Raw genomic sequence first — 41,088 nt, forward strand, 5'->3', positions numbered from 1 at the left:
TTTACTGTTCATTCGTCATGAATCAACTGTTGTTCACTCTTCAAGACTTAGTGTATTTTTTTGTGATACGGTCTTGTGAGTGCCCACACAGATTGTCTGATTAATTATTAAAGAGCAGGCTGAACTAAAAAATAACATTCTGGTTCAGCCGGGCTGCGTATACTACGCTTTTCGCCCGCAGAGTCAAGCGCTTATTCACGTTGCTCTGCCTGGCCTCACACGTTTTGTCAGCGTTGTGTCGGTCAGTGGTGGCGCATTATAGGGGGTTCTTCGGCGCTGGCAAGCGTTTAATTACAAAAACAATCCGACCGCTCACAAATCAAGCGAAAACAGTGCTGAATTGCGACTCCTTGCACAAAATGGCAAAAAAAGAGGCAGTTTCCTACCTCTTTATTATCTTCAGTTAAGTATAAAGTTATTGTTTTGCCACTATATGGCTATTTTCCACATCCAGAGTAACTGGTTTTCCTGGTAATAGCTGACCGGAAAGTATCTTTTGAGCTAATGGGTTTTCGATTTCCTGCTGGATAGCTCGTTTCAATGGTCGTGCGCCATACACAGGATCGAACCCAGCTTCTCCTAGCATTTCCAACGCTTGCTGAGTAATAGTAACCTGATAGCCACGCTCTTCCAGACGCTTGTACAAACGTTGCAATTGAATATTTGCAATTGCTGACAAATGCCGACGTCCTAATGGATGGAACACAACAACTTCATCAATACGGTTAATAAACTCCGGTCTGAAATGATGGTTAACAGTTTCCATCACCATATCTTTCATTTCGCCATAATTTAGGCTACCAAAACGCTCTTGAATCATGTCCGAACCCAGGTTAGAAGTCATGATCACAACCGTGTTACGGAAATCGACAGTACGACCTTGCCCATCAGTCAACCGACCATCATCCAATACCTGCAACAAAATGTTAAAAACATCCGGGTGCGCTTTTTCCACCTCATCAAGCAAAATGACAGAGTAAGGTCGACGACGAACAGCCTCTGTCAGATAGCCGCCTTCTTCGTAACCGACATATCCTGGAGGTGCCCCCACCAACCGTGATATTGCATGCTTTTCCATAAACTCAGACATGTCGATACGCACCATTGCATCATCGCTGTCAAACAGGAAATTAGCCAAAGCTTTGCATAACTCAGTTTTACCGACTCCGGTTGGGCCAAGGAACAAGAATGAACCAATCGGCCGGTTTGGGTCAGATAATCCAGCCCGATTACGGCGAATCGCATTGGATACCGCATCTACCGCTTCATCCTGACCAATAACACGTTTGTGCAATTCTTGGTCCATGCGCAGCAGCTTATCTTTTTCACTCTCAAGCATTCTGGAAACCGGAATACCCGTCCAACGAGCAAGAATTTCAGCAATTTCCGCATCAGTAACTTTGTTACGTAGCAGTTTCATTGGCTTACCTTCAGCTTGTGTGGCTGCGGCAAGCTGCTTCTCCAATCCAGGTATTTTCCCATACTGAATTTCAGACATCTTCGCTAAATCACCACTACGGCGTGCTTGTTCCAGACTGATACGGGCATTTTCCAGTTCTGCTTTTATATTCTGAGTACCAGTAAGTTCAGCTTTCTCAGCTTTCCATTCTTCTTCCAGTTCAGAATATTCCCGTTCTTTTTCAATCAGCTCTTCATTAAGCATTTCAAGCCGTTTTTTACTCGCATCATCAGATTCTTTTCTCAGTGCCTGCTGTTCCAGCTTTAATTGAATAACCCGACGTTCCAGACGGTCCAGCGTTTCAGGTTTTGAGTCCATTTGCATACGCAGACTGGCACCGGCTTCATCAATCAGGTCGATAGCTTTGTCCGGCAACATACGATCTGAGATATAACGGTGAGATAATGTTGCTGCCGCGACAATCGCAGGATCTGTAATCTGTACATGATGATGTAGTTCATAACGTTCTTTCAAACCACGCAAAATAGCGATGGTATCTTCCACTGAAGGTTCTGCAACGTAGACTTTTTGGAAACGACGCTCCAGTGCAGCATCTTTTTCAATATATTGGCGATATTCGTCCAATGTAGTTGCACCTACACAGTGAAGTTCACCGCGGGCCAGAGCAGGTTTCAGCATGTTACCGGCATCCATTGCCCCCTCAGCTTTACCTGCACCAACCATAGTGTGTAATTCGTCAATAAACAGAATAATACTGCCTTCCTGTTTAGAAAGATCATTCAGCACACCTTTCAATCGCTCTTCAAATTCACCACGATATTTAGCTCCTGCTAACAGTGCCCCCATATCTAGAGAAAGAACCCGCTTATTTTTCAGTCCTTCAGGAACTTCTCCATTAATAATTCGTTGAGCAAGCCCTTCGACAATAGCAGTTTTACCAACCCCAGGTTCACCAATCAAGACAGGGTTATTTTTGGTACGGCGTTGCAATACCTGAATAGTGCGACGAATTTCTTCATCACGGCCAATCACCGGATCAAGTTTGCCTTGTTCAGCACGTTCAGTCAGATCAATGGTATATTTTTTAAGAGCTTGGCGTTGATCTTCCGCGCCTTGGTCATTAATTTTTTCACCACCACGCATTTGTTCTATTGCCTTAATGATTTTTTCTTTTGTTGCTCCGACAGTTTTCAATATGTCGCTCAATGTGCCACGCTCTTCCAGCGCTGCCAGAACAAATAATTCTGAGGAAATAAAATTATCCCCCGCTTTTTGTGCTAGTTTGTCGCACAGATTTAAATGACGAATTAAGTCATTAGATGGTTGCACATCACCACCAACACCCTGTACTCGTGGCAAACGTTCTAAAGCCTGCTCAAGCTGGTTGCTGAAACGGCCTGCATCAATTCCAACTAACATTAATAACGGACGAACAGAACCACCTTCTTGTTTTAACAGTGAGCTCATCAAGTGAATTGGTTCGATGAATTGATTATCATGCCCCAGCGCAAAGGACTGGGCATCAGCGAGAGCAAGCTGGAATTTATTAGTAAGACGATCCAGACGCATAACACCTCCAATACTGATTTCAGAATTTTGCTACTGGAGATTAAATGAGGCCATTCCTCAAATATTCAAGGTGATTCTGAAAAGCAAATTGTGAGGCATTCTCTTATGCGCCAGTGGATCGCCCTATGGGATAGGTTATATCAGCCAGATTAAAGTTGCCATACGTCCAGTGATCCCATCACGACGATAAGAGAAAAATTTCCCTTTATTACTGACAGTACACTCAATCCCGCCAAAAATCGCTTTTACACCAACAGATTGCAATTTTAATTTTGCCAGCAAATATATATCTGCTAAATATTTCTCACCAAAAGGTACAAAAGCTTTACTTAGATCAGAATTCTGTGCAATGAACGATTCCATAACTTCACTACCGACTTCAAATTCTTTCGCGCCAATTGCCGGCCCCAACCAGGCTTGAATCTGATCAGGCTTAGTTTTAAATTGAGCAACCGTATTTTCTAACACTCCAGCGCATAAACCACGCCAACCAGCATGAGCGGCTGCAACCTCATTACCAACAGAACTGCAAAACAGTACAGGCAGGCAATCTGCTGTCATCACAGCGCAAACCTGCCCGGGAATGTTGGTGTAAACAGCATCGGCTTTATTATCTTCCACTGGCTGACCATCAAGCCTTACAACACGAGTGCCATGGACCTGTTCTAACCAGGCCGGCTGTTGAGGCAATTCTGCCACTTTAGCCAGAATATGCCTGTTTTGTTCAACAACATCAGGCTCATCGCCAACATGCTTACCAAGGTTCAGACTATCATAAGGCGACAAACTGATTCCTCCCAAACGGGTGGAACTACAGGCTTTTACTGTCGTCGGTTGTGGCCAGTCTGGAAAAATAAGCGACGTCATTTACCAATCCATTTCGTCTTTAAACGCTTCTGCATCAGCTTTTAATGCATTAATCAGAATAACCATATCTTTAGGTAAGTTAGCATGCCATTCCATTTCAATTCCGGTAATCGGATGATAAAGACGTAGCATTGTGGCGTGCAATGCCTGACGATCAAAGTTGCGCATCACATCGCGGAATTCATCGGAAGCGCCTTTCAAAGGACGAGGACGACCACCATACAGAGGATCTCCCACCAATGAGTGACTAATATGGGCCATGTGGACACGTATCTGATGCGTTCTACCCGTTTCCAGCCGCAAACGCAAACGAGTATGTGCCCTGAAATGCTCCATCACCCGATAGCGGGTAATTGCAGGTTTTCCCATCGGATGTACTGCCATATGTGTGCGTTTTGTCGGATGACGCGAAATAGGCTCTTCAATTATTCCACCAGCAGTCATACGACCTGTTGCTACAGCTTCATACTCACGGGTAATTTCGCGTAGTTGGAGTGATTCCACCAAACGAGTTTGAGCAGGAACAGTTTTAGCAATGACCATAAGCCCTGTCGTATCTTTATCAAGGCGGTGAACAATGCCCGCCCGTGGAACATCGGCTATTTCAGGGTAACGATATAACAGAGCATTTAATACCGTACCGTCTGGATTTCCCGCACCGGGATGAACAACCAAACCACGTGGCTTATTTATTACCAGAATGTCATCATCTTCATAGACAATATCTAACGAAATATTCTGAGGCTCCCAACGTGCATCTTCCTCAATGATGGCATCAATTGAGATTTCTTCACCGCCCAGCACTTTTTCTTTTGGCTTATTGATTAATTTGCCATTAACCTGAACTCTATCATCCAAGATCCAATCTTTTATGCGTGATCTTGAATAATCAGGGAACAATTCGGCCAAAGCCTGATCTAAACGTTGACCGAGCTGAGAATCGGCGACTGTTGTATTAAGTCGTATTTGTTGTGCCATATATTATTTCTACACTTACGTTGAGTTTTGACGGCAGAGCCGTTTAATTTAATATAGTGTGCTATTGTAACTCGATCTTTTGCCGGGAGCTTCATGGATAGTCTCCCAGAAAAACACTCAGAGGATAATCAACACGTGATGATACGCATAAAACATCTGGTGGCAGCAGCCACATTGAGCCTGGTACTTGCCGGGTGCTCTGGTAGTAAAAATGCTGTCCCAGACAGCCCACCTTCGGAGATTTATTCCGAGGGTCAAGAAAAACTGCAAAACGGTAACTATAAAGCTGCGATCTCGCAATTGGAAACCCTCGATAACCGCTATCCATTTGGCCCTTATTCACAACAAGTACAACTCGATCTGATTTATGCTTATTATAAATCCTCTGACTTGGCAATGGCATTAGCCTCCATTGACCGTTTCATGCGCCTAAACCCAACTCACCCCAACATTGATTATGTTCTGTATATGCGCGGATTAACCTCACAAACATTGGATAACAGCGCACTGCAAAGTTTCTTCGGCATTGACCGCTCAGATCGTGATCCTGAACATGCCAGGGCATCATTCAGGGATTTTAGCCAATTAGTACGTTATCATCCTAACAGCCTCTATGCTGCCGATGCCAGTAAGCGTTTAGTGTTTATTAAAGAGCGCCTGGCGAAATATGAACTTTCTGTTGTGGAATATTATAACAAACGTGGCGCTTATGTCGCGGTGGTAAATCGAGCGGAACAAATGCTACGAGATTATCCTGATACACCGTCAACCCTGAAGGCACTGCTTTATATGGAAAAGGCTTATGCACGTTTGGGCTTAACAGCTCAGGCAGATAAAGTAGCAAAACTCATTGCTGCTAATCCAGTATAAAGAAACAGACAAAATAAAACAGCAGTTCCAGCTGCTGTTTTATTTTTTACTTATAAAACACAAAAAAGGACTGTTTATCAAGAGGGTTAATAAAGACTCAACTTATCAATAATGTCTCATAAGCTTTAATCCCGCAATAGATATTCTTCACATTCTTATCGCTAATCACAATTACTTCAACTACTTGCCACATATCTGATTAAAAGTGATTTAGATCACTTTTTTCATGAAAAAGAAATGTATGCTGAAATTATTGAAGGTGGATAATCAATAATGAGAGGTAACTATATGATAGTGAATATTACCAGCAAACAAATGGAGATTACCCCGGCAATTCGCAACCACGTAGAAAACCGTCTGAGTAAACTGAATAAATGGCAAGTAAACCTGATAAATCCTCATATTATTCTATCAAAAGGCCCTCAGGTTTTTATGGCTGATGCAACCATAAGTATACCAAATGGCACGCTAGTTGCAGGTGCAAAACATGAAGATATGTATGCTGCCATCAATGAATTATTAGCAAAACTGGAACGTCAGTTGAATAAAGTACAGCACAAAGGAGAAGCTCGCCGTACTTATAACAGTGTTAAAGAATTAAATCTTGACCTAGAAACACAACAATAAAATAACAATGGTTTTCTCTAACGCGTTCGATTTGAGCGCGTTTTTTTATTGACAGAAACAACAACATAAGGTTAATTAGGGTACATTGTTTATACGGGCTGTAAATATGATGAATGCAAACCTGTTTTTCTTCTCCTTCTTTTTTACCTTCCCCTAAGGGAGGCTTTCGTCCTTGAAGAAAGAACCAGAAGACGAACAGCAAGCCTCCCAATTGGGAGGCTTTTTTCTGTCCACTGCAAACATCTTATTGTCAGAATATGAATAACCAATTAGGAACTCATTATGGATCAAAACAATTTGCTGAGAATACGGAAAAAAGTCGGCGAACTTGATTTAAAGTTACTGATTTTACTGGCAGAACGACGCCAATTAGCCTCTGATATTGCACAAACTAAATTACAGAATAATCGTCCCATCAGAGACAAAGATCGTGAACGGGAACTATTAGATGTTCTAATTAAAAAAGGAAAAAACCACGGGCTTGATGGCTTCTATATCACCCGTCTGTTTCAAACGATCATCGAAGATTCTGTACTCACTCAGCAAGCATTATTACAGCAACACCTCAATCAAACGCCCTACGATTCAGCTCGTATTGCATTCCTTGGTCCTCGTGGTTCCTATTCCCATATCGCAGCCCGCCAATATGCAGCACGTCATTTTGATCAATTGGTTGAATGCAGTTGTCATAAGTTCCCGGATATCTTCTCCCTAGTTGAAACTGGACAAGCTGATTACGGAATATTACCAATTGAAAACACCAGTTCTGGTTCTATCAATGATGTTTATGACTTATTGCAACATACCAGTTTGTCAATTGTAGGAGAAATAACGATTCCCATTAACCATTGCCTGCTAGTTGCAAGCAATACAGAACTATCACAGATAAAAACGGTTTACAGTCACCCTCAACCATTCCAACAATGCAGTCAATATATTAATCAATTCCCGCATTGGAAAATTAAATATTGCGAAAGCACCGCCGCAGCTATGCAAAAAGTCGCTGAACAGAATTCACCAGAAATTGCAGCTTTAGGCAGTGAAGCCGGTGGTGCGCTTTATCAGTTACAAGTCCTAGAACAAAATCTGGCAAATCAATCACATAATATTACCCGCTTTATTATCGTTGCCCGTCAGCCTATCGAGGTTTCAGAACAGGTACCATCCAAAACGACATTTATTATGGCTACTGGGCAACAAGCGGGAGCATTAGTAGATGCACTTATGGTATTAAAAGAACATAATATCATTATGAGTAAACTGGAATCTCGCCCGATTAGCGGAAATCCGTGGGAAGAGATGTTTTACATTGATGTTCAGGCTAATATTCGTTCAATCAATATGCAACATGTCCTGAAAGCCTTAGCGGAAATGACTCACTCATTAAAAGTATTGGGGTGTTACCCAACAGAAAGTGTAGTTCCTGTCAGTCCATCCTGATTAAAAAGAACCGGATATTTCAATATCCGGTTCTTTTTAATTATTGACGACTATCATTCGCTTGTTGAAGCAATACTCTGCTCTCTTTCATAAAGTGAAGCGCATAATCACCAAACCATTCACTAACATCTTTAAAACTGCTGACAAAAGCCTGTTTATCCTGGCTTTCCAGTATCTCAAGCGCTTGCCCAAAACTTTGATGATAACGACGTATAAGATCAATATTCTCTGGTGATGACATAATAATATCAGCGTAAAGCTGAGGATCTTGCGCAAACAATCGCCCCACCATAATCAGTTCCAGGCGGTAAATTGGTGAGGATATTGATAACAATTGTTGTAAATCAGTACCTTCCTGTGCGAGATGTTGCCCATAAGCAAACGTCGTGAAGTGGCGTAACGCCTGGATAAAACTCATATTTTTATCATGCTGTTCAGCATCCATCTGATGCAGGCAAGCCCCCCAAATCAACAACTGTTCCAAAAACCACTGATAAGCTTCCTCTTGGCGTCCGTCACAGTAAACAACAACCTGTTTTGCCAAGCTGCCGACATCCGGTCCAAACATAGGATGTAGCCCCAGTACTGGGCCTTTGTGCACATCAAGCATAGCTTGTAATGGTTTCTGTTTAATAGATGCCAAATCCACCAAAATACAATGGTCAGGTAATGGGGGTAAACGGCGAATAACCTCTTCTGTCAGATGAATAGGAACACTGATAATGACCATACCCACACCAGTCAGAATCTGCTCTGCGTCAGGCCAATCTTGTGATTCCAGATTTTTAACTTCATAACCAGACAAAGTTAACAAACGACCAAACAGTCTCCCCATTTTGCCCAAGCCACCAACAATAACTATCGACCCCAATTGAGGGCAAAGAGTTTTAAACCCTTTGTCATTTTCGCTGGTATAAGACTCCCGCATAATGCGACGCAGAATATCCTCAATTAAATCCGGTGGAACACCAAAATCTTCAGCTTCCTGCCGACGTGAAGCAAGCATCACAGTTTCTCTGTCAGGCGCATAAATTGGCAACCCATTCTGGCTTTTTACCTCACCGACCTCTGCAACTAATTCCAGTCGCTTTGCCAGTAAATCCAGCAAAGCTTTATCTACTTCATCAATCTTGTCCCGTAATTGAGATAACTCAGCCACCATACTTATTATCCTGCTTTTTTCAGTATCGTAATTCTTTGCGACAATTGCGGACTGATTTGCTGATGCAATTTTCTCAGAACCGCTTCTGTAGTCTGCCAACTAATACAAGCGTCAGTCACTGATACACCATATTTCATTCCACTACGAAGTTGTTCAGAAGATTGGTTACCTTCATTAATATGGCTCTCCAACATAATCCCAGTGATAGATTGGTTACCCGAAATAATCTGCTCTGCTACAGAATCTACAACCACGCTTTGACGACGAAAGTCTTTATTAGAGTTACCATGACTGCAATCAATCATCAAGGATGGCAATAATCCGGACTTCATCATCTGCTGTTCACATTCCATTACATGTTCGGCGCTGTAATTAGGTGTCTTACCCCCACGTAAAATAATGTGTCCATTCGGATTCCCTTGTGTTTGTAACAAACATACCTGCCCTGACTGATTTATTCCCATAAAACGATGTGGCATAGCAGCTGCACGCATCGCATTAATTGCTGTACTTAAGCTACCATCAGTCCCATTTTTGAAACCAACCGGCATAGACAAACCTGAAGCCATTTCCCGATGCGTCTGAGATTCTGTCGTTCTTGCGCCGATTGCAGACCAACTAAACAAATCGCCTAAGTACTGCGGGCTATTCGGATCTAAAGCCTCTGTTGCAAGAGGTAATCCCATTTTAACCAAGCTTATTAGTAAACGACGGGCAATATGCAAACCGGCTTCCACATCAAATGAACCATCCATGAACGGATCGTTAATAAGACCTTTCCAACCCACTGTTGTACGGGGTTTTTCAAAATAAACACGCATTACGATGTACAGACTATCACTTAATTCAGAAGAAAGTACGGCCAAACGATGAGCATAATCCAAAGCTGCATCCACGTCATGAATAGAGCAAGGGCCACACACGACCAGCAAACGGGGATCGCGACGCTGAATAATGTCAGCAATTATTTTACGTGCATTTGCAATAGCATGCAGATCATTACCACTGAGTGGATATTGTTGTTTTAATTCTTCCGGAGTTATAAGAATTTGTTCACCACTGATGTGAACGTTATTAAGTGCATCTTTTTGTATGAACATTTCAGTTATCTCCTCAAATTGTCATTCTGTGTTAATTTATTTTTATGTATTTGACTAATAACATATCACGCATCGTAAAGAATACAATCCAAATGTGTAAATAAAATATAAATAGTGTAAATATTTATTTACAAAAATGAAATTTTAACCTAACCTATAAATGTATGCAGATAGTTATTAATAATATTAAAATTATCCCAAATAAAAACACATTATAAAAAATTATCATATCCAAATAAAAATCAATATCAAAACACAAGAATTAATATTTTATTATCATTGATTTTGTATATTTATATTTAAAATCATCAAGTAAAAACAAAATATTCATCTCGTTTTTATTATTGAAAATAAATAACATTAACAATCGTATTTTATATTTCAGTTAAATTATCTCAATTTACTTATATGAAATTAATGAATTATACCAATAAAATATTAAGTTATGTCAAACTCACCATTTTCATTAATTAATTAAGAAAATTTATGATAATACTACAGCCAGCAATATAATAGTTATATGCTTATTACCAGAAGGCGTTATGAAGGGAATCTGTGTCACCAGTTCTTATATATGGGTTATATCCTGACGAAAATATTTATGTAGATCTTTACTAAACTCAATATTAAGGGCCGGAAAATCCGGCCTTTTCATTAAAAGAATCGCTACAGAGCTTGCTGCAAAAAAGCGACCAATTCCTGATTGACTTTATGTGGTTGCTCCAATGTGGAAATATGCCCGGCATCCTGAATAACAACATAATCACAGCGAAGTATTTCAGCCATCAAGTAACCTTCTAAGGGCGGACGAGGCATATCTTGTTCACCAGTGATAACAAGAGCTGGAATATCTAATTTTTCCAACAAATGAGTCCTATCTTCACGCCCAAAAATCATTCGCCCTAACGGAACAATGCTATTACATAATACTTCCGCAGGAATTGTTACCAAACGCTGAGTTAACTCATCAACCAAATTTTGCGCGGGTTGCTGACTGAAAAAGATTGGCACTATCTGTTGCAAGAGAGATTGCGGAATAGCGCCAGCCTGCTCTATCATATCCAACATAGCAAAGTATTTTTTATGAGTAACTTCAGGCTCTAGCCCCACAAAGGTATCCATCAGAACTAATGCTTTAACTCTGTTCGGTACCATCGCGGCTAATTCAGTCCCCCACATACCGCCAGCCGATAAACCAATTACAGCAAATTCTTTAATTCCAAGTTGATCCATCAACGCCAGGTAATCTCTCGCCAAATCGGCCAACGTTTTATGTTGCTCTGGTAATTCCGCCGAATTTCCGTGTCCCCACAAATCGGGAGCGATCACTCTGTATTTTTTACTTAAAACTTCGATTTGTGGTGCCCACATATCAGAGTTAAACAAATAACTATGCCCCAGTAATAACGGGAAACCTTCTCCTTCATCTCGGTAAGCCATTGTTTTATTATGTAGTTGAATAGTTTTCAAAATAAATCCTTATTTTAGTTAGTCATGCATGAAATCATTTTAAAATACTCAAGATAATTTTCTTTAAGATTATTACTGTCAGATAATAAGATATTGCCGAGTGGTTCATTGATGAATTAAAAATACAAAAAAAGAGGCCAGCAATTACTGGCCTCTTCAACGATAACTTTCGGATGTAACGAAAGCGTATTATTTGCTGTTCAAACGCTCTTTAATACGAGCAGCTTTACCAGAACGCTCACGCAGATAGTACAATTTAGCTCTACGAACAGCACCACGACGTTTAACGCTAATGCTGTCTACGACTGGGGAGTGAGTTTGGAATACACGCTCAACACCTTCGCCGTTAGAAATCTTGCGAACAGTGAATGCAGAGTGCAGACCGCGGTTACGAATAGCGATAACCACGCCCTCGAATGCCTGCAGACGTTTCTTAGAACCTTCTACGACCCATACCTTAACTTCCACGGTGTCACCCGGACGGAATGAAGGTACGTCTTGCTTCATCTGCTCTTGTTCAAGTTGTTTAATAATGTTGCTCATAATAATTCTCTTACCCTAGGTAAACTGATATATCAAAGACATTCCCTTTGGGATATGTCTGGATTAATTCGTTGCTTCAGTTAGATGTTCCCGTTGGAACTCTGCCAGCAATATCCTTTGCTCGTCAGTCAGAGCTAGGTTTTCCAGAAGTTCAGGTCTTCTAAGCCAGGTCCGGCCAAGCGATTGTTTCATACGCCAGCGATTAATTTCAGCATGATTCCCCGATAACAGAACGGGTGGAACTTCCATGCCATCTAGTACCTCCGGGCGGGTATAGTGCGGACAATCCAGCAATCCATCAGCAAAAGAGTCTTCTTCAGCCGATGCCTGATGCCCCAGAACTCCCGGAATGAACCGGGAAACAGAGTCAATCATGGTCATTGCAGGAATTTCACCACCACTGAGCACGTAATCACCGATAGACCATTCTTCGTCAATCTCAGTTTGAATAACCCGCTCATCTATCCCTTCATAGCGGCCACAAATCAGAATCAGTTTCTCATTTGTTGCCAGCTCACAAACTCCTTGTTGATTGAGTTTGCGCCCCTGAGGTGAAAGATAAATCACCTTTGCACCCTCGCCTGCCGCAGTTTTTGCTGCATGAATAGCTTCCCGTAAAGGCTGAACCATCATCAACATGCCTGGACCACCGCCATAAGGTCGATCGTCAACAGTACGATGCCGGTCGTAGGTAAAATCCCGTGGATTCCAGCATTCAATACTTAACAGGCCATTCTTTACTGCCCGGCCAGTTACCCCATAATCGGTTATTGCGCGGAACATTTCAGGAAACAGGCTAATAACCCCAATCCACATTACAGCGTCCCACTCATTTAAACCGTTTATAACCGGAGTTTAAAAACCAGGATCCCAATCTACTTCAATAGTTTTAGTAGCGAGATCGACTTTCTTGATAACCTGCCCATCAAGAAACGGAATCAGCCGTTCCTTGACACCGAATGCATCTTTCAGGCTTGCTTTAACTACCATTACATCATTAGAACCGGTTTCCATCATGTCATTGACAGTACCCAGGCTATAACCTGTAGTGCTTACTACCTGGCAACCCATCAGGTCTTTCCAGTAGTAATCACCCGCATCCAGTTCCGGTAGTTGCGCTGAATCTACGGTAATTTCGCAATTAATCAGTAAATTCGCAGCATCCCGATCATCAATACCTTTAATTTTGACGATCATATCCTGATTGTGGTGTTTCCAGACTTCCAGTTCGATGTATTGCCACTGACCTGCCCGTTGGATAAACCACGGTTGATACTCAAAAATGTCTTCGGCATGTTCGGTGGAAGAAAAAACTCTGAGCCAACCACGAATACCATAAGTTGAACCCAGTTTCCCCAATACGATTGGACTCACAGGAAGTTCAAGGCTGGTTTGCTTGCTCATAGTTACCACCGCGACAGATTAAGCTGCTTTTTTAGCGTCTTTGATCAGTGAAGAAACACGATCAGACACAGTTGCACCCAGACCCACCCAATGTTCAATGCGGTCCAGATCTAAACGCAGAGCTTCTGCTTTCCCTGTTGCAATAGGGTTGAAGAAGCCAACGCGCTCAATAAAGCGACCATCACGCGGGTTGCGGCTATCGGTCACTACGACTTGATAAAACGGACGCTTTTTTGCGCCGCCACGAGCTAAACGAATTGTTACCATAACATCCTCATTAGTTAACAAAACAACCAGACTCCATCGAGGAATGAAGTCCGGCTGTCAGATAAAAAGCCCGAAAAGTTTACTCACTTTGACGCAAAAAGCAATCCAAAGTGGATATTCTTCGAGACTTTATCAGTTAACGGCCCATAAATCCGGGTGGCATCATGCCTTTCATGCCACGCATCATTTTCGCCAGACCGCCTTTCTTCATTTTCTTCATCATGCGCTGCATTTCGTCGAATTGTTTAAGCAGGCGGTTAACATCCTGAACCTGGGTACCGGAACCACTGGCAATACGGCGCTTACGGGAGCCTTTGATAATTTCTGGTTTTTCCCGCTCTTTACGCGTCATGGAATTTATAATAGCTTCCATTTTCACCAGCACTTTATCATCCATCTGGGATTTTACTGCATCAGGCACCTGAGACATTCCCGGCATTTTGCTTAACATGCTGGTCATACCGCCCATATTGCGCATCTGCTTAAGCTGGTCCAGAAAATCATTTAAATCGAAACCGTCACCTTTTTTTAGTTTAGAAGCCAGCTTTTCCGCCTGGGTACGATCGACTTTACTTTCAATCTCTTCAATCAGCGAAAGAACATCTCCCATCCCAAGAATTCGAGAGGCAATACGATCCGGGTGGAAAGGTTCCAGTGCATCAGTTTTTTCACCAACACCCAGGAATTTAATTGGCTTACCGGTGATATGGCGAATAGACAGAGCAGCACCGCCACGAGCATCACCATCGACTTTAGTCAGCACCACACCCGTCAGTGGCAATGCTTCATTGAAAGCTTTTGCTGTATTCGCAGCATCCTGGCCCGTCATAGCATCAACAACAAACAGGGTTTCCACTGGATTAATGACTTCATGAACCTGTTTGATTTCATCCATCATGGCTTCGTCAACATGCAGACGACCAGCAGTATCCACCAACAGCACATCATAGAATTTCAACTTGGCGTGCTGTACAGCTTTAGTCACGATATCGACCGGTTTTTCCTGAGCATCAGAAGGGTAGAAATCAATACCGACTGCCTGCGCCAACGTTTCAAGCTGTTTGATCGCGGCCGGACGATAGACGTCAGCAGATACCACTAAAACTTTTTTCTTTTGTTTTCCTTTCAGAAAATTACCCAGTTTAGCAACGCTGGTCGTTTTACCTGCACCTTGCAAACCTGCCATCAATACGACAGCCGGAGGCTGAGTAGAGAGATTCAGTTCACTGTTAACTTCTCCCATCGCCTTAACCAGTTCATTCTGAACAATTTTGACAAATTCCTGTCCGGGGGTAAGGCTTTTGTTAACTTCGTGACCTACCGCGCTCTCTTTAACGCACGAAATAAAGTCACGCACTACAGGCAATGCGACATCAGCCTCAAGTAAAGCCATGCGAACTTCGCGCAGTGTCTCTTTAATATTGTCTTCAGTCAGTCGCCCACGGCCACTGATATTGCGCAATGTGCGCGATAGTCTGTCGGTTAAATTATCAAACATTGTCTCTGCTCAATTTTTAAAAATGGGCTACCTGTAAGCGTATTCTGAAAATTATAACACGATGATAAAGGGATCTCTGCACAGAGATTCGCACGGATGATTAACAACGGTTGGAGGCTACCCTTGCTGGCGCTATACTTAAGCTTTAATTCACCTAAAATTATCGCTAAAACGACTAACGCTATGTCAGTATTCTCTATAATTGCTTTATTCGCTTATTTACTCAGCCTGGTACTGATTATTCCCGGCTTACTGCGAAAACCGAATGGATACCGCAGACTGGCATTGCTTTCAGCGATTATCGCTTTAATTTGTCATGCTATTGCGCTTAAATACAAGATCTTTCACGTCAGCAGTGGGCAGAACCTCACACTCTTGAACCTGGGTTCTATTGTCAGCTTACTTATCTGTATCATAATGACAATTGTCGCTTCCCACGGCCGTGCCTGGTTCCTACTACCCATTGTCTATAGTTTTGCCATGATAAATCTGGCATTAGCCAGCTTTATGCCCGGTGAATTCATTACTCATCTGGAAGCCAGCCTTGAATTATCTATTCATATTGGCTTAGCTCTGCTTGGCTATGCGACTTTGCTTATCGCTGCACTGTATGCTTTACAACTTGGGTGGCTGGATCATCAGCTTAAAAATAAAAAACTGACTTTTACTCCGGATATGCCCCCACTGATGTTCATTGAGCGCAAAATGTTTCATATCACTCAGGTTGGCGTAATATTACTGACTCTGACACTCTGCACCGGCATCCTCTATATGGATAATATTTTCAGTAAGGAGAATATCCATAAAGCAGTTCTGTCCATCATCGCGTGGTTTGTCTACATTGTTTTATTATGGGGCCACTACCATGATGGATGGCGTGGTAAACGAGTTATCTGGTTTAATCTGATTGGTGCATTTACCCTGACGCTTGCCTATTTTGGCAATCGATTATTGCAAGAAATCATGATTTATTAAAAACATGATGTCCAATCAGCATCAATATTTGGAAGGAATTTTGTTTTGGAGCATGTCTCAACAAGCACATTAATTATCATTTTAATCATTATGCTTCTCGTTTCAGCGTACTTCTCCGCTTCTGAGACAGGTATGATGACACTGAACCGCTACCGCTTACGTCATCTGGCAAAGCAAGGAAGCCATTCTGCACGCAGAGTTGAACTATTGCTTCGTCATCCTGACCGGCTTATAAGCCTGATTCTTATCGGCAACAATTTGGTTAATATTCTAGCCTCTGCACTCGCTACCATCATTGGTATGCGCCTTTATGGTGATGTCGGGGTCGCTATCGCAACAGGTGTTCTGACCTTTATCGTGCTGATATTTTCTGAAGTTATGCCGAAGACTATAGCCGCTCTCTATCCTGAAAGAATCGCTTTTCCGAGCAGTTTCCTGCTGCGTCCATTACAAAAAATCATGATGCCGTTAGTTTGGCTGCTAAATAGAATTACCTTATTGTTAATGCGTTGCCTTGGCATCAAACACCCTACTGGTCACCGTGATGCAATTAGTAAAGATGAACTACGCACTATTGTGAATGAATCAGATGCCAAGCTATCACGGCAAAATCAGGATATGCTGATTTCAATTTTAGACTTGGAAAAAGTCACCATCGGCGACATTATGGTTCCCCGTAATGAAATTGTTGGTATTGATATTAATGATGATTGGAAATCCATCATACGTCAGTTAACTCATTCACCTCATGGCCGGATCGTGCTTTATCGTAATTCACTTGATGATGCTATTGGTATGCTCCGTGTACGTGAAGCTTACCGACTGATGACAGAAAAAAAAGAGTTCACCAAGAGAAACCTGATTAAAGCAGCGGATAAAATTTACTATATTCCAATTAGCGCTCCACTTAATGTTCAATTGGTAAACTTCCAACGCAATAAGGAAAAAGCTGGGCTTATCGTTGATGAATACGGTGATATTCAAGGGCTGGTAGCTGTTGAAGATATCCTCGAAGAGATTGTCGGTGATTTTACAACATCAATGTCTCCATCTCTGGCTGAAGAAGTTTCCCCCCAAAGTGACGGTACTATTTTAGTTGACGGGACAGCCAACATCCGCGAATTAAATAAAGCTTTTGACTGGGCATTGCCTGTTGATGGACCACGAACTGTCAATGGTATGGTGCTTGAAGAGTTAGGAGAAATACCCGCACTGAACGTGCAAGTACAAATTGGCAAATATAATTTTGAAGTGCTTTCTGTGAACGATAATGTCATTAAACAAGTTCGAGTCACGCCCATCAACCAACTTTCTGGACAAAAAGCACAAACAGCTTAAATGATCACTTAAAATTCATACCGTTGGAGGTATATGCTACGCCCCCAACGGTATATTCCTGCTAACATCTCATCGAAAAAATCCGAAATATCATCGCTGTCATAAACTATACATGCAATTCCGTTAGCTTTTCTTCTGGCAATGCCAGTTCATCATTCTTATTAACACGAACATCTGAATCAAGAATATGGCGGGCAATATCCTGAGCCTCTGTCAGTGAATGCATGTGATAAGTACCGCACTGATAAATATTTAGCTCTGGGATCTGACTCTGATCTTTCACTTTCAATACATCGGCCATTGCTGCTTTCCACGCTTCAGCTACACGTATTTCTGCTGGCGCACCAATCAGGCTCATATAAAAACCAGTTCGGCATCCCATTGGCGATATATCAACAATTTCAACACCATCACCATTGAGGTGGTTACGCATAAAACCAGCAAACAAATGCTCAAGTGTATGAATACCTTTCTCAGGCATAACCTCTTTATTTGGCACACAGAAGCGTAAATCAAAAACTGTGATGGTGTCACCATGAGGCGTTTTCATGGTCTTAGCAACTCTTACAGCTGGTGCAGCCATACGGGTATGGTCAACAGTAAAACTATCTAGTAAAGGCATTTCTTCATCTCCACAAAAAATTCAGATTTTTTTACAAGCAAATGAAACCTTTTCATCTACCACCGGTCGTAAAGAATGAAAGACGCGCAATTATACCCGTTATCTTTCAAGTGGCCTCTTTGTTGGCTGCACTCGCTCACCCCGGTCACATAGTTCGCTATGCTCCCGGGGATTCGCTCCCTTGCCGTCTCGATGCATCTTGAAATCTATAGGGTATATTACCATTCCTATTTTTCCAGAAGTTTTTATTTGGCCACTATGATTAGTGGCCATTTTCTTCTCTAGCATCCTGCCTGTTGTTTCAGATATTCATCAAAACTGATGGTATCTTCATATTCCAACGCGTCTTGTCGCTCCACTGAGGCCCAGAGTTCTATAGCGAACTGTTCGTCGCTAATAACCTCATATTTTTCATTGATTAATTGCTGATGATATCTATCTGCCAATTCCAGCCCAAAACCACCAATGCCCTGAGTCTTCATTTCTTCCAGCACACGAGCCGATAAAGTCAGTGATGAATCATCAAACATAGCAATCAATTCTTCGCAAACTTTCCGATATTGCGTACCAGAACAACTATCCAGTATTTCAGCAACCCGTTTCAAGTCATTGAATAATTCTTTGCCAACTTTAGCTAATGGTTCCTCCACGCTGCCACAACCAAGACCAATCACTTGCTCTGGTTTACGCCCTTCAAGGATCACCCTATTCCAGTTTTTGCGGCAACACTCCAACTCATCACTACTCATTTCCGGCGCTTCAGCAAGCACACACCATATTAAGAATAGGTCAAGAAAGCGAATTTGTGTTTCATTGACCCCAATCGCGGCAAATGGATTAATATCTAATGAACGAACTTCGATATATTCCACCCCTCCACGTAGTAAAGCATCAGAAGGCGATTCATTCCCTTTTGCAACACGTTTAGGCCGGATTGGCGCATACAATTCATTTTCAATCTGTAAGACGTTTGTATTGAGCTGAATATATTTGTCACCTTGCTTAATACCCAGCTTAGCAAACTCGTCAGACGGCTTGTGAATCGCTTTTTTCAACCCTTCAACATAGGTACGAAGGTTATTAAACGTAATATTCAGATCACGCTGTGATTTATTGGTGTATCCCAGATCACTCATTCTTAATGAAGTAGCATAAGGAAGATAGCAAGCTCCATTTTCTATGCGTTCAAAAGGCAAAGAAGTCTCTCTGCCACGCAAAAATGAAGAACAAATTGCTGGAGAAGCGCCAAACAAGTATGGAATCACCCATCCAAAACGATAGTAGTTGCGGATCAATCGGAAATAGCCATCAGAGATCCGCTCTTTACCACTCTCTGCATCTTCAACGCCAGCCCATGCTTGCCAAAACTCAATCGGTAATGAAAAATTATAATGAACCCCAGAGATGGTCTGCATTAAAGCACCATAACGGTTTTTCAGCCCTTCACGATATAACGTCTTATAGCGACCAATATTCGATGTGCCATACTGAGCCAGAGTAATGTTCTCTTCCGCATCAATAAAGCATGGCATACTCAAAGGCCACATTTTTTCTTTATCCAGAACGCGCGCCGTATGACGATGAATATCGCTAAGAAATGAAATAGTATATTTTATGTCATCATCGACTGGTGTTATGAATTCTAACAATGACTCTGCAAAATCAGTCGTAATCCATTTGTGCGTAAGCGCTGCGCCAAGTGCTTTAGGATGCTCCGTTGCTGCCAAATCACCATCTGAAGTAACACGCAATGTTTCACGCTCAACACCGCGACGAATTCCCTTTAAAATTGTCGGATGAGCCTCTAGCCATGATAGAGCCTTTGATACGTCCGGGATCAATTCGACCTCCCGTAGTGTTTTAGAAGAATTTTTATAAAGGTTTACTTTATCTTAAACAAGCCAAATTGTCGCTGATTAGATATATAAGCAAAAGTCTTTCAGTGCTATACAGGGGACAGATTGATTACAGCAATACAGATGAAGAAAAAGCCCCGCTTTTTAGGCGGGGCTTAATATGGTGCATCCAGGAGGATTCGAACCTCCGACCGCTCGGTTCGTAGCCGAGTACTCTATCCAGCTGAGCTATGGATGCATGGTCAGTTTGTTACTCTGGTAAAAGGCAGTAGTTGCTTTGATTACCTGAATGGTGCCTTAAATGATTTCATCTCAAGGCTAAATATGGTGCATCCAGGAGGATTCGAACCTCCGACCGCTCGGTTCGTAGCCGAGTACTCTATCCAGCTGAGCTATGGATGCATGGTCAGTTTTTTACTCTGGTAAAATGCAGTAGCTGCTTTGATTACCTGAATGGTGCCTTAGATGATTTCATCTTAAGGCTAAATATGGTGCATCCAGGAGGATTCGAACCTCCGACCGCTCGGTTCGTAGCCGAGTACTCTATCCAGCTGAGCTATGGATGCGTGGTCTTAAAATGGCGGTGAGAGAGGGATTCGAACCCTCGATGCAGCTTTTGACCGCATACTCCCTTAGCAGGGGAGCGCCTTCAGCCTCTCGGCCATCTCACCGTACGCTTTCTTTCGAGCTATTTTTCGAACTTGTGGCTCAGAACTTTTGTTTAAGCTCCTCGTCACTGCGTGGCGCACATATTACTTTCCCAGACTTATAAGTCAAACAATTTTTCTAAACCTGTGTTTGTTTGGATACTTCACACACAAGATGGATGGTTTGACGACAAAAAGTGTATTTTGTCAGCAGTAAATTATCCTACCTTCAATTGAAGTGTATGCAAGCCCAAGCCATTATTTCCCACAATAGCATCATGGGCGCTGCCTTTTCTTACGATAGAAAAACAAAAAAGAGGGGATGATAGGTAAAAATTTAAGAATAAAGGGAGCAAACTACTAACAGAGAGGAAATACCTCAAAAATGGCGCCCGGTTCTGACATAGGACGCCAACTTAGGGTCAATAAGTTGTTGGCTGAGATTTTTCGGCCTGAATCCGCTGATAAATTTCTTCACGGTGAACAGAAACTTCTTTAGGGGCATTTACACCAATACGAACTTGGTTACCTTTAACCCCCAGTACTGTAACTGTTACCTCATCGCCTATCATGAGCGTTTCACCAACTCGACGAGTCAGAATAAGCATTCTTTGCTCCTTGAAAATTTAAAAGAGTCGGGTCTTTAGGTTTCCCCGCTATTATCCATCCAAACACCGTGAAAACGTAAAACAATGTTATATGCTTAAAGTATAAGCAATTTTGAGCGCATTTCCTACATATATAGTTTAGCCAAAATAAATAAATGTGCGCTCAACCTTTTAACAATTTCACAACAAGATTTCAAGGCACCATAAAAGCAACTATCATGGTGCCCTCCAAACTCAGGTAATTCAGGTAAGCCGCGATGCTACCCACTCTTCCACGCTATCTAAAGCAGAAGGCAACGCTTTAACATCAGGACCACCTGCTTGGGCCATATCAGGGCGACCACCACCTTTACCACCGATTTGTTGAGCTACAGAAGAAATTAACTCACCTGCTTTTATTCTAGCAGTCAGATCCTTTGTGACACCAACAATTAGGCTGACTTTATCATCACTTATAGTAGAAAGCACAATAATTGCTGAACCCAGTTGATTTTTTAGATCATCAACCATAGTTCTCAGCATTTTAGGCTCTGTATTACTCAACTGGCTAACCAGCAACCTCACACCGTTAAAGTCTTTTGCTTTACTTGCCAAAGAAGAGCTTTCCTGTATAGCCTGTTGATCTTTAAGCTGTTGGAGCTCTTTTTCCAGTGCTTTGGTTTTATCCAGTGTTACCCGTACTTTTTCACTCAGGTTATTGATATCACCTTTCACCAATTGAGCAATATCCTGAAGCAAATTAGCTTGTTGGTGCACAGATTCCAACGCTTTTTTACCTGTAATTGCTTCAATCCTACGGATACCCGCAGCAGTTCCAGATTCAGCAGTAATACGGAATAAACCAATATCACCAGTACGGCTTGCGTGAGTCCCGCCACATAATTCAGTGGAAAAATTCCCCATTGACAGTACACGAACTTGCTCTTCGTATTTTTCACCAAACAGTGCCATAGCGCCTTTGGTTTTTGCCGCTTCCAGATCCATCAATTCAGTCACTATCGGTGAATTCTTACGAACTTCAGCATTAACCAAATCCTCAACCTGACGGATCTGCTCCGGTTTCATTGCTTCAAAATGAGAAAAATCAAAGCGGAGATATTTATCGTTAACCAAGGAGCCTTTCTGAGATACATGTTCGCCTAAAATCTGACGTAATGCAGCATGTAACAGATGGGTTGCTGAATGATTCAAACGGATTGCATCACGACGTTCTATATCAATAACAGCATTGACCTTATGGTTTACACTTAAGGTACCCTTTGCAAGCTTACCGATGTGACCGATAGCCCGACTGTATTTTTGTGTATCAGCAACATCAAAAACACAATCGTTATTGCTCAGAATACCCCTGTCACCAACTTGCCCACCGGACTCTGCGTAAAAAGTGGTCTGATCCAGTATAATAATCGCTTCTTCACCAGCTTGAATTTGATTGACTAATTCGCCATTACGGAAGATGGCTGTTACTACTGCTTGCTGTTCGTTATGATCGTAACCAGAGAAATCACTGCGTTCATCAACTTTGATCAACTCATTATAATCAGTCCCGAAACCACTTGATTCACGAGCCCGACGACGCTGACTTTCCATTGCAACTGCAAAACCGTCTTCATCCACCTTAATATTACGCTCACGGCAAACATCAGCGGTTAAATCCACAGGAAAGCCATAGGTATCGTACAGACGGAAGGCGGTTTCACCATCCAGAATATCACCGGACAGTCTTGATAGTTCATCGTCCAGCAATTGAAGACCGCGTTCCAGAGTACGGGCAAATTGCTCTTCCTCTGTTCTCAAAACCTGCTCAACAATGGTTTGCTGACGCTTAAGTTCCTCTCCCGCAGCGCCCATCACTTCTATCAATGGAGCAACCAATTTATAGAAGAAGGTATCTTTAGCACCCAACATGTTACCGTGACGGATAGCCCGGCGGATAATACGGCGCAGAACATAACCACGGTTTTCATTGGAAGGAATAACGCCATCACAAATCAGGAACGCACATGAACGGATGTGGTCGGCAATAACCCGCAGAGATTTATTACTCAGATCATCTGTAGCACCTGTGACACCAGCCACAGCAGCAATCAACTCACGGAACAGATCAATCTCATAGTTGGAATTAACATGCTGCAATACAGCAGCAATACGCTCCAGCCCCATACCGGTATCTACGGATGGTTTTGGCAGCGGCTCCATCGTGCCATCAACACGACGATTGAACTGCATAAAGACGATGTTCCAGATTTCAATATACCTGTCACCATCTTCCTCTGGACTTCCTGGCGGGCCACCCCAGATATGATCACCATGATCATAAAAAATTTCAGTACAAGGGCCACAAGGACCGGTATCACCCATTTGCCAGAAGTTATCTGATGCATAAGGTGCACCTTTGTTATCACCAATACGGATAATTCTTTCTGCTGGTATTCCAACTTCATTTTGCCAGATATCATAGGCTTCATTATCAGTCTGATAGACAGTCACCCATAATTTTTCTTTAGGCAAATTGAACCAATCCTTGCCGGTCAGAAGTTCCCAAGCATAGCTAATAGCATCATGTTTGAAGTAATCACCAAAACTAAAATTACCCAGCATTTCAAAGAAAGTATGATGACGTGCGGTGTAACCTACGTTTTCTAAATCATTATGTTTACCACCGGCACGAACACAGCGCTGAGCAGTTGTTGCTCGGGAATAAGATCTTTTGTCCTGCCCAAGAAATACATCCTTAAACTGGTTCATCCCTGCGTTGGTAAACAGCAGTGTTGGGTCATTATTTGGCACCAAAGAACTGCTTGGTACTACCTGATGCCCTTTAGTATGAAAAAAGTCGAGAAACGCTTGACGGATCTCAGCGGTGCTTTTGCTCATAATTGTCCCGAAATCAAGCTGGAAAAAACAGATTTATGAATTGGTTAGGTGGAATATTTCATCACCTATTTTCAACTCACGAATAAACAAAGTGGGGATAAGATAAAATTTCTTCCATTAGAAGTAAAATCCCAGATACATCCATTCGCTGGCAACATTGTAAATCGTCTGGGTATTTTCTGAAAGCATGATCGCATAATATGGATAATACTTTCTTTCTGAGAGAAAAAACCGCGTCATTATTAACGCGGTTATAAGTTTGATGACAAAACTTTTACAGCTTTAATACCAGAATACAGGCTATCAATATAATCAGATTAGAATTCTTCGTTATTCAACTCTTCATTTTCGTTGTCTTGATAATCAGCAGCAGCACTGCTGAATTCTCCAGCATTGTGTAGCAGCATTTCACGTAATTTTTTATCCAGCTCAGTAGCAATTTCAGGATGTTCTTTCAGGTAGATAGTCGCATTCGCTTTGCCCTGACCAATTTTATCGCTATTGTAGCTGTACCACGCACCTGCTTTTTCCACCAGTTTATGTTTCACACCCAAGTCGATCAATTCACCATAAGTGTTGATGCCTTCACCGTACATAATCTGGAATTCTGCTTGCTTAAATGGCGCTGCCACCTTGTTTTTCACAACCTTAACACGAGTTTCGCTACCAACGACTTCTTCGCCATTTTTCACAGAACCAATGCGGCGAATATCCAGACGTACAGAAGCATAGAATTTCAGCGCATTACCCCCGGTTGTAGTTTCGGGGTTACCGAACATAACACCAATTTTCATCCGGATCTGGTTGATAAAGATCAGAAGCGTATTGGAACTTTTCAAGTTACCCGCCAGTTTGCGCATTGCCTGACTCATCATACGAGCAGCTAACCCCATATGAGAATCACCGATTTCTCCTTCGATTTCAGCTTTTGGTGTTAAAGCCGCAACGGAGTCGACAATAATGACATCAACCGCACCGGAACGTGTCAACGCATCACAAATCTCAAGAGCCTGTTCTCCTGTGTCTGGCTGAGAACACAACAGGTTGTCAATATCAACACCCAGTTTCTTCGCATAGACAGGATCAAGGGCGTGTTCAGCATCAATAAACGCACAGGTTTTACCTTCACGCTGTGCTGCGGCAATAACCTGTAATGTCAGCGTTGTCTTACCAGAAGATTCCGGGCCATAGATTTCGACAATGCGTCCCATCGGCAAGCCACCAGCACCTAATGCAATATCCAGTGACAGTGAACCAGTGGAGATAGTTTCAACGTCCATTGAACGGTCTTCGCCCAGACGCATGATGGAACCTTTACCAAACTGTTTTTCAATTTGACCCAGTGCCGCTGCCAGTGCTTTTTGTTTATTTTCATCAATAGCCATTTTTACTCCCTCGTAAGCAATGAAAGGGTTACCTCACTGCCGATGAATAATTTTTAATACCAAAATGTTGCCAGCAATTATACTGTATAATCATACAGCATCAAGCTAATTTTTTATAATCTCTGATAACAATGTCTTCAGAGAATACATTGCGGATTGAAGGCGTATTTCATTTCGATCACCGTTAAAACAACAATGACGGGATACAATTTCTATCCCATTTATTGTGCGATATGCAAACCCAAACCACACTGTGCCAACAGGCTTCTCTTCGCTGCCACCATCAGGCCCGGCAATACCACTGACAGAAACCGCCAGATCCGCGTGCGCTGCCTGCAATGCCCCTGCTGCCATCTCTCTCACAACCTGTTCACTGACAGCGCCATATTGCTGTAAAGTGGTTTCTGATACACCAAGCATCTGATGTTTGGCTCTATTACTGTATGTCACAAAGCTGCGGTCAAAATAAGCAGAACTACCGGCAATATCTGAGATTGCTTTTGCCAGCCAGCCACCTGTGCAAGATTCAGCACAAGTCACCCACAATTTTTGCTGTCTCAGTTTCTTTCCCAGTTCAATACTAAGCTGGATCAGAATTTTTTCATCCATAAACACACCTTTTAGCCGGTAAAAGATCAATTTTTCTGAAGCTGATTCCAAATCCACAAACCAGTGATTGTCAACGCAAACAACACGCCAAAACCTATCCCTGCCGTAACAACCGGAATACCTATTTTAATGACCAGTGAATATAGGCCAAGCATCAGTAACATGGCGGTATTCTCACCCAAATTCTGCACTGCGATTGCATTACCGGCCCCAACCGTTTGCCTGCCGCTTTCCTGCAATAAGGCATTCAATGGAACGACAAACAGGCCACCAAAAATGCCAAGAATAATAAGTATGACGTGAGAAGCCCAGATACTCTGCTGAACAGCAAAAATCACCACCATCACACCAATTAAAATACCGGCTGGCATACAACGGCGGACTGTTTTCAATGTGATAAAACGCGCAGCAACACCTGCACCGATAATAATCCCGATAGCAACCATCACATTGAGTACTGTTGGCGTGCTGTTATCAACAATTCCCAAAACAACAGGCACCCATAAAACCAACAGAAATCTCAGCGTTATCCCCGCCCCCCAAAATAGACTGGTTCCAACCAAAGAAAATCGTGCTTCTTTGTTATGCCAAAGAATACAACAAGCTGAAGTAAAGTCCGTCAGTATCTTTTTCAGATTCCAGCCCCTACCGTGATGGGACACCGACAATCGAGGAATAAAGAAATTAATAATGGCAGCAATACCGTATGTCAGTGCACAAGCAAACAATGCGACGGTCAAGTTCCAATCAGACAAAAAACCACCAGCCACAGAACCGGTGAGAATAGCAGCTATCGTTGAAGCTTCCATCAAACCATTCGCTTTTACCAAGCGATCACCATCTGTCAATTCAACCAAGATTCCGTATTTAGCTGGTGAATACGATGCTGCACCAATCCCAACCAAAGCATAGCCCAAAAATGGATCATAACCCAGACAGACAATAAGCGCGCCCAATAGCTTGAAGCTATTGGCAAACAGCATCACACGACCTTTCGGAAAGTGATCTGCGATTCGTCCCACAAAAGGCGCCAACAGGATATACGCAAGGACAAACACTATCTGCAATATTGGCTGACTCCAGTCAGGATAAAACTGGGCTTTCAACTGTGCCAGAATCGCAAACAGCAGAGCATTGTCCGCAAAAGCAGAAAAAAATTGTGATACCAATACTGCTTTCATGCCACGGGTTAATAGCGGCTGAGCAACACCAGAAGATACATTCACGATAGTTATTCCTATTCAGCTTCCGCCATTTTCAGTGACACGCTTTCGCCTGACAGTTGAGCAAAATGTTTCACCCGACCGAGAACAGTGCAGAATCCCTGTTCATCAATTGAAACAATATCTCCGGTATCGTACCAACCAAACTGGACATTCCCATGTTCATCTTCTGCCGATGGTCGTTCTAAATGATTTGGCTCTTCAACTCTCAGATACCCTTTCATAACATTCAAGCCACGCAGTTGTAAACGTCCCCCCTCCTTAATATCTGCTACGGGAATCAAACGGTATTCCATTGCCGGTAAAATTCGCCCAACAGTACCGACTTTAGCCATCATTGGCACATTAAATGCAACGACAGGCGCACATTCTGTCATTCCATACCCTTCCAGAATGCGGATCCCGAATTTATCTTGCCAAACACGTTTAGTGTTCTCAGCGAGCTTTTCAACACCCGCCATCACACAGCGAAGACGTGCAAAATCATAGGGATGGGCAGAATAGGCATAATCCTCCAGGAAAGTGGATGTGCCCAATAATACGGTGCAGTTACGTTCATATACCAATTCTGGCACCACTCGATAGTGCAGTGGATTTGGGTAAAGGAATACCCGGCTCCCCGTCAACAACGGGGTAAATAGGCCAACAGTCAGTCCAAATGCATGAAACAGTGGTACAGAAGACATAAAACGGTCAAGTGGATTGAAATCAGTGATAGTTTTTATCTGTTCCACATTTGCTAACAAACTAGCGTGGCTATGAACTACACCTTTTGGTACACCTTCTAAACCGGATGTAAATAACACTAAAGCATCATCATCTGGTTTCTGTGCCACCATCGCTTGTTTCGGGAAAACGAGGTGCCACAAGACCCATAATTTATCTCGAAAAGTCGCTGTGCCTTCCAAATCCTCAAGATAAACCCAGTTAACCTGAACAACCTGTTCAGATAGATGAGTTAACTGCTCTTTTTTCAGAAACTGCCGGGAAGTCACAATCGTTTTGATACTGGCGGCGGTTACTGCATTCTTCAGCCCATTACTGTCCACAGTATAGTTTAGTAGAGCGGGTACTCTTCCTCGTAAAGATGCCCCAAATATCATAGCCGCCACAATAGTGGTATTTGGTAAAAGAAAACCAACCCGTTCACCCTGGCAAGTCAAGCGCTGCAAAATACGGCTGATACCCAGTATTTTTTTAAGCAGGCTGTTATAACTGTCCTCTTTAAAAGAAGCATCTTCAATACAGGGCTTAAAGCGGCCAAATCGCTTTTGCGCCACCAGTAAAGATTCAAATATTGTTTCTTGCGGGCGAGTCGCCATTCGTGCACTCATCATGATTTCATGCAAACGTTCTCCCGCCAAACGGCGTCGCTGCTCCAAATTAGGTACATCCGGCATGGGTAATTGTGTGGCAGGCAGGATTTTTATTGTCACCTTCGGAAAAAGATGAAGCTTGAAGATACCTTTTAATCGGCTAAATATCGTTTGCTCCAACCCCTCAATGCGGACAGGCACCACCATTGCTCCCGATACAGCGGCAATAAAAGCCGCTCCATCGTAGATTTTCATTAAAGAACCAGTAACAGTAATTCGTCCTTCAGGGAAGACAACTATCGGCCTCCCTTTCTCTATTTCTTTGAGCAGTCCCCTGACGGCCATTGGATTTATGGGATCCAAAGGAACTATTTCAACATAGCGCCTTACCCATTTCATAAAACCCCGGTTTGCAATGTTAGAGTAAACAGCAAATACCGGCTTGACAGGCAAGAACAGTGTTAGCAAAACACCATCAAGAAAAGAGACATGATTAGGTGTGATAAGGCATTTAGGATGGGTAAATTGTTTAATATCTCCTTCTATCGTCAAACGGAACATTAAACGAAAAACAAACTTTAGAAATTTAAACAACATATTCGTATCTCAACCCATTTGAAAAATAAACAGAAGATACTATTTATCATTCGATATCGTAATATTCTTATTTTTAAAAAAATAGCGTCAAGATATTCTTCTAGGAAGAATCATTTCTTTCACACAAGCTATAATTTTTTCCGGTGAAAGTTGCGCATTAATAATATGATCTGCACACTCACAATAGAGATTTTCCCTGGCGGTGAGGACTTCTTCCATTTCTTCAACAATAGATTTTCCAGTTAAACTGGGGCGTTGAGTACTTTCCGGCTGCTGCATTAATCGTTCAGCCAAGATGTCAGCGGACGCCTGAAGATAAATCACCGTACCATTTTGTCGCATATATTGGCGATTTTCAGCGGAAAGAATAATCCCACCGCCGGTGGAAATAACCCGGTTACTTTGACTAACTTGTTGTAAAACCTTACTTTCCAATTGTCGAAACTGTTGCCACCCTTGCTGGTTAACAATATCCGCAATGGTCATATTACTGATTTGTTGGATATGATGATCGGTGTCAATAAATGTATACGATAACTCATTGGCTAATCGCTTTCCAACCGTCGTTTTTCCTGCCCCACGCGCACCTACAATAAACAATATTGGGTTCATTGCCTGATATCCTTGGTAAATTTCATCATTAAAAATATATTAACACCTATAGTAACCAGAACTTTACATCAACGTAAAATCAAAAGTTAATCTATATGGAAAAAGCTACCCCAAAGCATGATCCTACCGATATATCAATTAATCAGACACACTTTTGGGGTAACAATAAACAGATTATTTACGGATTAAATTATCTCCATAACCAACCCACTTATACGTCGTCAGCGCATCTAATCCCATTGGACCACGGGAATGCAGTTTCTGAGTACTGACGGCAACCTCCGCCCCCAAACCAAACTGTCCACCATCAGTAAAACGCGTGCTGGCATTCACATAAACCGCCGCAGAATCTACCTGACAAACAAAATAGTCAGCATTATGCAAAGATTGAGTCAGAATCGCATCAGAATGAGATGTGCCGTATGTACGGATATGGCTAATTGCCCTGTCAATATCACTGACAATTTCCACATTCATATCCAGAGATAACCACTCATCGCTGTAATCTGCTTCTGCCACATCCACGACTTTTGCCGGGCCTTCCCGCAAAAATTCCATTGCTGACTTACTCGCGTGAAGGGTAACACCTTGCCCTGCCATATTCCGGCTCAGTACAGGCAGAAAATCTGCCGCGATCTTCTGATGTACCAGCAACGTTTCCAAAGCATTACAAGCACTTGGGCGTTGAACCTTAGCGTTAGTGATAATAGTCAATGCCTTATCGAAATCCGCACTTTCATCGACAAAAGTATGGCAGACACCGATACCACCAGTAATAACCGGAATGGTCGACTGCTCACGGCACAGCTTATGCAACCCACCACCACCGCGTGGAATCAGCATATCCACATAACGGTCCATTTTCAGTAGCTGAGTAACCAATTCACGATCGGGTTTATCTATCGCCTGCACTGCTGCGGCAGGCAACCCACTCTGCTCGAGTGCCTGCTGAATGACTTTCACTGTTGCCTGATTGGTGTTATGAGTTTCTTTACCACCACGCAAAATAACGGCATTACCTGTTTTCAAACACAGAGACGCAACATCAATAGTGACATTAGGACGGGCTTCATAAATCACCCCAACCACCCCAAGCGGTACACGGCGGCGTTCTAACTTCAAACCATTATCAAGCAGACCGCCATCAATGAGCTGCCCTACCGGGTCAGTTAAACGGCATACTTGGCGAACATCGTTAGCTATCGCTGCCAAACGTTCTGGTGTCAGTAACAGACGATCCAGCAACGCTTCACTCATTCCCTGTTCACGAGCCTGAGCCATATCAAGCTGATTAGCGTCGAGAATAATTGTACTTTTCTGCTCCAACAAATCTGCAATGTGGATTAATGCCTGATTTTTCTGTTTCGTACTGAGCTGTGCCAGTTGCCATGAGGCTTCTCTGGCGGCCTTTCCCATTTGTTCTAACATTATGAATCCTTAACTCACAATCATGTCGTCACGATGAACTGCAACAGCGCCATATTCATAACCGAGAATTTGGTTTATCTGCTGTGAATGGTGGCCTGCAATCAAACGCAGAGCATCACTGTTATAACGGCAAACGCCGTGCGCCAAATCCTTACCAGACAGGCTACGAATACAGATAACTTCTCCACGGGAGAAATCACCTTTAATATTTTTAATCCCTTTCGGCAACAAAGAGCTGCCTTTTTCACAGATTGCTGTTTCAGCACCGTGATCAACAATAATTTCACCGGCAGGAGGGGCACCAAAAATCCAACGCTTGCGATTTTCCATCGGGCTTTCCAACCCATGAAAGCGAGTCCCCACCGAATTACCTTCAACAACATCCGCGATAACATCAGGTTTGTTACCGGCAGCAATAATGACATCAATACCGGCCCGGCCTGCAATACCCGCGGCCTGAAGCTTAGTCGCCATTCCCCCCGTCCCTAAACCAGAAACGCTATCACCTGCAACCATACGTAATTCGTCGCTGATGTCATGAACTTCCGGAATAAGTTCTGCATTCGTATTGCTACGCGGATCAGCGGTATATAGCCCTTCAATATCAGTCAATAATAACAGTTTATCTGCTCCCCCCAGAATTGCCGCCAGTGCAGATAAATTATCATTATCACCCACTTTAATTTCTGCGGTTGCAACCGCATCATTCTCATTGATTATCGGAACAATGCGATTATCAAGCAGGGCATTTAAGGTATCTCTGGCATTTAAAAAACGCTCCCGATCTTCTAAATCCGCACGGGTCAGTAACATTTGACCAACATGAATACCGTAAATAGAAAAAAACTGTTCCCACAGCTGAATCAACCGGCTTTGACCTACTGCCGCCAGCAATTGCTTAGAAGCAATAGTTGCAGGTAAATCCGGATATCCCAGATGTTCCCGGCCAGCCGCAATAGCACCGGAAGTTACAATAATAATACGGTGGCCTTTTTCATGTTGTTGAGCACATTGGCGTACCAGCTCGACAATATGAGCCCGGTTCAGACGACGAGAGCCGCCGGTCAATACACTTGTCCCCAGCTTCACAACCAATGTTTGGCTACCATTCATCATATTTTTGCCGTTATATTTAATTTGAAAAAACAGCGTTCAGTTTTAGCAGGAGAGAAGCGTTATGCCAACAAGCATAACGATAAATTGAAAAAAGGTGAGTTCAAAATAAACTTATGCCCTCAATCTCAACTAACCCATTTTATTTTTCAACCACTGACTGGTTTCCTGTAATGCCTTATTGAAGCTGCTGTAAACAGGTGTTGCCGGAATAGTCAATAATTTACTGTCCATTGATGACATTGCTATCAGCTTTGATTCTTCCTTCGGGCTGAAAATATCATTCTGCCAGTAACCAGCTAGCATAGGAACGGAACAACGTCGGCCTAACAGGCCTTGTTTTTTAAGGGAATAACAACCAAGTTCGAGGCGAAACGCATTTTCATCCACGTTATAAATACCCATCCGGCTGGCAAACATATCCAGATACATCACAGGAGCATTTTGCTGGCGTTCAGCGCTATTGAGCCACTCATGGACAATAGCGCCAAAAGTCGCAATACATTTGATACGCTTAGATTCCAAATATGCCAGGCGGACAGCAATATTAGCACCAAAACGGAAACCCAAAACGCCAACCCGTGTATGGTCAATCCAAGGGATGTCATCCAGTTGATGGATTATTTGTTGATGAAGAGTACAAGTATCCTGTGTCAATCGCAGACGTGAGCAGTAACCCACTGAAGGCATATCCACAGTCAGCATGGCAAATCCCAAAGGTGCCAGATAATCACGGAATAACTGATAATAATCACTTTGCAAATTATCTAAGCTACCACACACCAGAATAGTTGGAGAGGGTCCTTGTGGTCGTTGAGGCAAATGTAGAAAGCCAGTTACACAACCACCCTCTTTCAGTTTGAACTCTATCTTCCTCAACTGATAGTCAGAGCACCGGGCCGCATTTTCATAGGCTTTATTTGCCAAAACAACGGCCTGCTGAGACAGATCATCACCTTTGAGATGAGGATAACCGGCGATGCTATACAAATTGGCCGCTTTCAACCAGAAATTCCCGGCTTCGGCGGTCTGTTCTGTCTGTAACGCTCTCTGTTGCCACAGCATCGCCTGATGTGACCACTCAAAAATCCAATTACCTTTACGGTACCCAACTACCGTATCCAGTAAATTATCATCACTGCGTTGAGCGTTTGTCATGGCAATCCGGCACAAGACTTCTTCTATCTCAAAAGGATCAATTCCCCGCCAAATCCACATCAGCCGGTTAATCATACGATACCAGCGCCCATGACTATTACCATCCAACGTATTGTAATTACCGACAATCAGCCGGGGATGGCGGTGCTTTACCAGCGTGGAAGTTTCCTGATGCTTTTGTCTTGGCTTAAAAAGTGATTCTGAAAGATTTTGATTTGCCATAACAAATGCTGATTTTATTTACTTTCACAAATTGGCGGAATGAATACTACGCTCATATCCCAAGGTTGCTCGATCCAAGTATCTTGCGGAATATCAACAACATAATCATCAACAAGAGGACGACCCGCCGGTTTGGCAAAAATAGTCACAAAATGCGCTTTTGGATACATATCACGGATAACCTGAGCGGTGCCCCCGGTATCAACCAGATCATCGACAACGATGAAACCTTCACCATCACCTTCTGCTTTTTTCAGCACTTGCAGATCGCGTTGATTATTATGGTCATAGCTGGAAATACAGACAGTATCTACATGACGGATACCCAATTCACGCGCCAGGAGAGCGCCAGGGACAAGACCACCCCGACTGACAGCAATAATGCCTTTCCACTGTTCGACAGGGAGTAAACGTTGCGCCAATTTACGGGCATGTATTTGCAACATATCCCAGGTTACGACATATTTTTCGCTCATAAGAATGGATCCCGGCAACTTAAGAATATTTCAGAAAAGAGTTTTCACAGAAAAAGTTGCGCGAGATTATATTGATTTAGGTCAGCAAAAACCAGCGGAAACAGGGAATCGATGAATCACATTATCCTTATCAAAAGAAAGTGGTATTCTGAACTCAATAGCATCAAAGCGTTAATCGCTCGTAATAATAAAACCTATGTCTCTGGTAGAGAGTAGTATTTCCATCTTATTGAGATGCAGTCACAGGAGATTCGTCGTGTCAGAACTATCACAATTATCCCCTCAGCCTCTGTGGGACATCTTTGCTAAAATCTGCTCTATTCCTCACCCTTCTTATCATGAAGAAGCGCTGGCGACCCACATTGTTCAATGGGCGCAGGAAAAAGGCTTGCACGTTGAACGCGATCAAGTTGGCAATATTCTGCTCAGAAAGCCAGCCAGTAAAGGGCTGGAAAATCGTAAAGCGGTTGTGCTGCAAGCTCACCTTGATATGGTGCCACAGAAAAACAACGATACAGAACATGACTTCACAAAAGATCCTATCCGCCCTTATATCGATGGTGAATGGGTTACTACACAGGGTACAACATTGGGTGCAGATAATGGTATTGGCCTGGCATCAGCATTGGCGGTGCTGGCTGATGACAATGTAAAACATGGCCCTCTGGAAGTTTTACTGACCATGACGGAAGAAACCGGAATGGATGGTGCTTTTGGCCTGCAACCGGGCTGGCTGCAAGCTGATATTTTAATCAATACCGATTCAGAAGAAGAAGGCGAAATCTACATGGGTTGTGCCGGAGGTATCGATTTCACCACAACATTAGCACTTACCCGTGAAGCGGTTCCGTCTCACTACAAAACACTAAAACTCACCATCAAAGGTCTGAAAGGCGGGCATTCAGGTTGTGATATTCATTTAGGGCTGGGTAATGCCAACAAATTACTGGCACGATTCCTGGCTGCCCATACTGAGGAACTGGCGCTAAAACTGCTTGAGTTCCAGGGCGGTACGCTGCGTAATGCCATTCCACGTGAAGGTCATGTTATTGTTGCCGTCCCCACCGATAAAATAGCGCAGCTGACTCAACTGAAAGATAAATACCTGGGGATCTTGAAAAATGAATATGCCATGGTCGAGAAAAATCTGACTGTATTGTTGGAAGAGGTTGAAACCGATCTTCAAGCACTGACGGATGATTGCCAGAACCGTTTTATCTCATTGCTGAACAGTACACCCAACGGTGTTATCCGTATGAGTGACATCATCAAAGGCGTAGTAGAAACTTCTCTCAACGTGGGCGTTGTGGCGATGGAACAGGATAAAGTCAATATTATTTGTCTGATCCGTTCGCTTATCGACAGCGGCAAATCCTATATTATAGGTATGCTCGCTTCCCTGGCAAAACTGTCAAGCGCTGAAATTTCCGCTAAAGGCGATTATCCAGGCTGGCAGCCGGATGCAAATTCTCCGGTTATGCACCTGGTACGTGAAACTTATCAACAGCTGTTCGATAAAACACCCAATATTATGGTGATTCACGCAGGGTTGGAATGTGGCCTGTTTAAGAAACCTTATCCTGATATGGATATGGTCTCTATCGGGCCAACTATCACGGGTGCTCACTCCCCTGACGAACAGGTTCACATCAAAAGTGTTGGACAATATTGGAAACTATTGACCGCAGTCCTGAAAGCTATTCCTGAAAAGTCTTAATCAAATCTCCCCTGCTCCGATATCGTCGCGGGGGAACTACCATTCAAGCGACAGTTGCCGATCAATTTCTGGATCCAGCAAAGTCACGTGCAGGCCCACTAAACGAACGCCACGCCCTTCCCGGCGAGATGTCCATGTTTTCTGGGCCAGTTGGAGTAAATCCGGTTTATCCAATAGTGGATGAACATGTTCCTGAGTTGTCAGTTGAAAATCATCAAATTTCAGCTTAACCCCCTGACGGGCAATCCGCAGATCAGGTTTAACATTACTCAATCGTTTTTCTAATTCCAGATATAAACTTTCTATAAGTTCAGTGCACTGTTCCCATTGATGAATATCCCTCGCAAGTGTCCGCTCCACACCAATTGATTTTCGCAGACGGTCTGGATTCACCAATCGTTCATCAATACCGTGACAACGATCCCAAAGTACCTGACCAAATTTCCCCAACTGTTTCACCAAAACAATGACATCATATTTCCGTACATCAGCACAGGTTTCCAGCCCCATATTAGTCAGCCGTTGCACCATGACTTTGCCGACACCAGGAATTTTTTTCAGCGGTAAAGTTTTAACAAACTCAGACACTTGATCAGGTGAAATCACATATTGCCCATTCGGTTTATTAATATCAGAAGCGATTTTTGCCAGAAATTTTACCGGAGCAATACCAGCCGATGCCGTCAGTTGCAGTTCATCAAAAATGGATTTACGGATTTCATGGGCGATAAGTGTGGCAGATCCATAACAATGGCGGCTATCAGTGACATCCAGATAAGCTTCATCCAGCGAAAGAGGTTCTATCCGCTCAGTATAGTGAGAAAATATCTGACGGATATGCTGGGAAACCTCTTTATACAGAGCCATACGCCCCGGAAGAACTTTGAGTTGAGGGCACAGTTTCAGCGCCATTGCGGTAGACATTGCACTATGTACCCCGAAACGACGGGCAGGATAATTAGCCGTGCTGATAACACCTCGTTTATCGGCATCACCACCAACAGCTACCGGAATATGACGGAGTGACGGATTATCCCGCATTTCAATAGCGGCAAAGAAACAATCCATATCCACATGAATAATCTTTCGCATTTTGCTTTGACCAATCATCATAAACTGTATAAACATACAGTTATTCATTATTAAGATCAATCAGAAAAAAAAGTTAATCCCGTTATTAACTTTTTTCTGTCCGATTCCCTTCGTCAAGTGACCTGTTTAAGCAGGTTCTTTTATTTAATTACATTCCAAAGGTAGTTATGGCAATGAAAAATCACGGGAAACAACAAAAAGCATCCGTACCAGTAACAACACAGCAAATTAATCGCACTGTTCGTTACGCTTTATCAGGCATGATTGTTCTTAGTACCGGCCTGCCCGGTTATCTGGCAGCACAGGAGAATAAAACACAAAAAGCAGCAGAGAAATTAGAAAAGCCAGAGAAAGTGATTGCATTTCCCACGCTTTCCGTTATTGGAGAATTAAACAATAGCGTCAACGCTGGAAGTTCTGTATTAAGAAAATCGGATATTGAGCGTACCCAGGCAGACAACATCGCCGAGTTACTCAATCAACTCCCTGGCGTTTCTATGTCAGGCTCGCCCCGCCCAGGAGGTCAAACCCTGAACATCTGGGGAATGGGTGATACAGAAGACATAAAAATCACACTGGATGATGCACCAAAAGGCTTCGAAAAATATTTCCAGGGATCTATCTTTATTGAGCCGGAATTAATCAAACAGATAGATGTCGACAAAGGCCCGCATAACCTGCTTGATGGTAATGGCGGATTTGGCGGAACAGTTAAAATTATCACTAAAGATGCAAATGATCTATTACAGCCAGGAGAAGATTTTGGTGGGTTACTGAAATACAGCTATCACACCAATGACCGGCAAAATATTTATAGCAGCGCAATCTATGGCCGGACAAAAGAAGGCTTTGCTGACGGCTTGTTATATATGAGTAAACGGGATGGCGGCAACATTAAGCGGCCAGATGGCACTCGTTTTGCTTTCTCTAAAAGTGATCAGGCATCCTATTTACTGAAAACTAATTTTTACCTGAATGATACTCACACATTGACACTTTCTGCTATGCGTTCTGATTCTGCTGGTTGGCAGCCATGGGCAGCAAAACGCGATGAAATAGTCGTTCCGTCAGAATCCGACGTTGAAAAATATGGTTGGAATGAAGCCTGGCGCCGTAAGTTGGTTTATCGTGATCAAACGGATCAAAACTACACCGCCAAGTGGAATATCGCACCGGAAGACAATCCATTACTTAACCTGACAGCAACCTATGCCTATTCGAAAACAGAACAGCATGATAAACGCTCTGAAAAAGCCCACAGCGGTTTTCTTGGTTCATTGGGAAATGAAAGCTGGATCGACTATGTGGATAACTTAGCAGATTTAAATAATAAAAGTGCTTTTATAACCGGGCCAATAGAACACACATTACTCATTGGAGCTCGTTGGCATAAAAATCAACGTAATACCCTTATACATGATAAAAGCAAGGACAAAAGACCTGACTATAATTATGGCTACTTTCAGCCGACCTATATGCCCTCAGGAGAGCAAAAAACGCGTAGTTTCTATTTACAGGATGAAATGATTATCGGCAGCCTTACTGTGACACCCGGTATTCGCTATGACCATATCACCAATACCGGCAAGCCAAATATCGCTGCAATCTACAATGATAGCTCACCAAATGTAGGCCATGATTACAGCAGCGTCACCTATACCGGTTGGTCTCCTCATTTCGGTATCATGTGGAAAGCAACACAAAACCTGTCACTATTTTCGGATGTCAGCCGGACATGGCGTGCGCCACTCGTGGATGAACAGTATGAAATGCAATATGCACAAGCGAGTGTCACGGCCACCAGCCGTAATTTAGATGTAGAAAGAGTGACGGGTTTACGCTTCGGTGCGATTCTGAATTTCAATAACCTGTTGGCAGACCAAGATAGTTTGCAAATCCGTACGACTTTATTCCGTAACAGAGGCAAGGATGAAATATTTGTCCGTCGTGGAGTCGTGTGTAAATCACCGGATTGCGAAAAGCCTTTATCCAACTACCGTAATTTACCGGGATACACCATTCAGGGGCTGGAAATCGAGACTTTCTACGACAGCGATTACCTGTTTGGAAAACTTTCTTACTCAACTATCCGTGGTCAGAGAGATGCTTCACCACGCGATCCTTGGGGTAATAAAACCTGGATTGCGGAAATTCCCCCCACCTCTGCCCGCGCCATGTTAGGCGTAAAAATCCCTCAATGGCAGATGGCAATGGGCTGGACCGGCGATTTTGTCCGTAAGCAAGACAGATCGCCTAAAGATGGAGACCCAATGGCGGTACTCTGGTCAATCCCCAAAAGCCAAGGTTACGTTCTGCACGGTTTATTCACCAGTTGGCAACCTGATTTCCAGCAAGGTCTTGAAGCCCGTGTAACAGTAAATAACCTGTTTAATCATGATTATTCCCCATATCTCAGTGAATCTGTTTCCGGGGTTGGGCGTAACATTAAATTCAGTATCTCCCAGAAGTTCTGATTTCCCAACTGATAGTTCCCTCTTTTTGAGGGAACTCAGGCTGCTGACCCACCCATTTAAAATTTCGCGTCATCGGAAACTTTAGATAGTGTGTTATCGGCTGATTAGTTTTCTCTAATGCTTTAATAATGCTTTATTGCATCAACGATGGTAAAAGTCTGGCAGATTAATCAGCCAGAAAGGTTAAACGGGCATTTAAACGTTTAAATAAAACCGTAGAAAAACAACGTTATTGGAATGATCAAATCAATGTAAAAAAATTTAAACCCGCGTATTGAAGGTGTTGGTTTTGCATAATAAATGCAACATAATAATGTCGCAAATAACCTGGTTAATATTCATTTAAATCATTTGCTTGCGGATTTTGTTACCCCTATTTTTAATGATTTAATCGGTTTATGAAAAAGTTTATTCCCCGGTTGAAAACGTTATTAAAGTCGGTTTCTTGAAACTCTTTGTCTATGGGAACCTCAAAGATTGCCAAACAGCTAAAGATAGGCCGATAAACGGTCTACAAGATACTGGTTTCAGATTAAATATAGAGCTATATTTAGCCCTATATTTAGTATATTTTATAATTTTTCTGAACGGAGGTTTACCATGTTGCAGAAAGTCATGTGTGGCTACACAACAGCTATCAGTAAGTTTAAATCCAATCCCAGTGCAGCACTAGCAGAAGCCCAGGGGGATGCTATTGCTGTTTCATCTAACAATCAGATCCAGTTTTACGCCGTTCCTGCTGCACTTTTTGAGGAGATGAGCGCATTTTGTGAATATGCACAACGGGGAAGTACGGAGTTGAAAAGCATCCCAGCCAATTTCACCGGAGAAGGGCTAAATATGAATAAAATAGCCACTAAGATGGCTGCAAAAATCAAAGAGGGGATGGCCGGGGACGACGAAGAATGGTCGTAAGATATAGACCTATCTCTCCGAAGAAAAGACACGACCAATCTTTAGTGATCTGCTGGTGATGAACAGCGCCCTTCGTCTCCAGCAGATCATTTTCACCTTAGTGAAAATGAAATAAAGAAAATAACGGAAAAGTCACTAAGTAATTAAAAGGAAACTCTGCGGTGATAAGAATATTCACACACCGTGTTTTGAAAGAGGCTTTAGGCGAACAGAAAACCAAGGCGCTGGTTGATGACTTTCGGGCCTATAAAGAGGGAAAAGGCTTACCCGTTACCTTTAGTCGAGACGTTCCCTACCGGTTTACGCATAATCGATCTTACCTTGAATTGCAGCACCTGCATTTCAAAGACAAAGGATTTCCACTCAAACTGGTGCAATTTAAACGAACCAGTGGTTATGTTTTGGTTTATTGCCTTGGTTTTTTCGACGCCAACACCTATCTGTTAATCGCGATTATCAAACACTGGGATCACAACAAGCCCAATGATGTAGCTGAAACGGACAGGGATATCCATTTAATGAACGAGCTGGAAAAAATCGCCGAAGGCTTTCGGGAAAAATACTAGTCTGACGGTAATAAGTGAACATTTGTTACTCCGATTTTTCATGATTG

33 protein-coding genes, 4 tRNA genes, 1 pseudogene and 1 other annotated feature are annotated in these 41,088 nt (G+C 42.8%); of the genes and pseudogenes, 9 read left to right on the forward strand and 29 right to left on the reverse strand.

Annotated elements, in window-relative coordinates:
- Positions 1-415 precede the first annotated feature (415 nt).
- The 3 genes from clpB to rluD all read right to left on the reverse strand — a co-directional run bounded on the left by clpB (position 416) and on the right by rluD (position 4,834).
- Positions 416-2,989 carry an ATP-dependent chaperone ClpB gene (clpB, locus tag ACGF63_RS18520; protein ID WP_152963947.1) on the reverse strand — a complete coding sequence of 858 codons (2,574 nt, stop codon included), beginning with the start codon at positions 2,987-2,989 and terminating at the stop codon, positions 416-418.
- Positions 2,990-3,124: 135 nt separating this feature from the next.
- Positions 3,125-3,856, reverse strand: coding sequence for a purine nucleoside phosphorylase YfiH (yfiH, locus tag ACGF63_RS18525; protein ID WP_152963946.1), 732 nt, complete (start codon positions 3,854-3,856; stop codon positions 3,125-3,127).
- Positions 3,857-4,834 (reverse strand): 23S rRNA pseudouridine(1911/1915/1917) synthase RluD, encoded by a 978-nt coding sequence (gene rluD, locus ACGF63_RS18530; protein WP_036850154.1) that lies wholly within the window; start codon positions 4,832-4,834, stop codon positions 3,857-3,859.
- A gap of 138 nt (positions 4,835-4,972) precedes the next feature.
- Here rluD and bamD point away from each other — a divergent pair, with 138 nt between their 5' ends.
- The 3 genes from bamD (at position 4,973) to pheA (ending at position 7,771) form a co-directional block, all read left to right on the forward strand.
- Positions 4,973-5,704 carry an outer membrane protein assembly factor BamD gene (gene bamD, locus ACGF63_RS18535; protein WP_036850313.1) on the forward strand — a complete coding sequence of 244 codons (732 nt, stop codon included), beginning with the start codon at positions 4,973-4,975 and terminating at the stop codon, positions 5,702-5,704.
- A 288-nt stretch (positions 5,705-5,992) separates the two neighbouring features.
- A complete protein-coding gene (gene raiA, locus ACGF63_RS18540) occupies positions 5,993-6,331 on the forward strand; it encodes a ribosome-associated translation inhibitor RaiA (RefSeq protein WP_152963953.1) in 339 nt (112 codons plus the stop codon).
- A gap of 108 nt (positions 6,332-6,439) precedes the next feature.
- Positions 6,440-6,559 (forward strand) — a sequence feature (Phe leader region).
- A gap of 54 nt (positions 6,560-6,613) precedes the next feature.
- Positions 6,614-7,771, forward strand: a complete 1,158-nt coding sequence (gene pheA, locus ACGF63_RS18545) for a bifunctional chorismate mutase/prephenate dehydratase (protein WP_152963945.1) — start codon at positions 6,614-6,616, stop codon at positions 7,769-7,771.
- A gap of 40 nt (positions 7,772-7,811) precedes the next feature.
- Here the strand turns inward: pheA and tyrA are convergent, their stop codons facing one another.
- The 8 genes from tyrA to ffh all read right to left on the reverse strand — a co-directional run bounded on the left by tyrA (position 7,812) and on the right by ffh (position 15,215).
- A complete protein-coding gene (gene tyrA / locus ACGF63_RS18550) occupies positions 7,812-8,933 on the reverse strand; it encodes a bifunctional chorismate mutase/prephenate dehydrogenase (RefSeq protein WP_036850149.1) in 1,122 nt (373 codons plus the stop codon).
- Between the two features lie 5 nt (positions 8,934-8,938).
- The gene (locus ACGF63_RS18555; protein WP_152963944.1) at positions 8,939-10,033 is read right to left on the reverse strand and encodes a 3-deoxy-7-phosphoheptulonate synthase; all 1,095 of its coding nucleotides are present in this window, start codon (positions 10,031-10,033) and stop codon (positions 8,939-8,941) included.
- 666 nt (positions 10,034-10,699) lie between these two features.
- Positions 10,700-11,503, reverse strand: coding sequence for an alpha/beta fold hydrolase (locus ACGF63_RS18560; protein WP_036850143.1), 804 nt, complete (start codon positions 11,501-11,503; stop codon positions 10,700-10,702).
- A gap of 189 nt (positions 11,504-11,692) precedes the next feature.
- The gene (gene rplS / locus ACGF63_RS18565) at positions 11,693-12,046 is read right to left on the reverse strand and encodes a 50S ribosomal protein L19 (protein ID WP_021325982.1); all 354 of its coding nucleotides are present in this window, start codon (positions 12,044-12,046) and stop codon (positions 11,693-11,695) included.
- 63 nt (positions 12,047-12,109) lie between these two features.
- The gene (gene trmD / locus ACGF63_RS18570; protein WP_152963943.1) at positions 12,110-12,862 is read right to left on the reverse strand and encodes a tRNA (guanosine(37)-N1)-methyltransferase TrmD; all 753 of its coding nucleotides are present in this window, start codon (positions 12,860-12,862) and stop codon (positions 12,110-12,112) included.
- Positions 12,863-12,901: 39 nt separating this feature from the next.
- On the reverse strand, positions 12,902-13,450 hold the full coding sequence (gene rimM / locus ACGF63_RS18575) for a ribosome maturation factor RimM (protein WP_387632604.1): 549 nt from the start codon (positions 13,448-13,450) through the stop codon (positions 12,902-12,904).
- An 18-nt stretch (positions 13,451-13,468) separates the two neighbouring features.
- The gene (gene rpsP / locus ACGF63_RS18580) at positions 13,469-13,717 is read right to left on the reverse strand and encodes a 30S ribosomal protein S16 (protein WP_036850135.1); all 249 of its coding nucleotides are present in this window, start codon (positions 13,715-13,717) and stop codon (positions 13,469-13,471) included.
- A 136-nt stretch (positions 13,718-13,853) separates the two neighbouring features.
- A complete protein-coding gene (gene ffh, locus ACGF63_RS18585; protein ID WP_036850132.1) occupies positions 13,854-15,215 on the reverse strand; it encodes a signal recognition particle protein in 1,362 nt (453 codons plus the stop codon).
- A gap of 183 nt (positions 15,216-15,398) precedes the next feature.
- Here ffh and ACGF63_RS18590 point away from each other — a divergent pair, with 183 nt between their 5' ends.
- Together ACGF63_RS18590 and ACGF63_RS18595 are read left to right on the forward strand one after the other, a co-directional pair.
- The gene (locus tag ACGF63_RS18590) at positions 15,399-16,190 is read left to right on the forward strand and encodes an inner membrane protein YpjD (RefSeq protein ID WP_036850308.1); all 792 of its coding nucleotides are present in this window, start codon (positions 15,399-15,401) and stop codon (positions 16,188-16,190) included.
- A 45-nt stretch (positions 16,191-16,235) separates the two neighbouring features.
- Positions 16,236-17,528 carry an HlyC/CorC family transporter gene (locus ACGF63_RS18595; RefSeq protein WP_152963941.1) on the forward strand — a complete coding sequence of 431 codons (1,293 nt, stop codon included), beginning with the start codon at positions 16,236-16,238 and terminating at the stop codon, positions 17,526-17,528.
- Between the two features lie 106 nt (positions 17,529-17,634).
- Here ACGF63_RS18595 and luxS read toward each other — a convergent pair whose 3' ends face one another.
- The 17 genes and pseudogenes from luxS to gpt all read right to left on the reverse strand — a co-directional run bounded on the left by luxS (position 17,635) and on the right by gpt (position 34,277).
- Positions 17,635-18,150 carry an S-ribosylhomocysteine lyase gene (gene luxS / locus ACGF63_RS18600; protein ID WP_036850126.1) on the reverse strand — a complete coding sequence of 172 codons (516 nt, stop codon included), beginning with the start codon at positions 18,148-18,150 and terminating at the stop codon, positions 17,635-17,637.
- Between the two features lie 281 nt (positions 18,151-18,431).
- Positions 18,432-19,991 carry a glutamate--cysteine ligase gene (gshA, locus tag ACGF63_RS18605; protein WP_036850120.1) on the reverse strand — a complete coding sequence of 520 codons (1,560 nt, stop codon included), beginning with the start codon at positions 19,989-19,991 and terminating at the stop codon, positions 18,432-18,434.
- A 176-nt stretch (positions 19,992-20,167) separates the two neighbouring features.
- A tRNA-Arg gene (locus tag ACGF63_RS18610) sits at positions 20,168-20,244 on the reverse strand.
- Between the two features lie 87 nt (positions 20,245-20,331).
- A tRNA-Arg gene (locus tag ACGF63_RS18615) sits at positions 20,332-20,408 on the reverse strand.
- A gap of 87 nt (positions 20,409-20,495) precedes the next feature.
- Positions 20,496-20,572: transfer RNA gene (locus tag ACGF63_RS18620), tRNA-Arg, on the reverse strand.
- Positions 20,573-20,584: 12 nt separating this feature from the next.
- Positions 20,585-20,677: transfer RNA gene (locus ACGF63_RS18625), tRNA-Ser, on the reverse strand.
- A 398-nt stretch (positions 20,678-21,075) separates the two neighbouring features.
- A complete protein-coding gene (csrA, locus tag ACGF63_RS18630; RefSeq protein ID WP_002209449.1) occupies positions 21,076-21,261 on the reverse strand; it encodes a carbon storage regulator CsrA in 186 nt (61 codons plus the stop codon).
- Between the two features lie 243 nt (positions 21,262-21,504).
- Positions 21,505-24,138, reverse strand: coding sequence for an alanine--tRNA ligase (alaS, locus tag ACGF63_RS18635; RefSeq protein ID WP_036850117.1), 2,634 nt, complete (start codon positions 24,136-24,138; stop codon positions 21,505-21,507).
- Between the two features lie 317 nt (positions 24,139-24,455).
- Positions 24,456-25,523 (reverse strand): recombinase RecA, encoded by a 1,068-nt coding sequence (gene recA, locus ACGF63_RS18640; protein WP_036850115.1) that lies wholly within the window; start codon positions 25,521-25,523, stop codon positions 24,456-24,458.
- A 105-nt stretch (positions 25,524-25,628) separates the two neighbouring features.
- Positions 25,629-26,132: a nicotinamide-nucleotide amidase gene (pncC, locus tag ACGF63_RS18645; RefSeq protein WP_036850113.1), complete on the reverse strand. Its 504-nt coding sequence runs from the start codon at positions 26,130-26,132 to the stop codon at positions 25,629-25,631.
- Positions 26,133-26,158: 26 nt separating this feature from the next.
- Positions 26,159-27,313 carry a lysophospholipid transporter LplT gene (lplT, locus tag ACGF63_RS18650; protein WP_110742969.1) on the reverse strand — a complete coding sequence of 385 codons (1,155 nt, stop codon included), beginning with the start codon at positions 27,311-27,313 and terminating at the stop codon, positions 26,159-26,161.
- 65 nt (positions 27,314-27,378) lie between these two features.
- Positions 27,379-29,268: pseudogene (gene aas / locus ACGF63_RS18655) on the reverse strand (bifunctional acyl-ACP--phospholipid O-acyltransferase/long-chain-fatty-acid--ACP ligase); the annotation flags it as partial.
- 87 nt (positions 29,269-29,355) lie between these two features.
- On the reverse strand, positions 29,356-29,880 hold the full coding sequence (gene aroL / locus ACGF63_RS18660) for a shikimate kinase AroL (protein WP_036850106.1): 525 nt from the start codon (positions 29,878-29,880) through the stop codon (positions 29,356-29,358).
- A gap of 174 nt (positions 29,881-30,054) precedes the next feature.
- Complete coding sequence (gene proA, locus ACGF63_RS18665; protein ID WP_387632609.1) at positions 30,055-31,308, reverse strand: glutamate-5-semialdehyde dehydrogenase; 1,254 nt, start codon at positions 31,306-31,308, stop codon at positions 30,055-30,057.
- 9 nt (positions 31,309-31,317) lie between these two features.
- Positions 31,318-32,421 (reverse strand): glutamate 5-kinase, encoded by a 1,104-nt coding sequence (gene proB, locus ACGF63_RS18670; protein ID WP_036850306.1) that lies wholly within the window; start codon positions 32,419-32,421, stop codon positions 31,318-31,320.
- 132 nt (positions 32,422-32,553) lie between these two features.
- Positions 32,554-33,801: an esterase FrsA gene (gene frsA / locus ACGF63_RS18675; protein ID WP_152963936.1), complete on the reverse strand. Its 1,248-nt coding sequence runs from the start codon at positions 33,799-33,801 to the stop codon at positions 32,554-32,556.
- Between the two features lie 14 nt (positions 33,802-33,815).
- Complete coding sequence (gene gpt, locus ACGF63_RS18680; protein WP_036850100.1) at positions 33,816-34,277, reverse strand: xanthine phosphoribosyltransferase; 462 nt, start codon at positions 34,275-34,277, stop codon at positions 33,816-33,818.
- Between the two features lie 256 nt (positions 34,278-34,533).
- On the opposite strand from gpt, the gene pepD reads away from it, so the two are divergent.
- Positions 34,534-35,994: a beta-Ala-His dipeptidase gene (gene pepD / locus ACGF63_RS18685; RefSeq protein WP_387632611.1), complete on the forward strand. Its 1,461-nt coding sequence runs from the start codon at positions 34,534-34,536 to the stop codon at positions 35,992-35,994.
- Positions 35,995-36,030: 36 nt separating this feature from the next.
- On the opposite strand, the gene dinB is transcribed toward pepD, so the two are convergent.
- Positions 36,031-37,086: a DNA polymerase IV gene (gene dinB / locus ACGF63_RS18690; protein WP_387632615.1), complete on the reverse strand. Its 1,056-nt coding sequence runs from the start codon at positions 37,084-37,086 to the stop codon at positions 36,031-36,033.
- Between the two features lie 173 nt (positions 37,087-37,259).
- On the opposite strand from dinB, the gene ACGF63_RS18695 reads away from it, so the two are divergent.
- The 3 genes from ACGF63_RS18695 to ACGF63_RS18705 all read left to right on the forward strand — a co-directional run bounded on the left by ACGF63_RS18695 (position 37,260) and on the right by ACGF63_RS18705 (position 41,041).
- Positions 37,260-39,560 carry a TonB-dependent hemoglobin/transferrin/lactoferrin family receptor gene (locus ACGF63_RS18695; protein WP_152963934.1) on the forward strand — a complete coding sequence of 767 codons (2,301 nt, stop codon included), beginning with the start codon at positions 37,260-37,262 and terminating at the stop codon, positions 39,558-39,560.
- A 600-nt stretch (positions 39,561-40,160) separates the two neighbouring features.
- The gene (locus ACGF63_RS18700; RefSeq protein ID WP_152963933.1) at positions 40,161-40,475 is read left to right on the forward strand and encodes an antitoxin of toxin-antitoxin stability system; all 315 of its coding nucleotides are present in this window, start codon (positions 40,161-40,163) and stop codon (positions 40,473-40,475) included.
- 161 nt (positions 40,476-40,636) lie between these two features.
- Complete coding sequence (locus ACGF63_RS18705; RefSeq protein ID WP_162524251.1) at positions 40,637-41,041, forward strand: type II toxin-antitoxin system YafO family toxin; 405 nt, start codon at positions 40,637-40,639, stop codon at positions 41,039-41,041.
- Positions 41,042-41,088 lie beyond the last annotated feature (47 nt).

The sequence above is a fragment of the Photorhabdus sp. RM322S genome (assembly GCF_042879395.1).
Taxonomy (GTDB): domain Bacteria; phylum Pseudomonadota; class Gammaproteobacteria; order Enterobacterales; family Enterobacteriaceae; genus Photorhabdus; species Photorhabdus khanii.

Bases quoted from the DNA above. Each gene is read 5' to 3' on its own strand.
- frsA (WP_152963936.1), bottom strand. From the start codon at position 33,801: ATGGCAAATCAAAATCTTTCAGAATCACTTTTTAAGCCAAGACAAAAG.
- dinB (WP_387632615.1), bottom strand. From the start codon at position 37,086: ATGCGAAAGATTATTCATGTGGATATGGATTGTTTCTTTGCCGCTATT.
- ffh (WP_036850132.1), bottom strand. From the start codon at position 15,215: ATGTTTGATAATTTAACCGACAGACTATCGCGCACATTGCGCAATATC.
- lplT (WP_110742969.1), bottom strand. From the start codon at position 27,313: ATGAAAGCAGTATTGGTATCACAATTTTTTTCTGCTTTTGCGGACAAT.
- ACGF63_RS18590 (WP_036850308.1), top strand. From the start codon at position 15,399: ATGTCAGTATTCTCTATAATTGCTTTATTCGCTTATTTACTCAGCCTG.
- pheA (WP_152963945.1), top strand. From the start codon at position 6,614: ATGGATCAAAACAATTTGCTGAGAATACGGAAAAAAGTCGGCGAACTT.
- luxS (WP_036850126.1), bottom strand. From the start codon at position 18,150: ATGCCTTTACTAGATAGTTTTACTGTTGACCATACCCGTATGGCTGCA.
- pncC (WP_036850113.1), bottom strand. From the start codon at position 26,132: ATGGATGAAAAAATTCTGATCCAGCTTAGTATTGAACTGGGAAAGAAA.
- rimM (WP_387632604.1), bottom strand. From the start codon at position 13,450: ATGAGCAAGCAAACCAGCCTTGAACTTCCTGTGAGTCCAATCGTATTG.
- csrA (WP_002209449.1), bottom strand. From the start codon at position 21,261: ATGCTTATTCTGACTCGTCGAGTTGGTGAAACGCTCATGATAGGCGAT.
- alaS (WP_036850117.1), bottom strand. From the start codon at position 24,138: ATGAGCAAAAGCACCGCTGAGATCCGTCAAGCGTTTCTCGACTTTTTT.
- yfiH (WP_152963946.1), bottom strand. From the start codon at position 3,856: ATGACGTCGCTTATTTTTCCAGACTGGCCACAACCGACGACAGTAAAA.
- recA (WP_036850115.1), bottom strand. From the start codon at position 25,523: ATGGCTATTGATGAAAATAAACAAAAAGCACTGGCAGCGGCACTGGGT.
- rplS (WP_021325982.1), bottom strand. From the start codon at position 12,046: ATGAGCAACATTATTAAACAACTTGAACAAGAGCAGATGAAGCAAGAC.
- clpB (WP_152963947.1), bottom strand. From the start codon at position 2,989: ATGCGTCTGGATCGTCTTACTAATAAATTCCAGCTTGCTCTCGCTGAT.
- aroL (WP_036850106.1), bottom strand. From the start codon at position 29,880: ATGAACCCAATATTGTTTATTGTAGGTGCGCGTGGGGCAGGAAAAACG.
- ACGF63_RS18700 (WP_152963933.1), top strand. From the start codon at position 40,161: ATGTTGCAGAAAGTCATGTGTGGCTACACAACAGCTATCAGTAAGTTT.
- proA (WP_387632609.1), bottom strand. From the start codon at position 31,308: ATGTTAGAACAAATGGGAAAGGCCGCCAGAGAAGCCTCATGGCAACTG.
- rluD (WP_036850154.1), bottom strand. From the start codon at position 4,834: ATGGCACAACAAATACGACTTAATACAACAGTCGCCGATTCTCAGCTC.
- rpsP (WP_036850135.1), bottom strand. From the start codon at position 13,717: ATGGTAACAATTCGTTTAGCTCGTGGCGGCGCAAAAAAGCGTCCGTTT.
- tyrA (WP_036850149.1), bottom strand. From the start codon at position 8,933: ATGGTGGCTGAGTTATCTCAATTACGGGACAAGATTGATGAAGTAGAT.
- proB (WP_036850306.1), bottom strand. From the start codon at position 32,421: ATGAATGGTAGCCAAACATTGGTTGTGAAGCTGGGGACAAGTGTATTG.
- ACGF63_RS18555 (WP_152963944.1), bottom strand. From the start codon at position 10,033: ATGTTCATACAAAAAGATGCACTTAATAACGTTCACATCAGTGGTGAA.
- trmD (WP_152963943.1), bottom strand. From the start codon at position 12,862: ATGTGGATTGGGGTTATTAGCCTGTTTCCTGAAATGTTCCGCGCAATA.
- gpt (WP_036850100.1), bottom strand. From the start codon at position 34,277: ATGAGCGAAAAATATGTCGTAACCTGGGATATGTTGCAAATACATGCC.
- ACGF63_RS18695 (WP_152963934.1), top strand. From the start codon at position 37,260: ATGAAAAATCACGGGAAACAACAAAAAGCATCCGTACCAGTAACAACA.
- raiA (WP_152963953.1), top strand. From the start codon at position 5,993: ATGATAGTGAATATTACCAGCAAACAAATGGAGATTACCCCGGCAATT.
- bamD (WP_036850313.1), top strand. From the start codon at position 4,973: ATGATACGCATAAAACATCTGGTGGCAGCAGCCACATTGAGCCTGGTA.